This window comes from Paraburkholderia aspalathi (assembly GCF_900116445.1).
GTDB lineage: Bacteria > Pseudomonadota > Gammaproteobacteria > Burkholderiales > Burkholderiaceae > Paraburkholderia > Paraburkholderia aspalathi.
The window spans coordinates 171,465-229,135 of the sequence record NZ_FPBH01000007.1 but is presented as its reverse complement, the minus strand read 5'-3'; the positions used below and the strand labels follow the sequence as shown (position 1 = coordinate 229,135).

Annotated in this window: 47 protein-coding genes and 3 pseudogenes (1 of these 50 only partly in view); 33 read left to right on the top strand and 17 right to left on the bottom strand. The window is 61.5% G+C overall.

The window, feature by feature from the left end; translation table 11 throughout:
* Window positions 1-419: 419 nt before the first annotated feature.
* From BM438_RS14125 to BM438_RS14095, 7 genes are all read left to right on the top strand, one after another.
* Window positions 420-1,961: a peptide MFS transporter gene (locus tag BM438_RS14125; RefSeq protein ID WP_093634926.1), complete on the top strand. Its 1,542-nt coding sequence runs from the start codon at window positions 420-422 to the stop codon at window positions 1,959-1,961.
* Between the two features lie 191 nt (window positions 1,962-2,152).
* Window positions 2,153-3,631 (top strand): MocR-like pyridoxine biosynthesis transcription factor PdxR, encoded by a 1,479-nt coding sequence (gene pdxR, locus BM438_RS14120; RefSeq protein WP_093634846.1) that lies wholly within the window; start codon window positions 2,153-2,155, stop codon window positions 3,629-3,631.
* 472 nt (window positions 3,632-4,103) lie between these two features.
* Complete coding sequence (locus tag BM438_RS14115) at window positions 4,104-4,556, top strand: HU family DNA-binding protein (RefSeq protein WP_007177969.1); 453 nt, start codon at window positions 4,104-4,106, stop codon at window positions 4,554-4,556.
* Between the two features lie 399 nt (window positions 4,557-4,955).
* Window positions 4,956-6,365 (top strand): circularly permuted type 2 ATP-grasp protein, encoded by a 1,410-nt coding sequence (locus BM438_RS14110; RefSeq protein ID WP_054040394.1) that lies wholly within the window; start codon window positions 4,956-4,958, stop codon window positions 6,363-6,365.
* Window positions 6,366-6,538: 173 nt separating this feature from the next.
* On the top strand, window positions 6,539-7,489 hold the full coding sequence (locus BM438_RS14105) for an alpha-E domain-containing protein (protein ID WP_093634845.1): 951 nt from the start codon (window positions 6,539-6,541) through the stop codon (window positions 7,487-7,489).
* Window positions 7,490-7,502: 13 nt separating this feature from the next.
* Window positions 7,503-8,330, top strand: a complete 828-nt coding sequence (locus BM438_RS14100) for a transglutaminase family protein (protein ID WP_093634844.1) — start codon at window positions 7,503-7,505, stop codon at window positions 8,328-8,330.
* 254 nt (window positions 8,331-8,584) lie between these two features.
* On the top strand, window positions 8,585-9,457 hold the full coding sequence (locus BM438_RS14095) for a proteasome-type protease (protein WP_093634843.1): 873 nt from the start codon (window positions 8,585-8,587) through the stop codon (window positions 9,455-9,457).
* A gap of 280 nt (window positions 9,458-9,737) precedes the next feature.
* Here BM438_RS14095 and BM438_RS14090 read toward each other — a convergent pair whose 3' ends face one another.
* Both BM438_RS14090 and BM438_RS14085 read right to left on the bottom strand, forming a co-directional pair.
* Complete coding sequence (locus BM438_RS14090; RefSeq protein ID WP_093634842.1) at window positions 9,738-10,925, bottom strand: porin; 1,188 nt, start codon at window positions 10,923-10,925, stop codon at window positions 9,738-9,740.
* Window positions 10,926-11,364: 439 nt separating this feature from the next.
* Window positions 11,365-12,690, bottom strand: a complete 1,326-nt coding sequence (locus tag BM438_RS14085) for a YihY/virulence factor BrkB family protein (RefSeq protein ID WP_093634841.1) — start codon at window positions 12,688-12,690, stop codon at window positions 11,365-11,367.
* A 208-nt stretch (window positions 12,691-12,898) separates the two neighbouring features.
* Here BM438_RS14085 and BM438_RS14080 point away from each other — a divergent pair, with 208 nt between their 5' ends.
* On the top strand, window positions 12,899-13,438 hold the full coding sequence (locus BM438_RS14080; RefSeq protein ID WP_093634840.1) for a YbaK/EbsC family protein: 540 nt from the start codon (window positions 12,899-12,901) through the stop codon (window positions 13,436-13,438).
* Between the two features lie 198 nt (window positions 13,439-13,636).
* Window positions 13,637-15,196, top strand: a complete 1,560-nt coding sequence (locus BM438_RS14075; protein WP_093634839.1) for a methyl-accepting chemotaxis protein — start codon at window positions 13,637-13,639, stop codon at window positions 15,194-15,196.
* A 192-nt stretch (window positions 15,197-15,388) separates the two neighbouring features.
* On the opposite strand, the gene BM438_RS14070 is transcribed toward BM438_RS14075, so the two are convergent.
* A complete protein-coding gene (locus BM438_RS14070; RefSeq protein ID WP_093634838.1) occupies window positions 15,389-15,979 on the bottom strand; it encodes a BPSL1445 family SYLF domain-containing lipoprotein in 591 nt (196 codons plus the stop codon).
* A 215-nt stretch (window positions 15,980-16,194) separates the two neighbouring features.
* The gene (locus tag BM438_RS14065; RefSeq protein WP_093634837.1) at window positions 16,195-17,583 is read right to left on the bottom strand and encodes an FAD-binding oxidoreductase; all 1,389 of its coding nucleotides are present in this window, start codon (window positions 17,581-17,583) and stop codon (window positions 16,195-16,197) included.
* Window positions 17,584-18,005: 422 nt separating this feature from the next.
* On the opposite strand from BM438_RS14065, the gene BM438_RS14060 reads away from it, so the two are divergent.
* Window positions 18,006-18,992: a zinc-dependent alcohol dehydrogenase family protein gene (locus BM438_RS14060; protein ID WP_093634925.1), complete on the top strand. Its 987-nt coding sequence runs from the start codon at window positions 18,006-18,008 to the stop codon at window positions 18,990-18,992.
* Between the two features lie 26 nt (window positions 18,993-19,018).
* Here the strand turns inward: BM438_RS14060 and BM438_RS14055 are convergent, their stop codons facing one another.
* On the bottom strand, window positions 19,019-19,780 hold the full coding sequence (locus BM438_RS14055; RefSeq protein ID WP_093634836.1) for a 3-oxoacyl-ACP reductase: 762 nt from the start codon (window positions 19,778-19,780) through the stop codon (window positions 19,019-19,021).
* Window positions 19,781-20,794: 1,014 nt separating this feature from the next.
* On the opposite strand from BM438_RS14055, the gene BM438_RS45505 reads away from it, so the two are divergent.
* Together BM438_RS45505 and BM438_RS14045 are read left to right on the top strand one after the other, a co-directional pair.
* Entirely contained in the window at window positions 20,795-21,541 is a 747-nt protein-coding gene (locus tag BM438_RS45505; protein WP_167378390.1) for a hypothetical protein, read from the top strand.
* Between the two features lie 237 nt (window positions 21,542-21,778).
* Complete coding sequence (locus BM438_RS14045; protein ID WP_093634834.1) at window positions 21,779-22,645, top strand: carbon-nitrogen hydrolase family protein; 867 nt, start codon at window positions 21,779-21,781, stop codon at window positions 22,643-22,645.
* Between the two features lie 76 nt (window positions 22,646-22,721).
* On the opposite strand, the gene BM438_RS14040 is transcribed toward BM438_RS14045, so the two are convergent.
* Window positions 22,722-24,011 carry an NRAMP family divalent metal transporter gene (locus BM438_RS14040; protein ID WP_093634833.1) on the bottom strand — a complete coding sequence of 430 codons (1,290 nt, stop codon included), beginning with the start codon at window positions 24,009-24,011 and terminating at the stop codon, window positions 22,722-22,724.
* A 269-nt stretch (window positions 24,012-24,280) separates the two neighbouring features.
* On the opposite strand from BM438_RS14040, the gene BM438_RS14035 reads away from it, so the two are divergent.
* The 13 genes and pseudogenes from BM438_RS14035 to BM438_RS13975 all read left to right on the top strand — a co-directional run bounded on the left by BM438_RS14035 (window position 24,281) and on the right by BM438_RS13975 (window position 38,537).
* The gene (locus tag BM438_RS14035; RefSeq protein ID WP_233465191.1) at window positions 24,281-24,628 is read left to right on the top strand and encodes an FKBP-type peptidyl-prolyl cis-trans isomerase; all 348 of its coding nucleotides are present in this window, start codon (window positions 24,281-24,283) and stop codon (window positions 24,626-24,628) included.
* Window positions 24,629-24,979: 351 nt separating this feature from the next.
* Complete coding sequence (locus tag BM438_RS14030; protein WP_093634832.1) at window positions 24,980-26,053, top strand: DUF6765 family protein; 1,074 nt, start codon at window positions 24,980-24,982, stop codon at window positions 26,051-26,053.
* 298 nt (window positions 26,054-26,351) lie between these two features.
* A complete protein-coding gene (locus BM438_RS14025) occupies window positions 26,352-26,690 on the top strand; it encodes a hypothetical protein (protein WP_093634831.1) in 339 nt (112 codons plus the stop codon).
* 179 nt (window positions 26,691-26,869) lie between these two features.
* Window positions 26,870-27,667, top strand: coding sequence for an H-NS family nucleoid-associated regulatory protein (locus BM438_RS14020; RefSeq protein WP_093634830.1), 798 nt, complete (start codon window positions 26,870-26,872; stop codon window positions 27,665-27,667).
* A gap of 22 nt (window positions 27,668-27,689) precedes the next feature.
* Window positions 27,690-28,175 carry a hypothetical protein gene (locus tag BM438_RS14015; RefSeq protein ID WP_093634829.1) on the top strand — a complete coding sequence of 162 codons (486 nt, stop codon included), beginning with the start codon at window positions 27,690-27,692 and terminating at the stop codon, window positions 28,173-28,175.
* A gap of 302 nt (window positions 28,176-28,477) precedes the next feature.
* Window positions 28,478-29,740 carry a cardiolipin synthase gene (gene cls / locus BM438_RS14010; protein WP_093634828.1) on the top strand — a complete coding sequence of 421 codons (1,263 nt, stop codon included), beginning with the start codon at window positions 28,478-28,480 and terminating at the stop codon, window positions 29,738-29,740.
* A gap of 489 nt (window positions 29,741-30,229) precedes the next feature.
* A pseudogene (locus BM438_RS14005) lies at window positions 30,230-31,066 on the top strand (alpha/beta fold hydrolase); the annotation flags it as partial.
* Between the two features lie 131 nt (window positions 31,067-31,197).
* Entirely contained in the window at window positions 31,198-31,767 is a 570-nt protein-coding gene (locus tag BM438_RS14000) for a methyltransferase family protein (RefSeq protein ID WP_093634826.1), read from the top strand.
* A 9-nt stretch (window positions 31,768-31,776) separates the two neighbouring features.
* Window positions 31,777-33,102: a glycosyltransferase gene (locus BM438_RS13995; protein WP_093634825.1), complete on the top strand. Its 1,326-nt coding sequence runs from the start codon at window positions 31,777-31,779 to the stop codon at window positions 33,100-33,102.
* A 98-nt stretch (window positions 33,103-33,200) separates the two neighbouring features.
* Window positions 33,201-34,712 (top strand): DHA2 family efflux MFS transporter permease subunit, encoded by a 1,512-nt coding sequence (locus BM438_RS13990; RefSeq protein WP_093634924.1) that lies wholly within the window; start codon window positions 33,201-33,203, stop codon window positions 34,710-34,712.
* 10 nt (window positions 34,713-34,722) lie between these two features.
* Window positions 34,723-35,619 (top strand): annotated as a pseudogene (locus BM438_RS13985) (glycosyltransferase family 2 protein); the annotation flags it as partial.
* Window positions 35,620-35,753: 134 nt separating this feature from the next.
* Window positions 35,754-37,298: an efflux transporter outer membrane subunit gene (locus BM438_RS13980; protein ID WP_093634823.1), complete on the top strand. Its 1,545-nt coding sequence runs from the start codon at window positions 35,754-35,756 to the stop codon at window positions 37,296-37,298.
* Window positions 37,299-38,537 (top strand): HlyD/EmrA/EmrK family protein, encoded by a 1,239-nt coding sequence (locus BM438_RS13975; protein ID WP_093634822.1) that lies wholly within the window; start codon window positions 37,299-37,301, stop codon window positions 38,535-38,537.
* Here BM438_RS13975 and BM438_RS13970 read toward each other — a convergent pair.
* The 7 genes from BM438_RS13970 to BM438_RS13940 all read right to left on the bottom strand — a co-directional run bounded on the left by BM438_RS13970 (window position 38,534) and on the right by BM438_RS13940 (window position 46,195).
* Window positions 38,534-39,487 carry a hypothetical protein gene (locus BM438_RS13970; protein WP_093634821.1) on the bottom strand — a complete coding sequence of 318 codons (954 nt, stop codon included), beginning with the start codon at window positions 39,485-39,487 and terminating at the stop codon, window positions 38,534-38,536. The two genes, BM438_RS13975 and BM438_RS13970, sit on opposite strands and share 4 nt — an antisense overlap.
* Window positions 39,481-40,278 (bottom strand): MetQ/NlpA family lipoprotein, encoded by a 798-nt coding sequence (locus BM438_RS13965; protein ID WP_093634923.1) that lies wholly within the window; start codon window positions 40,276-40,278, stop codon window positions 39,481-39,483. The genes BM438_RS13970 and BM438_RS13965 overlap by 7 nt, the downstream gene beginning before the upstream one ends.
* Window positions 40,272-41,354, bottom strand: a complete 1,083-nt coding sequence (locus BM438_RS13960) for a formylglycine-generating enzyme family protein (RefSeq protein WP_093634820.1) — start codon at window positions 41,352-41,354, stop codon at window positions 40,272-40,274. The genes BM438_RS13965 and BM438_RS13960 overlap by 7 nt, the downstream gene beginning before the upstream one ends.
* Before the next feature lie 7 nt (window positions 41,355-41,361).
* A complete protein-coding gene (locus BM438_RS13955) occupies window positions 41,362-43,311 on the bottom strand; it encodes an arylsulfatase (protein ID WP_093634819.1) in 1,950 nt (649 codons plus the stop codon).
* Between the two features lie 173 nt (window positions 43,312-43,484).
* Entirely contained in the window at window positions 43,485-44,039 is a 555-nt protein-coding gene (locus BM438_RS13950; protein WP_093634818.1) for a hypothetical protein, read from the bottom strand.
* A gap of 96 nt (window positions 44,040-44,135) precedes the next feature.
* On the bottom strand, window positions 44,136-44,783 hold the full coding sequence (locus BM438_RS13945) for a response regulator (protein WP_054041920.1): 648 nt from the start codon (window positions 44,781-44,783) through the stop codon (window positions 44,136-44,138).
* Complete coding sequence (locus tag BM438_RS13940; RefSeq protein ID WP_093634817.1) at window positions 44,780-46,195, bottom strand: cache domain-containing protein; 1,416 nt, start codon at window positions 46,193-46,195, stop codon at window positions 44,780-44,782. The genes BM438_RS13945 and BM438_RS13940 overlap by 4 nt, the downstream gene beginning before the upstream one ends.
* A 250-nt stretch (window positions 46,196-46,445) precedes the next feature.
* Between BM438_RS13940 and BM438_RS13935 the strand changes: the two genes are divergently transcribed.
* Both BM438_RS13935 and mctP read left to right on the top strand, forming a co-directional pair.
* Complete coding sequence (locus BM438_RS13935) at window positions 46,446-46,643, top strand: DUF3311 domain-containing protein (protein ID WP_093634922.1); 198 nt, start codon at window positions 46,446-46,448, stop codon at window positions 46,641-46,643.
* Window positions 46,640-48,121, top strand: a complete 1,482-nt coding sequence (gene mctP / locus BM438_RS13930; RefSeq protein WP_093634816.1) for a monocarboxylate uptake permease MctP — start codon at window positions 46,640-46,642, stop codon at window positions 48,119-48,121. Before BM438_RS13935 ends, mctP begins: the two co-directional genes overlap by 4 nt.
* Window positions 48,122-48,474: 353 nt before the next feature.
* Here the strand turns inward: mctP and BM438_RS13925 are convergent, their stop codons facing one another.
* From BM438_RS13925 to motA, 3 genes and pseudogenes are all read right to left on the bottom strand, one after another.
* Window positions 48,475-49,158, bottom strand: coding sequence for a Pr6Pr family membrane protein (locus BM438_RS13925; protein WP_093634815.1), 684 nt, complete (start codon window positions 49,156-49,158; stop codon window positions 48,475-48,477).
* Window positions 49,159-49,262: 104 nt separating this feature from the next.
* Window positions 49,263-50,252, bottom strand: a pseudogene (motB, locus tag BM438_RS13920) (flagellar motor protein MotB).
* A 14-nt stretch (window positions 50,253-50,266) separates the two neighbouring features.
* Window positions 50,267-51,136, bottom strand: coding sequence for a flagellar motor stator protein MotA (gene motA / locus BM438_RS13915; RefSeq protein ID WP_093634921.1), 870 nt, complete (start codon window positions 51,134-51,136; stop codon window positions 50,267-50,269).
* A 431-nt stretch (window positions 51,137-51,567) separates the two neighbouring features.
* Here motA and BM438_RS13910 point away from each other — a divergent pair, with 431 nt between their 5' ends.
* Together BM438_RS13910 and BM438_RS13905 are read left to right on the top strand one after the other, a co-directional pair.
* Window positions 51,568-52,581, top strand: a complete 1,014-nt coding sequence (locus BM438_RS13910; protein WP_093634814.1) for a hypothetical protein — start codon at window positions 51,568-51,570, stop codon at window positions 52,579-52,581.
* A gap of 74 nt (window positions 52,582-52,655) precedes the next feature.
* Window positions 52,656-54,068 carry a DUF2252 domain-containing protein gene (locus tag BM438_RS13905; RefSeq protein WP_093634813.1) on the top strand — a complete coding sequence of 471 codons (1,413 nt, stop codon included), beginning with the start codon at window positions 52,656-52,658 and terminating at the stop codon, window positions 54,066-54,068.
* Window positions 54,069-54,130: 62 nt separating this feature from the next.
* Here BM438_RS13905 and BM438_RS13900 read toward each other — a convergent pair whose 3' ends face one another.
* On the bottom strand, window positions 54,131-54,985 hold the full coding sequence (locus BM438_RS13900) for a polysaccharide deacetylase family protein (RefSeq protein WP_093634812.1): 855 nt from the start codon (window positions 54,983-54,985) through the stop codon (window positions 54,131-54,133).
* A 244-nt stretch (window positions 54,986-55,229) separates the two neighbouring features.
* On the opposite strand from BM438_RS13900, the gene BM438_RS13895 reads away from it, so the two are divergent.
* The 4 genes from BM438_RS13895 to BM438_RS13880 all read left to right on the top strand — a co-directional run.
* Window positions 55,230-55,994 (top strand): SDR family oxidoreductase, encoded by a 765-nt coding sequence (locus BM438_RS13895; protein WP_093634811.1) that lies wholly within the window; start codon window positions 55,230-55,232, stop codon window positions 55,992-55,994.
* Window positions 55,995-56,069: 75 nt separating this feature from the next.
* A complete protein-coding gene (locus BM438_RS13890) occupies window positions 56,070-56,318 on the top strand; it encodes an oxidoreductase-like domain-containing protein (protein WP_244179365.1) in 249 nt (82 codons plus the stop codon).
* 50 nt (window positions 56,319-56,368) lie between these two features.
* Window positions 56,369-57,238, top strand: a complete 870-nt coding sequence (locus BM438_RS13885; RefSeq protein WP_093634810.1) for an NAD-dependent protein deacetylase — start codon at window positions 56,369-56,371, stop codon at window positions 57,236-57,238.
* A 103-nt stretch (window positions 57,239-57,341) separates the two neighbouring features.
* Window positions 57,342-57,671: the 5' portion of a pyridoxamine 5'-phosphate oxidase family protein gene (locus BM438_RS13880; RefSeq protein ID WP_093634809.1), read on the top strand. Its footprint extends 276 nt past the window's final position; only the first 330 of its 606 coding nucleotides appear in the window; the start codon lies at window positions 57,342-57,344; its stop codon lies beyond the right edge, outside the window.

The window sequence follows — 57,671 nt, the reverse complement described above, 5'->3', positions numbered from 1 at the left end:
TGAGGACATGACTATCACTGCCGATTTTTCCTGCCGCGGGCTGCGTGCCCGCCGCCCGGCGCGGCCGCCATCTGCCGCCCGCCGGATAGCCGTTCCCCACAATGCTTTATCATTGAGCCCGTTCCGCTTGCCGGAACCCGAGCCCGATGTGGCGCAGCGTCCCCCAAGGGCAGTCCCTTCGGGACGTCCCGCGTGGCGGGCCTCCATCCCATTCCCTGGTTTTTCTGCTGGTTCTGCCGGTGCAGGCGTTTCACTTTGCGGCTTGGTTTGCAGATGAGCGCGCCGCTGGCTACGCACATGCCGATGGAAATACATGTGCCGCGTCGCGCGGGCTCCGCCGACCGTTTTCCCAGATCCAGTTTTTCGCGCCGCGTGGCCAGTCCGCGCGCCGCTGCAACCGTAAGAACAAGAGGTACATGATGAATTCGTCCAATCCGCGCAGCGCGCCGGTCTCGCAGACCCGTTCGTTCTCGACAGTCTTTCTGATCGAGATGTGGGAGCGCTTTGGCTACTACGGGATGGCCGCGCTGCTGGTCCTGTTCATGATTGACAAGCTGAACTTCACCGACAGCCATGCCACCCTCACGTGGGGCGCGTTTACGGCGCTGGTGTACGCATCGCCGTCGATCGGGGGCTGGATCGGCGACAAGATTCTCGGTGCGCGCCGTACGATGATCTTCGGCGCCGGCGTGCTGGCAGCCGGTTATCTCATGCTGGCGTTGCCCAATGAGCAATTGAGCTACATGTACGCATCGCTCGGCGTGATCGTGGTGGGCAACGGGCTGTTCAAGGCGAACGCCGCGAACCTAGTGCGCCGCATCTATGAAGGCGACGACGCGCGCATCGACAGCGCATTCACGATCTATTACATGGCGGTCAATATCGGCTCGACGGTGTCGATGCTCGCGACGCCGTGGATCAAAGACCATTGGGGCTGGCATACGGCATTCGCGGTCTGCTGCGCCGGCATGCTGCTGTCGGTGCTGAACTACTTCATCATGTTCCGCACGCTCGCGCATATCGGTTCCACGCCGGACGCCGAACCGATCCGCTGGAAACGCGTCGGCGCGGTTGCGCTGGGCGGTATCGTGCTCGGCGCGGTCACGATGTTCGTGCTGCAGCACAAGGCGATTGCGGTGGCCTGCGTGTACACGGCGGGCGTCGCGATTCTGGCGATCTTCGGTTACATGCTGCTGAAGTGCGAACGCTCGGAGCGCGCGGGTCTGGTGGCGGCGCTGATCCTGACCGCGCAGGTGATCCTGTTCTTCGTGTTCTACGTGCAGATGTCGACCTCGCTCACGCTGTTCGCGCTGCGCAACGTCGATCCGCGTTTCATTCTGTTCGGTCAGACGTGGTTCACGTGGAGCGCCGCACAGTTCCAGGCGCTCAATCCGATCTGGATCATGTTGCTGAGCCCGGTGCTCGCGCTGCTCTATACGAAGCTCGCGAAGAGCGGCAAGGACGTGCCGGTCGCGGTGAAGTATGCGTTCGGCTTCGCGGTGGTGGCGGCCGGCTTCTTCGTCTATGCGGCGAGCGGCAACTATGCGGTGAACGGCCGCGTGTCGTCGTGGTTCATGGTGGGCGGCTACGGTTTGTATTCACTCGGCGAACTGCTGGTGAGCGGTCTCGGCCTCGCGATGATCGCGCGCTACGTGCCGGCGCGGATGAGCGGCTTCATGATGGGCGCTTACTTCGTGGCGACCGGTGTGTCGCAGTATCTGGGCAGCGTGGTGGCGAACTTCGCGCAGATGCCGGCGGGCAATCTCGATCCGCTCGAATCGCTGCCGCTGTATACCAAGTTGTTTAACGGCCTCGGCTGGCTTGCGGCGTTGGGCGCGCTGATCGCCGTGCTGCTGTTGCCGCTGATGCGCAAGCTCTCGCGTGAGCATCAGCGTTGCGGCGATGAAGCGCGTGAGAACGCGCGGCAAACGGCTGCATTGAATGGGGCAGTCGCGGAATAATCGCTTCCGGTAGTTCCACAAAAATGGCGCGCCTCTGTCATACGAGGCGCGCCATTTTGCGTTTTATGCACGATTCCTTGTCGTAAATGTCCGGTACGTTTCTGCTCCGATGGCGCCGACGGAGGTAAGCTTGCGGTAGGCATTGGTCTTTCAGAATAAGCATTTCTCGGATATTGAAGGTAGCCACTCGGATGGACATCCATATCGCGGTCGACGGGCGTCACGATCTGTCCGGACAGATCTATCGGCAGTTGCGTGCCGGCATACTCGAAGGGCGCCTCGCCGGCGGCACGCGTTTGCCTTCCACGCGCGATCTCGCCACGCAACTGGGTGTCTCACGCAAGACGACGCTCGAGGTGTTCGAACGCTTGCTCTCAGAAGGCTATCTGAGCGCCCGGGCCGGTTCGGGTACCTTCGTCGCCGATGGTCTGGAGCGTCTGCCGGCGGAGCGCTCGTCGCATGCACGGGCGGCCGAGTCGGCGCGCGAGCGGGCGAAGGCGAAACAGAAAACTGCGGCGCGCGCCCAGCCGTTGTGGGAGGAGATGCCCGAGACTCTGCCGTTGCCGCGGCCCACGGTGGCCCCACCGCTGGATTTCGTCGGCGGCGCGACCGACAAATCGCTGTTCCCCTTCGACGTCTGGCGTCGCTGCGTGAACCACGCATTGCGTGTGCAGGCGCGCGGCCCAGGCATGTATCGCGACGTGGCCGGCGAGCAGGAATTGCGCCTCGCGATCTCGCGCTACCTGGCGTTCAACCGGGCGGTCGCGAGCAACTGGGACGACGTGATCGTCACGCAAGGCGCGCAGCACGCACTCGATCTGATCGCGCGCATCACATTGCGGCCCGGCGAGATCGCGGCGCTCGAAGACCCCGGCTATCCGCCGGTTCAGGCGTGCTTCACGGCCACGGGCGCACGCGTGGTGCCGGTACCGGTGGACGCCGAAGGCCTGATCGTGAGCAAGCTCCCGGACAAGGCGCGGGTCGTCTACGTGACGCCTTCGCATCAGTTCCCGCTCGGCATGCCGATGAGTCTGGAACGGCGCGTCGAGTTGCTCGAATGGGCGCAGAAACGCGGCGCCGTGATCATCGAAGACGACTACGACTGCGAGTATCGTTTCGAAGGCCGGCCGATGGAGCCGCTGAAAAGTCTCGACCGTGCCGGTCTGGTCGCTTATGTGGGCACGTTTTCGAAGACGATTTTTCCGGAGCTGCGGGTCGGCTACGTGGTGCCGCCGGCCTCACTCTATGCTCCGCTTCTCAAGGCCCGCCAGATTGCCGACTGTCACGGCTGCACCCTCACGCAAACCGCGCTCGCGACCTTCATGCTCAACGGCGACTTCGCCAAGCATGTGCGGCGCATGCACAAGACCTATGCGGCGCGCCGCGCGATGATGCTGAAGCATTTGCAGGGCGAGCTCGCGCAGTGGTTCGAACCGATCGTGCCGACCGCCGGCATCCACATGGCGACGTGGCTGAAGGCGCCGTTTTCCGAGGAGGCGTTAGTGAGCGCCGCGCGTGAAGCGTCGATCGGCTTGTATGGACTCGCGCCGTTTTATCAGCGTGCGAAGCCGCAGCCCGGTTTGATGTTGGGTTACGGCAGCATTGCTGTCGAACATATCGACGCGGCGCTTACCAGGCTCGCCGACATTTTGCCGCGCCTTGCCCGCTGACGACCCAAAGCACGCTCGAATATTACTTAAGCCTATCCTTGAAACCGCCTGTGATTTTCTGTCGCAGAGCAACGTTAGCCGCTCCCTGCAGAGACTTTCGCTGCAGGGGGCGTGTTTTTTCCGTCGCGTGAATCGGCGTGGCGAACGTGTCGGCGAGCCTCGGTTTTGGCATCGAGCTGAGATCCGTCGACGATCGCCCGGCGCCGAAAGTGCCTCTATTCAGGCATCGAAATGACTTGTAACGCACGTTACGTGTTCGTGTTGCAGACCGGTCCGAGGCTCGCCGACGCACGTTTACCCGCTAAAACAAGGATCAAAATGTGTTGCGCAGTCTGCGCCGCGCAACAAACCTTCGCTGTTATACACAAAAGATTCGCGCAAATCGTATTAGCGCTTGTAGAATCCGGCGTTGAAGCGTGCACATACCGTGTGCGCTTCGTGCAATTCACTGACCACTACAGGTAGGAGAAACATGCCGACTTCCGCAAAAAAGGTGGCCAAGAAGGCTGCTGCCCCGGTACCGACCAAGAAGGTTGCTGCAAAGAAAGTCCCTGCGAAGAAAGCCGTCGCAGCTAAGAAGGTCGCCGTGAAGGCGTCCAGCGCTCCGTCGCCGATCAAGGACACCTTCACGAAGGCCTCGCTGGCTGCACACGTCGCTGAACGCGCTGCTGTGGAACCGAAGACTGCCAAGGCCGTTCTGGCCGCGCTCGAAGACACGATCCTCGGCGCTGTGCACAAGAAGGGCGCTGGCGAATTCACGCTGTCGGGTCTTCTGAAGATCGTCGTGCAAGCTGTGCCGGCGAAGAAGAAGCGCTTCGGCAAAGACCCGTTCTCGGGTGAAGAGCGTTGGTTCCCGGCCAAGCCGGCTAGCGTGCGCATCAAGGCACGTCCGCTGAAGAAGCTGAAAGACGCAGCAGCAGGCTGATCGAGCTTCATGCGTTGCCGCGGTTTTTGAGCGTGGTGGTTTAACGGTGTGTTTTTAACCGTGCGCTTTTAACTGTGGTTAACGTTTGAGCCGACCCGCAGTGCGAGTTGTCCGAATCCCCGTGGATGTGAATCCACGGGGATTTTTTATGTCCGCCTGCCGTGGCTTGGCGAACTCGCCGCTGCCCGCCAAGGTGCCGCTTATGCACCGTACTAGCGCATCATGAGCCGCCGCAGTACGATGGCAGCGAGGCCATGCCGGTCGGGATGCGCTGTTGGCGTGCATGCACTGTATTTGGTACGCGAAGAGCTCAATGGCATAGCGCTTGCTTGAACGATTGTCGAACACCGAATGCGCAGCGCATTCGCCTTCTATCCGACAACAAGAGCGGGGCGTGACATGCGATGCTATGACGAGATGCGTCATCATGACGATGCCGTGCGGCCACACTACGCGCGCTTTGAGCGGTGGCTGGTAAAGCAGGGCAATGAGGCGATCGCACGCAAGCGTGCGGAAGCCGACCTGCTGTTCCGCCGGGTCGGTATCACCTTTGCGGTGAACGGCGATTTGTCCGGCACCGAGCGGCTGATCCCCTTCGATCTGATTCCCCGCATCATTCCGCGCAGCGAATGGCAGACGCTGGAAGCCGGTTTGCGCCAGCGGGTGCAGGCGCTCAATCTGTTTATCCACGACGTCTATCACGATCGCAACATCGTGCGTGCCGGGATCGTGCCGGCCGAACAGGTCTATACCAACGCGCAATACCGGCCTGAAATGCAGGGCGTCAACGTGCCGCTCGGTGTTTACGCGCATATTGCCGGCGTCGACGTGGTGCGCGCAGGCGACGAGGGCGAGTTCTACGTGCTCGAAGACAACCTGCGGGTGCCGTCGGGCGTGTCCTATATGTTGGAAAACCGCAAGATGATGATGCGGCTTTTCCCCGAGCTGTTCGTGCAGAACCGCATTGCGCCGGTCGCGCATTATCCCGATCTGCTGCTCGACACACTGCGCTCGGTGGCGCCCGAAGGCGTTGACGATCCGGTCGTGGTGGTGCTCACGCCGGGCATGTACAACTCCGCGTATTTCGAGCACACCTTCCTCGCGCAGCAGATGGGTGTCGAACTGGTGGAGGGCAAGGATCTGTTCGTCGACGACAACTATGTGTTCATGCGCACCACGCAGGGACCGAAGCGCGTCGACGTGATCTATCGCCGCGTCGACGACGATTTTCTCGATCCGCTCGCTTTTCGCAACGATTCAGCGCTGGGCGTGCCGGGTCTGTTGACCGCGTATCGAGCCGGACGTGTCGCGCTGGCGAATGCCATGGGCACCGGTATCGCCGACGACAAATCGATCTACCCGTACGTGCCGGAAATGATCGAGTTTTACCTCGGTGAGAAGCCGATCCTCAACAACGTCCCCACGTTCCAGTGCCGCAAGGCCGACGATCTCGCGTACACACTCGCGCATCTGCCCGAGCTGGTCGTCAAGGAAGTGCACGGCGCGGGCGGCTACGGGATGCTGGTGGGACCGGCGTCGACGAAAGCCGAAATCGAATCGTTCCGTGAGCGCCTGATCGCGCGACCCGCGGGTTATATCGCGCAGCCCACGCTCGCGTTGTCGGCATGCCCGACGTTCGTCGAGTCCGGCATCGCGCCGCGCCATATCGACTTGCGGCCGTTCGTGTTGTCCGGCAAGAGCGTGACGATGTGCGCGGGCGGTCTTACGCGCGTGGCGTTGCAGGAGGGCTCCCTCGTCGTCAATTCGTCGCAGGGAGGCGGGACCAAAGATACGTGGATGGTCGACTGACGCGGTTGCCAATGCGGTTGCTCATGCTGGAGTTGGTGCAGCAATTCATGCAACCGCACCCGCAACCCAACGTGCCGGCGAAGTAGTCGAACCGCCGCCGGTGCACACGGATAACCAGCGCGAGCCTTTTTACTTTCATCAGGGTCTCGCGTCATCAGATACGGAACGCCGTCATGCTAAGCCGAACCGCCGATCACCTCTTCTGGATGGCCCGCTACATGGAGCGCGCGGAGAACACCGCCCGCATGCTCGACATCAACCTGAAGGCGTTGCTGCTGCCGCAAACGCCCGAACAGGAGTCGCGCGCACAACGCTCGGTGCTGCGCATTTCCGAGCTCGAAAGCGCCTTCGCGCAGCGCTACGATGAACCGACCCGCGAACATGTGCTCGATTTCATGGTGGCTGATGCGAACAATCCGTCGAGCATTCACTCGTGTTTGCAGGCCGCGCGCGAAAACGCCCGCGCCGTGCGCGGCACGTTGACGACAGAATGGTGGGAAACCATCAACGACACCTGGCTCGAATTCAACGAACGAAGTCAGTCCGGTCAGGCCGTGAGCAATCCGGGCGCGCTATTCGAGTGGGTGAAGTTCCGCTCGCACCTGTCGCGCGGCGTGACGATCGGCACCGCGTTGCAGGACGACGCGTTCTTCTTCACGCAGCTCGGCACCTTCCTCGAACGCGCCGACAACACTGCGCGGATTCTCGACGTGCGCTTCGCCGACGTCGAGCCGAATTCACGCGATGCCGCCCGCCAGCTCGAAGACTTTTACTACTGGACCTCGATTCTCAGTTCGGTGTCGGCGCTGGAGATTTATCGCAAGGTGTATCGCGATGTCGTCACGCCAGCGCGGGTGGTCGAGTTGATGATACTGAACCAGCAGATGCCGCGCTCGCTGCTCGCTTCGCTCGAAGGCGTCTGCACGAATCTGGCGATGCTGCGCACGCCGGGCTCGAACCAGTGCGAGCGATTTGCCGGCAAGCTGCGCGCCGAACTGGTGTATTCCGACATCCGGCAGATTTTCGAAGCCGGCCTGCACGCCTATCTGACACAGTTCCTGGCTCGCGTGTTCGAGCTCGGCAATCTGGTTGCGCGTACCTATCTGATGTTGCCAGTCGCCTGACGGAGTTCTTTTTATGTACCTGACGATCCGCCACGACACGTCCTATCGCTACGAAGCGACTGTCCATTATTCGATCCAGCAACTGCGCCTGACGCCGGCAAGCGGCGCCTCGCAGGTGGTGCGGCGCTGGAGCATCGATGCACCCGGCAAGCTCGACGCCACCTTCGACGCTTACGGCAATGTGCTGCATACGCTCGTCATCAACAAGCCGCACAACGAGATTCGTCTGCACGTAGCGGGCGAAGTGGACACGATCGCGCTGAAAGATGGTCACTTGCCCGACGCGGTCGGCCCGATTCCGCTCGAGCATTTCACCTGCTCGACGCGTCTCACCGAGGCCGATGCGGCAGTCCGCGAGCTGGCCGCATCGGTGCCGAGCCTGGCGACTTCCGGCAATCTGATCGAATTGGCCGAACAGATCGTGCAGCGCGTGAAGTACAACACCGGCATCACCGAAGTCACCAGCACGGCCGCCCAGGCGCTCGCGCTCGGCAACGGCGTGTGCCAGGACCACGCGCATCTGATGCTGGCCTGCTGCCGCGCGCGCGGTATCCCGGCGCGTTACGTGAGCGGCTACATCGAACCCGGCGACGTGAGCGGCGGAGTAAGTCCCCTTGGGGCGGACCACGGCGCGAGCCACGCATGGGTCGACGTGTGGCTCGACGGCAAGGGCTGGATTTCCGTCGACGTCACGCATGCCGCGTTTGCCAGCGAGATTTACTGCCGGCTCGCCGTGGCGCGCGATTACGAAGCCGCCGCACCGGTGCGCGGCCGGCGGATCGGCGGGCTGGAGGAGCAATTGAAGGTGTCCGTCACGGTCAGCGGACAGATGCCGCAATAGCGTGGCGGGTGGGGATTGGCAGTCAACTCGGCAGGACGCCGGGGCTGCATGACAGGCCGCCCGCGGCCGGCTCGGTGGGTCACATCAAGTCGCACACAGAACGCCTCGCCAGAAGGGCTGGCGAGGCGTTTAAGTGAGCGTCAGCCCGCATAACCATTCAGATTCGGCACGCGGCGGCCGTAAAACGGGGTGAGGCGCATGCGCGCCGCATTACAATAGCGCCGTTCTGTCGTTTTTTGCGGGTACTTTTCCTTATGACTTACTGTGTAGCGATGTCCGTCGACGACGGGCTCGTGTTCCTGTCGGACACGCGCACCAATGCGGGCGTCGATCACATCAGCACCGCGCGCAAGATGTCGGTGTTCGAGCAGCCCGGCGAACGCATGCTTGTGCTGCTGGGCGCCGGCAATCTGTCGCTCACGCAAGCGGTGCTGCACGAGCTGTCCGAGCCCGTCGATCCTTCGCAGCCCACGCTCTGGAGCGCGCCCACCATGGCCGACGCGGCCCGCGTGATTGGTCACGCGGTCCGCCGTGTGCATCAGCGCGAAGCTGATGCGTTGCAGGAGTTCGGCGTCGAATTCAATTGCAGCTTCATTCTGGGTGGCCAGATCGCCGGCAACCGGCCGCGCCTGTTCATGATCTACGCGGCGGGCAATTTCATCGAAGCGTCGGCCGTGAACCCGTATTTCCAGATCGGCGAGGCCAAGTACGGCAAGCCGATCATCGACCGTGTGCTGACGCCGTCCACGCCGCTCGACGAAGCGGCCAAGTGCGCGCTGATTTCGATGGATTCGACGCTGCGTTCGAATCTTTCGGTCGGGCTGCCACTGGATCTGCTGGTGTACGAGAAAGATTCGCTGCACGTTACGCGCTTCGTTTCGATCGACCACGACAATGCCTACTTCGAGATGATTCACCGCACGTGGGGTGAGCGGCTGCGTCAGGTATTCGGCGAGATTCCCGATCCGGACTGGCAGGAATCGCCTGATGTGCCGCTGCTGCAGCGTGAGCGTGCGCTGGTGCTGCATCGCGCGCCGGTGGGGGCGGACGGTGTGGAGCATGAGCTCGATGCGAAACCGGCACAGACGTTGGCGCAGGCAGAGAAGGGCAAGACGCAGCGGCGCTAGAGCGGTCGGCGTAGATTTAGAGGCCTACGGGCCGGAAGTCTCACACCAAGGTCGTCGCGAGCCTGTTAAGGGCTTGCCGGCGGCCTTTTTCATTTGTTCTACCGGTTGAGTTGATCGCGATGGACGCGCGGCGCACTCTCCATCGATTCTCGGCCTGGTCTGCATATGGCAGCGTTCGCCGCATGCGCCAGAACCGACAGACGAAAAAAAACCAGCCAAAGGCTTGCGCCCTTGGCTGGTCTTCGAACTGCGTATTGTTTCAGCAGTCCGACAAGTTCGATTAGAACTTGTGGCGGATGCCCAGGCTAACCATTTCTTGCGAGTTGGAAGCCGAGTTGTAGCCGTACGAACCGATCGATGCGCCAGCTGCAACCAGGTTGCCAGCCGAATCACGTTGTTGGCCGCTTGCGTGTTGCCATGCGCCGACCAGGTAGATGTCCGTGCGCTTCGACAGGTTGTAGTCGCCGCCCAGGGAAACCTGGTTATACGTTGCGCTCGAGTCGCCCGTGCCCTTCGTGTAGATGTAGCCCACGCCCACCAGCATAGCCGGCGTTGCCTGGTAGCCAAGGTACACGCCGCCGACGTTGAACTTCTCGGTCGAACCGAAGCCCGAATTTGCATCCGGCTTGTATTGCGCGTTGCTGTAGCGCAGGTTGACCGTGAACGGGCCTGTCACATATTGCGCTGCGACCGAAGCGATACCGATCGACTTCGCTGCTGCGTAGGCCGTGTTGACCTGGCCGTCGAACGTACCGTCCGACGTGCTGCCGTTCCAGCCTGCCGACGGCGGCGTGCCAGCAATACGGCTAGCCAGCGTGTTGCCGTTGTCAGCGCGGAAGTAGCCTGCAGCAACGCTGAACGGACCCGTTGCATACGTTGCAGCGCCCGACCACGTTTGACCCGAACCCGTTTGACCAGCCACGCCGCCCAGAGCGTACATGCCTTCGAACTGGAAGCCGCCCCACACCGGCGAGGTGTACTTGATGGCGCTGTTCGTGCGCGAGGAGTTGTCGTTGTTATCGACGTCGCCCGGCGTTGCGAAGGTGGAGCCGAAGTAGTTGTCACCCGTCAGCGGTTGAACCAGGTCGACCAGCGGGTCGTACTGACGACCCAGCGTGAACGTGCCCCATTGGTCGCCCGTCAGGCCGACGTAGGCTTGACGACCGAACATACGGCCGCCTTGACCCAGCTTGCCGCTGTTCACGTCAAAGCCGTTTTCCAATTGGAAGATTGCCTTCAGGCCACCGCCGAGGTCTTCCGTGCCCTTCAGGCCAAAACGATCGCCTTGCAGGTTGCCGGCGACCATGGCGATCAGATTCTTGTTGTTACCGGCCGCGTCCTTCGTGTTGTGGACGTACTGGACCGACTCATCGATCAGGCCGTAAAGGGTAACGCTGCTTTGAGCATGCGCCATGCCGGTGACGCCCAGAAGCGCCAGCGAGAGGGTAGACAGTGCGACTCGTTTCATCCATTTCTCCACGCAGATGATTAGTTTGTTGTTGCGGAAAGGAGAATAGCTCACTGCCTTAACTGGTAAGAACCGGAAAAAAAAGAGTGTCTCCAAAAACCGACAAACGACGCAAAGCCTTGTATTTAAAGCCCGTTAACGATTGTTGCTGTTTCCGCAATACTGGTTGGTTGACCGCGCATTATTGTTGTTTCGTTGACAGTGAAGGTGTCGCTACCCGTAATTTAGACACTTGTTTGAATGGGCTTTGTAATCTAGTCGTCTAACTGTTTTCGCTGCTTTGCAGCATGCATATAAAAATGGAGCCGGGTTTCCCTTGACGGACGCGCTGGACAGAATTTATGCGCTATGAGCAGGCGCAACCGCTGCGGTTGCAACCCCCGGTTCAGCTTTGACGCGGTGGTGTGTCGCCGTGGCCCGCTTCAGTCTTCACGCTTATTCACGCGCCCGGGCCGTTATCGCCGGCGTTGCGGCGCGCCACAGCCGCGGCGGCCAGTCCGGCCGCCGCCGCAAACAATACTGAAGTCCACGGATGCCGTCTGACATAGCGATCGGCGGCGACAGCCGTGCGGCCTGCTTCGACCAGCGTGACCGCGGCGACGCGTGTCGCTTGCGCTTCGGCAAGGACGACAGTGCGGCCGATCTTGACCGCGGTTGCCCGAGCTGAAGTCTTCTTTCGCGGCCCCACTTGCGGTGAAGCTGACGCTGGCGTTTCAACGCCACGCGCCACGGCCGCAGCCGCTCCTGTTGCTCGAGCATGCCCGCCGGCAGGGGTTTCGCGGTTATCCACGCGAGGCACAGCATCGGCCGATACCGTCGATGCCGCCAGCACCGAAGCAAGCATGGCGCGGCTGCCGGGCGGCGAGTTTTCCTGCATGCCCCAGCCGCCGCGCGGATCGTGCATGCGCCCGCGCGCCGCCGAAAACTCCGCGCCGAGCAGCAGCACGGCGGCCGAGAAGTACAGCCACATCAGCAGCACGGCCAGCGAGCCGGCGGCGCCGAACGAGCTCGCCATCCCGGCATGCGCGATATACAGCGCGAACAGTTTCTTGCCCGCCGAGAACAACACGGCTGCGACGATCCCACCGACGAACGCATCGCGCCACTGCACCTTGGCGTCCGGCAGAAACTTCAGCAGTCCGGCGAAGGCGAAAGCCAGCACCAGCAGGCCGACGCCGAGTTGCAGCAGGTTGCCGATCACCACATAGGGCGAGTTGCCCCACAGCCATTTGCCGATAAATGTGATGACCGTATCGAGCACCAGCGAGACGATCAGCAGGAAGGCGACACCGAGCACGAGGCCGAACGAAATCAGGCGCACCCGCACCATCGCGATCACGCTCGACGAGCGCGGCCCGGTGTACGGCCACACCATATTGAGTGCGCTATTGAGCGACGAGAAAGTAGCCGAGGCGCCGATCGCCAGCATCGAGAACGAAATGATCGCCGCGATGCCGCCGGCGCTGCCGCTGTGATGAGCGTTCTCGACGATGGTTTGCACGCCCGCGGCGGCCTGGTCGCCGAGCAGGCCGTGAATGTGGTTGAACAGTTCGCCGCGCGCGGCGGCGGCGCCGAAGAACCAGCCGGCCACGGCGATCACCATGACCAGCGTGGGCGCGAGCGAGAAGGCCGCATAGAAGGCGATGCTGGCGGCCATGGCCGCGCAGCGGTCGTCGGCAAACTGTTTGAATGCGCCGATTGCCCAGTTGGCCTGCCTGCGCGCTACAAGCTGGAGGTTCTCGGCGGAGAGCGTGTCGATGTCCATGGTCGTGTTTCTCAAGGGGATACTGGCACGAGAAGCGCCGCGTGCGTGCCGCTGAGGTGGCCTCAATGCAGCATGTGCAGACTTCGCATCGACGCCTTTCGCAAACCTTGTGCCTGTCACTATAACAAGCGCTTCATGCCGATGCGCGCGATACGCCGCCAGCGTGTGTGCCGTTAGAATGCCGCTGGACCTTCACACTTTTATCGCTATGCACTCGCACGAACTCATCAAGCAGCTGGATATCATCCCCGCGGAACAACTGAGCGCGCATTTGCCCGCGCATGTGGTCGAGAATCTGCCGGCCCAGGGCGTGACCGTATTTGCCGTCAGCGACGACGCTTCGGACACCGTCGAATTCAGCGCGCGCTACGGCTTTGGCCTCGCGGACTGCGCCAACACGATCGTGGTCCGCTACAAGAAGGAGGGCGCCGAGCATTACGCAGCACTGGTTTCGCTGGGTTCGCTGCGTCTGGACATCAATGGCGCGGTGAAGGCGGCGCTGGGTGCGCAGCGCCTTTCGTTCGCCAAACGGGAGGCCGCCGTCGACCATAGCGGGATGGAATTCGGCGGAATTACGGCCTTCGGCTTGCCGGAGGACTGGCGTATTCTCGTCGACGCCGCGGTCATGGAGCGCGCTCAGATCGTGATGGGGGCAGGGGTGCGGGCGGCCAAGTTGCTGTTGGCGCCGGAGGTGCTGAAGCAGTGGCCGCGCTGTGAAGTTGCCTCGCTTGCGTTGCCGGCCGAATGAAACGGTGGGGCGCCCGCCGCCTCGGCAAGCCGCACCGGTCAAGCTCAGCCCCATAGTTCAACGCACGAAGGCATCAAACGAACGGATCAAACAAACGCTGAAGTTTTCCCACACTCCGCCGTTATTCCGAAGATTGACATGAACAGTTACGGTGCCCGCCCGCGCGGCGCCCGACTATAAGTACAAAGGAATACGGAGATGGAACGCTTTCGCCTGAAAGTGCGGCTTTGGCTTGCACTGGCAGTGATGTGCATGGGAATTCTGGCTATCGGCCTGTGGGGCGCGTTCAAAACGCGCGACACGATGATCGCCAATCGGCAGGCCGAGCTGAAAAGCGTGGTGAGCGTGGCCTACAGCGTGCTGGATCGCTATAACGGCCTCGTCGCGGCCGGCACGATGCCGCTCGCCGACGCGCAACGCACGGCCATGGCCGACCTGCGCGCAATGCGCTACGACGGCGCCGGCGGCTACCTCGTCATCGAGGACCCGCACGCAAGAGTGCTGATGCACGGCGTGCGGGCCGATCTCGAAGGCAAGGACATGAGCGGCTTCACGGACCCGCAAGGCCGCCACGTGTTCAAGGACGGCTCGGATCTCGCCCAGCGCGAAGGCGAAGGCTTCATCCACCTGCAGTTCCTGAAGCCGGGCTCCAATAAGATGGCGCCGAAGATCAACTACGTGCGGCTTTACAAGCCATGGGACTGGACGATCGTCACCGGTGTGTTCACGGACGATATCGACGCCGCGTTTTACACCACGCTCGTGCAGTACGTCGGCGCCGCGCTGATTCTGTGTCTGGTGGTGGGGGTCGTGATCGGCGTGATCCTGCGCAGCATCTTGCGGCAGCTCGGCGGCGAACCGGCTTACGCGGCGCAGATCGCTTCCCGTATCGCCGATGGCGACCTCGATGTGGTCGTCGAGACAAAAGCCGGCGACAACGTCAGCCTACTCGCCGCGATGCAGCGCATGCAGCATCGGCTCGCGCAGGCGATCACGCAGATTCGCAGCGGCGCCACGCTGATTTCGACGGTGTCCAACGAGATCGCCGCCGGCAACGCGGACCTGTCGCGCCGTACGGAACAGCAGGCGACCGCGCTCGGCGAAACCGCTTCCAGCATGGAGCAGATCACCGCGACCGTGAAACAAAACGCAGACAACGCCAAGCAGGCCAGTCAACTGGCGCACAACGCCTCGGAGACGGCGGCGCGCGGCGGTGAAGTGGTCGGCCAGGTGGTCGAGACGATGCGCGGCATCTCGCAGTCATCGCACCGGATCGGCGACATCATTGGCGTGATCGAGGGGATTGCATTTCAGACCAACATTCTTGCCTTGAACGCGGCCGTCGAAGCGGCGCGCGCCGGTGAGGAAGGGCGCGGCTTCGCGGTGGTGGCGGGCGAAGTGCGCAGTCTCGCGCAGCGCAGCGCGGCGGCGGCCAAAGAGATCAAGACGCTGATCGAAGAATCGGCCGCACAGATCGAAGGCGGCTCGCAGTACGTGGGCCGGGCCGGTGAAACAATGCAGGAAGTGGTGCATGCGGTGCGGCGCGTGACTGACATCATGGGTGAGATCAGCGCGGCGTCGGTCGAGCAAAGCTCGGGCATCGAGCAGGTCAACATTGCGGTGGCGAGCATGGATCAAACGACCCAGCAGAACGCGGCATTGGTGGAAGAAGCGAGCGCGTCCGCCGACGCCCTGAAAGTGCAGACCGGGCAACTGGCGGCGGCGATTGCCGTGTTTACGCTGCCGGAAGGGGCGTGAACAGCGTGGAGGCACACGCGGCGCCAGGTGGAGACTGAATGAATGTCTTGGCCAAGGTGACACAGTGGCCAGGCGGAATTGTAAAACGGGTGAGTTTTACCTCAGTGTGGTCAATATGACTATGGTGAGGCGAGCCGCGCCGTGTTCGTGGTGCGCGTGATGCCGCCTGATGGAGGCGTCACGCGCGCACGCTCAGATGATCAGACGTGAGACCTTCGTGCCTTCGAGCGACACACCGGCCATCAAGCCGCCGTTCGTCAGCACAAACGCTTCGACCGGGCTGGTGGCGGTCGAGGTATCGACAGCGCCGTTTGCACCGACCTTCAGGACGGCGACCGTTGCATCTGCCCCTGCTGCCCAACCCTGGCTGCTGAGGAATTTGTCCAGCGCTTCCTGCGTCATGAACAGGAACACCAGCGCTTTGGACTGCGCGCCGATCTGCAAACCGAACGAGCCCGCGACGGTGCTGTAGTAGCCGGTAGTGCGGCCGCCCACGCGCAACGACCCTTCGCCGTATTGCCCGCCAACCCAGAAGCCCGCGGAAATCACCGACGGGAACACGAGCACGCCGCGCGCCTTGGCGACCAGTTCGCGCGAGCCGGTGACGTTGGCGTAGAGACGCGACAAGGTGGAGTCGACGCCAGCGTTGATCGTGTCGCGCTTGCCGGCGTTCGCCGACTCAGACGCGCTCGAGGATGGCGACGTGGTCGTGCAGCCGGCGAGGCCAAGACCCGCCGTAGCCAAAGCGGCGCTCGAGGTCATGATGAATTGTCGTCTGCGCATGATTGTTCTCCTTGTGCAAAGTGAAGATTGCGTTTTCTTGTGTGACAGTGAGTGCCGTGACTTTGGCACATGCGTACGTCGGCAGCCCGTATGTCTGCTAGGCAGCATTTAGCGTGCCTGACGCCGCGGCCTGTCTATAGACAGCTGTCATGCGCTGACGTTCACGGGGGATTCACGGCGTTCAACGCCGTGTCCCCCTTGCTTCCCCACGGTTCCTAGGCCGCCGGACGGATATTCTGATTGTGGCGGAACAGGTTGTGCGGGTCATAGCGGTTCTTCACGTCGACGAGACGCGCGTAATTCGGTCCATACGCGTCGGCTATCCGTCCGCCCTCCTCCTGCGTCATGAAATTGACGTACACGCTGCCTAGCGCGAACGGTGCGGCTGCGTCGAAGAATGCGCGGGCCCAGGCGATGCAGCGCTCGTCATCGCTCGCGTCGTCCCAACGACCATGCACGTTCATTGCATATTGCGTGTCGCGGCTCGAATAGGCCGTGGCTTCGACCGGCACCCGGCTCGTCTGCGCACCGATCTGCCCGAAGAAGATTTCGCATTGCGGCGATGGCAGCTTGCCGATCGCATCGAGCAGCGCGTCGATGAGACCGTCCGATATTTTGTCGAGGTTGTGGGACTTCCAGTAGTTACGAGCGCCCGGCGTGAGTAGTGGATCGAACGCCTGTTGCCACATGGCATATGGCATTGGCCCGAGATGTTCGCCGATCGGCGTGCCGAAGCCGCGTACTGCCTCTACCACGGACGGCCCGTTTTCGATCGGGCCTGTGTAGCACATCGCGAATACGATGACCGGTTTGCCGTGCACTTCGGGTGGAAGGAACGGCAGCGGTGGCGCAAGCCGTAGAACGGCCCATACGCTCAGTTCTTCCGGCATCTGCTCTGCAGCCGTGCGGTACTGGAGCAGGGCACTTTTCGCCTGATCGATCGGCAGCACGACGAGGCCGCCGTACACGAGTGGTCCGACCGGATGCAGCGCGAACTCGAAGCGCGTTACGACGCCGAAATTGCCGCCACCACCGCGAATCGCCCAGAACAGATCGTCGTGCGAGTCCGCGCTTGCGTGCAGCAATTCCCCGTCGGCGGTGACCACGTCTGCTGAAATCAGATTGTCGACGGTCATGCCGTATCTGCGGCTCAGCCAGCCGAACCCGCCGCCTAGCGTCAGACCTGCCACGCCGGTGGTCGAGTTGATGCCAAGTGGCGTGGCGAGTCCGAACGCTTGCGCTTCGTGGTCGAAATCGGCGAGCGTGGCACCAGGCTCGACATACGCGCGCTTCGCGACCGGATCGATGACCACGGATTTCATCGGCGACAGATCGATCACGAGGCCGTCGTCGCATAGCGCGGTGCCGGCGATGTTGTGGCCGCCGCTATGCACCGCCAGCGGCAGATTGTTGTCGCGCGCGAATGCTACACCGCGGCGCACATCGGCCACGCCGGCGCAGCGCAGAATCAACGCCGGATGCCGATCGATCATTGCATTCCAGATGCTGCGGGCCTCGTCGAAACCCGCGTCGCCGGGCCGCAACAGTTCGCCTCGGATCGCGGCTTTGAGTTCTTCAGCGGCGCTGCTGGACACGCTTACCATGACACACCTCCAGACATAATGGGAGACGCTCTCGGAACACCATTCAGCTGAACAAAGCAAATTGAAAGCGTCTGGACAGGTTCAGGCTGCGTCCAGTAAACGGCCCTGCTTCGGTAAGTCAAACGAAGGTAAACCCGCGTCCACGATCGATGTCGCGCGAAAGCACGCGCGGTAAGTGTTCGTGCGCTGAGGCACGGGTCATGACTGTCGTCGTCGCCGTGTATGGTGGAAATACTTCCGGAAAAGACCGCGAGAGGAAGTGTTGGGTGTGTGCCGTGCTGGTGGCTGCGCGGCGACACTTTTGTGGGCGAAGGGTGCCATTTTCGTTTGCGTACCGTGCTGACGTGTCGATTTACATGCGGTTTCGCGCGGAGGAATATGCCCGTATCGACTCGTTCATGATCAATCGCCCGGGAGGCGTGATGTCCATGCAAGCTCTTGTTCTCAGGCAGCACAATGGCCCGCTCGAACCGACCGAACTACCGCGCCCCGAGCCTGCGCGTGGCGAGGTGCTGGTGCGAATCGCCGCGAGCGGTCTGAATCCACTCGACACAAAAATCCGCGCCGGCGCCGCCGGGCACGCGAAACATCCGTTGCCGGCGGTGTTGGGGATCGACATGGCCGGCGTCGTCGAGGCAGTGGGCGCAGGTGTCGACCGGTTTAAGGCGGGTGATCAGGTGTACGGAATGACGGGTGGAGTGGGTGGCCTGCAAGGATCGCTGGCGCAATACGCATCGGTCGATGCGGATCTGCTGGCCTTGAAACCGTCCAATCTCTCCATGCGCGAAGCCGCTGCGCTACCGCTTGCTTTTATCACGGCGTACTCGGGCATTGTCGATCGTGCGCATCTGCAGGCAGGCCAAACGGTGCTCGTGCATGGTGGGGCGGGTGGTGTCGGATACGTCTGCGTGCAGTTGGCGCTCGCGCTCGATGCGAAGGTCTTTGCGACCGTGAGCGAGCGTGATCGCAGCGTGGTGGAGGCGCTCGGCGCCAGGCCGATCGATTACCGTGCACAGTCGGTCGAGCAATATGTGCAGTCTGCGACGGATGGCGTGGGTTTCGACCTGGTCGTCGATACGGTCGGCGGGACGACGCTTGACGCATCGTTTGCGGCCGTGCGGCATTTCGGCCATGTGGTGAGCGCGCTCGGCTGGGGCACGCATGCGCTAGCGCCGCTGTCGTTTCGTGAAGCGACCTACTCAGGCGTGTTCACGCTGCATGCGTTGCTTTCTGGCAAAGGCCGCGCGCATCACGGCGAGATGCTGCGAGTGGCGGCGCGGCTCGCGGAAGAAAACAGGCTCGCGCCCCGCCTCGACGCGCGGCGCTTTGATCTGGGCACCGCGCAGCTTGCTTATGAAGCACTGGCCGACGGTAGCGCGCGAGGCAAAGTTGTGGTCGAGGTGAACTGAGCGGAACGTTGCTGCGCGCCTTAGGATTATCCCTTCACGAGGCCGCCGTCCACGATCAGATTTTGCCCCGTGACTGCACGCGCCCACGGCGACAGGAAGAACAGCACGGCGTCGGCGAAATCCTCAGGCGTCGTGACACGCCGCACTGGTGTCGAACTGGCGATCAGGTCGAAGACGAATTCCGGCGTGGCGGCGCTCGCGTCCGTGGTGCGCAGCAGACCACCCGACACCATGTTTACCGTAATGCCATCCGGGCCGAGATCGTGAGCGGCGGTGCGCGTGAGCGACAACAGGGCTGCTTTGGCTGCCGTGTAGTCGTGATAGGGGACCACCGGGTTCTGAAACAGATTGGTGCCGACGTTGACGATGCGGCCGAATCCGCGCGAGCGCATGCCCGCGGCCGCCGCTTGCGTCGTATTGAGCGCCCCCTTGAGTGAGCCGTCCAATTGCTGCTGGAAACGCGCCCAGTCGATTGAGTCGATTTTCGGGCGGGCGTCGCCGTCGAACTGAAAGTCGGCCAACGCGTTGTTGACCACCGACACGATGGGCTGCCCGGTTTGCGCCTGCGCCGTTTCGAACAGGCGCGCGACGGCGGCCGCATCGGTCACGTCCGCCTGGATCGGCAGGACACGATCGCCGAATTCGTCTTTCAGTGCGTGAGCCAGCGTTTCGCTCTTGCGGTAATTCACCACGACGCCCGCGCCTTCGCGTACCAGTGCGCGCGTGATCGCGGCGCCGAGTCCGCGAGCGCCGCCCGTTACCAGTACCCATTGTTCGGATAAAAGCATTTCTCTTCCTGTTGTCGATGAGGTTGCGATCTGCGTATTGTCGCCTGATTCGGTTTTCAGGCTCACTTCTCCGCCGAAACCCCTCGCTCCCGGGTAAATAGGTTGTTTGCGGCTGTTCGAATCATCTGATGAAGCGATCTGGGTCTGAAGTAAAAATAATAGTTTGGACTACATATCTAGAGAAGATAATTTCCGATGCTGTTAAAAACGGTAATTAACGATATTTAACAGTCGTGCAGCGCAATTAATCGGAAACAGGCCAGCAATTTCGCATTGCGTGGGGTAGCGCACGGTCATCGGATGGCGCTCCGCATAACTTCAATGTCCATCGGGCCCCTGCTGTGTTCTTTTCAAGCCTTTGTTCGCGCACAGCTAGTCGCTTCTTCCGGATCACGTCAAATCGGACCGGGATTATCTGCGGATGAGATGCCGGGCGTCGCGCGCTTTTCGTGCGGTGCCTGGCAATGTCGACCGGGCTTTGAAGTTTCATTTTTAACAGCGAACAGAGATTCACTCGTTATCTGAATCTGTCTTTCGATTTATATGGTTAGGAGAATGAAATGAAAAAGCAAAACGGGGACACGCGGACGTTGGGGACAAGCAAAGCGGTATTGGCGGTTGCTGTGAGTCTTTATGCGGCGATTGCGGGTGCTCAAACGAACCCGACTGCACCTGCTGCGCCGTCCGCAAGTTCGGCGAAGCTGATGGTTGCGCAAGCATTGCCGATTGATTGTCCGTTATTCGATACGCTCGGCTGCAAGAAGGACGATGGTGGATTGCGAGCGTTTGGTGGAAGTGGGGTGGCTGCGGCTGCGGGGCTGGGGTCTGCATCGGCGTCGGGCTCGCAGAGCAGCGATGGCAGCGGGACTTCATCGACTGGAGCGGGCGCTAACGGTAGCGGAGGCGGCTCGACGTCCGGCGCGGTGGGACTCGGTGCCGGAAGTGCGGGGAGCGGTAGTGGGGGGAAGGGTGGGACGGGTAGTGGTGGGACGGGCGGAGGTGGGACGGGCGGTGGTGGAACAGGCGGTGGTGGAACAGGCGGTGGTGGGACGGGCGGTGGTGGGACGGGCGGTGGTGGGACGGGCGGTGGTGGAACAGGCGGAGGTGGAACAGGCGGAGGTGGAACAGGCGGAGGTGGAACAGGCGGTGGTGGGACGGGCGGAAATGGCGACGGCGGTCACGGCGACGGTGGCCACGGCGACGGCGGTCATGGTGGCGGTGGTCATGGAGATGGCGGCCATGGCGACGGCGGTCATGGTGACGGTGGTCATGGAGATGGAGGTCATGGCGATGGCGGTCATGGCAGCGGTGGTCATGGTGACGGTGGTCATGGAGATGGCGGCCATGGCGACGGTGGCCACGGCGATGGAGGTCATGGCGATGGCGGTCATGGCAGCGGTGGCCATGGTGATGGCGGCCACGGCGATGGCGGTCATGGTGACGGTGGTCATGGCAGCGGTGGCCATGGCGATGGCGGTCACGGCGACGGCGGTCATGGAAGCGGTGGCCATGGAGATGGTGGCAAAGGTGACGGTGGCCACGGCGACGGTGGCCACGGCGATGGAGGTCATGGCAACGGTGGCCATGGAGACGGTGGCAAGGGCGACGGTGGCCACGGCAACAGTGGCAAAGGCGACGGCGGCAAAGGCAGCAGCGGCCAGGGCCATGGCGGGGGTTTCGGTGGAGGCTTCGGTGGCGGCCATGGTGGCGGTTACGGCGGCGGCCACGGAAACGGCCACTAATGCATCGTGCAATCCTTAGCGCGCGGGCGGCCGACAAACGGCCGCTCGCGCCGCTTCAATCACCCGCCTTCTTAAGTTCGAAAAACATCCCCCCGACGCGACCCACGAAAACGCAAACAACCTCCGCCTGATAAAGTGCCGTCCATGATTAAATACCGGGTCACGCTCACCGCATAAAACGCCAAAGCCAACCCCCGGCGGCCACACCGCATCAGTCCATTTACAACGTTGCGCATTGCGCAAAACGGAGTCTGCGTTGAACAACAAACAGGTCTCGCTGCCGCAAGCACCATTGCGAATTGCGGCGGCGCAAGCGCAACCGGTGTCCGGCGACGTCACGGCGAACATCGCCAGAACGGTCGAACTGATCAACATCGCCGCCGACCGCGGCGCGAAACTAGTGGTCTTCCCCGAGAAATTCCTAAGCGGCTACGAACCTGACCTGATTGCCGGCGACCCCGCGAAATACGCCTTCGACGAACACGACGCGCGGCTCGAACCGATTCGCGAAGTTTGCCGCGAGCGCGAGATCGCCGTAATCGTCGGTGCGGCGACACGCGGCATACGCAACGTGGACGGCCTTCATATTTCGTCGCTAGTGTTCAACCGCGCAGGCGAGCTGATCGAGTCGTATCACAAGCAGCATCTCTACAGCGGCGAGACAAAGATCTATCAGGCCGGCTTGCAAGGCTGCATGCTTGAGATCGACGGCTGGCGGCTCGCGCTCGGCGTGTGCTACGACTCCGGTTTTCCTGAGCACGCGCGCAACGCCGCTGTAAACGGCGCGCACGCTTACCTGGTGAGCGCGCTCTTTAGCGTGAAGACTGGCTATCATCAGTCGCGCATCTGGTTTCCCGCGCGTGCTTTTGACAACACCCTGTACGTGCTCTTGTCGAATCACGTCGGCACTACAGGCGGCTGGGAAACGTGCGGCGCGAGCGCGATCTGGGGCCCGTATGGCGACGTCGTGACGGAAGCGAGCCGCGATCGCGAGGAAGTGATTACCGCGCTACTCGATCCAACTGTGCTGGCCGATGTCCGAGAGCGCGAAACAATGCTCGCGGACTTCAAGGCGCACGTCGCTGAGACAGCGGGTGAGTACGTAGTGCATCGTCTGGATTAACCGCACGCGCGGCAAGATCACAAAGCGTGCCGTTACCGTCACTCGGCCTGGACGTCGAATAAGTTCACGCGAGCAATCATCCCGGCCAGAACATGCCGGCCGCAGCGAGCCCCATTGCTGCGGTAGCGATCCAGCCGAGCCAGCGCAACCAGCCGGTCACGACGAACTGGCCCATCACCTTGGGGCTGGCCGCCATCACCATCACGAGCACCATGATCGGAACGGCTGCGACGCCGTTGATTACCGCGCTCCAATACAGCGCTTTGATCGGGTCGAGCCGCATGAATGTGAGCGCGATACCACCGAGAATCGCCACCGCGACCACGCCATAAAACTGCTTCGCCAGACGTACCTGTAACGCCAGACTATTGCGCCATTTCATCGTGCCCGCAGCCGCGTAGGCGGCCGAACCCGCCAGCACCGGCAACGCCAGCAGACCCGTGCCGATAATGCCGAGGCTAAACAGCGCAAACGCCAGGTTGCCGGCAATCGGCTTGAGCGCACTGGCGGCATCGGCGGTGGTTTTCACTTCGACGTGATGCGCGTGTAGCGTGGCGGCGGCAGTAAGCATGATGAAAAACGCCACGCCGTTCGAAACGGCCATGCCGACCCACGTGTCCATGTTGATTCGCTTCAGTTGTGCGGCCGCCTGCATCGGTGCGCGCAAAAGCGATTGCTGCGCGGGATTCGAGCGGATCTCCTCGACTTCCTGCGATGCCTGCCAGAAGAAGAGATACGGGCTGATGGTCGTCCCGAGTACCGCGACCACGGTCGTCAGATAACCGCCGGACAGTTGAACCGGCGGTTTCACGATGCTCAGTCCGACTGCTTTCCAATCAATCGGAATCACGAAGATGATGGCGACGTAAGCGAACAACGTGAGTGTCAGCCATTTCAGAATGCTCGCGTAGCGTTCGTAGGGAATGAATACCTGCATCAGCAGGGAGGCCGTGCCGAACAACGCGACGTAGAGTTGGACCGGGCCGCCGATCACCAGTTTTGCGGCGGCGCCCATTGCCGCGAGATCGGCCGCGATATTGATGGTGTTCGCCGCGAGCAGCACCAGTACCGCGAGATACAAAAGCGGAGCGGGGTAGTGGCGGCGCAAATTGGTTGCGAGTCCGCTGCCCGTCACCCGTCCCATGCGGGCACTGACAAGTTGTATCGACACCATCAGCGGGTAGGTGATCAGCAACGTCCATAGCAATCCAAAGCCGAATTGCGCGCCGGCCTGCGAATAGGTGGCGATGCCGCTCGGATCGTCGTCCGCGGCGCCGGTAATCAGGCCGGGACCGAGCCTCTTCATCCAGGCGCGTTCGGCGATATCTTCGACGGCAAGTTCCGGTTCCAGGTTTTCAGTAGTCATGGCATCCGCCTGCGAAAGGAACCGTATTGAGTCGCTTGCAAAGCGCGCGTGCGCGCCGGGGCGACCCTACGTGCCGCTCGTCAGGAAGTAGCATTCTCTGTGCCACGGACTCTGCCGCTCAACTGCCTTTGCGTCTGTGATTGCCCAGTATCGGCGGTTAACGGCCTGCAACATGTCATCCGCTACAATGACACGCATTACCCACCTGGAGACTCGCTTTGAAATCTATCGTTGCTTTGGTCGCCGCGGCTGTTCTTTCTTCGACGGCGATGGCCGCTTCCACCACTGAGAAACTGCCTTCCGGCGTCATCGTTGAACATCTTACGCAGGGCACGGGCGCCCAGCCGGCCGCAGACGATGTCGTCAAGGTCAACTATCGCGGCACGCTCGCAAACGGCACCGAGTTCGATAGCTCGGCGAAGCATGGCGGTCCGGCAACCTTCCCGCTCAATCGCGTGATTCCGTGCTGGACGCAAGGCGTGCAAAAGATGAAGGTCGGCGAGAAGGCCAAGCTGACCTGCCCGTCGGCCACGGCCTATGGCGAGCGCGGAGTCGGCCCGATTCCCCCGAATAGCGACCTGACGTTTGAAGTCGAACTCGTAGGTATCGTCAAGTAATACCGCGCGAAGTGCGCTGAGACTGAACCCCGCTCCGGAGATCGAAGCGGGGTTTTTCTTTTTCAGGGCACTGCATTTGCCCACTGAAATCTATCTGTGATAAAAACCGCGCCGCTCTCGCGGTGATCGAACCTGACGTATTCACGATCAACGGGATTTCCTGAAAGGAAAGAAGTTCTCGCTTCGGTCGGCGGGCGTGGCGTATGTGTTCCCCTAAAAGTAGTGGCATTCTTTTTTAAGTCCTGTTGCACTCGGTCGTTTACCCTCTGCGCGTGCAGCGACACTGCAATCGCCGCTTTGCGCATTCCGGAAAATCTAGCCGTCGTTTGCCGCGCGTCAGGAGCGCTTTCCATGAATATCGACTTTCACTACGGGGTGGTCTATATCGTCGCCCGTATCGGCGGGATGGCGGCCGCCGAGGCGCTCACGGTGGCCCATGCCTGCCAGTACGTCGACGACGCGACCACTTCAGGAATACTGCGTTTTGCCGGCGGCGAGACATTCGAGCGCTTTGCTACGGCGCACAAGCTATTCGATTACACCAATACGGAAGACGACCAGAATCGTCTGGTGTGGACGCCATTTCATTTTCTGCCTGCCGGCGTGGGGGATACGCTCGAAGAGAAGGCGGTGTGCCGGCCGGATAGCGCAGTTGCTCGCGAGGTGGTGCGCCGGGCGATCCGGCAGCGGGGCACCGATACGGCATTGCACCGCCTGGGTGTGACGCTTCACGCGTACGTCGATACGTGGGCCCACCAGGGCTTCGCCGGTATCGAAAGCCCGATGAATCGCGTTCATATGCTGGAGGCGGAAGATTGCACGAAGGAAAGCTGGCTTGCCCGTCTTACCCGCGCAACCCGGCATCTGGTCGAACACGTCGAGGAAGATGTGCTGACGCTTGCACTGCCTGTCGGTCATGGGGCCGCTTTGCACTATCCCGATCAGCCGTGGGCAAAATGGCATTACACCGACGGTAGAAATGAGCGCGTCGACAGGCACAATCTGCCGGAGTTCATGCAGGCGGCCGAGATGACTTGCCGTGCGGTGCGCGGCTATGTCGCGGGACGGGAAGATTTTGAATCCCAGCCAGGCCTGCCGGAAGATGTCAAAACCGCACTCACGAAGCTTCTCGACACCAATCGGAATCTGGACGACAACAAGCGCCTGCAGACCATTTGCGAAGCGGTGAAAACCGATGTCATTCCAGGCCTGTCGGAGTCGGTTCCGGACTATGTGGCCAAGGGGCTCGGCTCCTGGAAATATAAGGCCACCGGTTTGCAGTCCGACGACGATAGCGGGGACCGCCCCCGGTGGAGCGACATCTTTGAGAAAAGTGATTACCGGCGCTTTCACGACGCCGTCAAAGAGCACCGTTTTGTGATTACGCAGGAGATTCTGCCGGCTCACGGATTGCGGATCGCCTGAAAAGAGGGCGCTTTTGCGCGTTATTTCAATAGCCGCCCCAGCGGCCGCATTCATGCCATTCGTGCTCGCGCCATTGCGCGCGACGCCATTCATGTTCACACCATTCGCGGCGTTCGCGCCGCTCGCGTGCGCGTCAATCATAGATGAAACAGCGCTGCGAGATTGGTAACGTGGGCTTACCGGCAAAAAAATGAACTGCCGCCCTTTGAATCTCCGGATGCTTGCCTATAGTAGAAGCGGCTATTGCCGCATTGCACGGCGGCCGGCTTCTCTTGACATAGGTGACGGGGAAACAGAAATGACGCCATCGAATGCTGCAATCTATCAGGCCCAGGCTTGCACGCCGGATTCATTACGAACGCTTGCCACCTATCTCGAACTGGCGCTCGACGAGGGAGAAAGCGTGGTTCTGATGCGGATCGGCACGCAGGTGCGCAGTATCTATGTCGGCAATCCGTCCGGCACGTTGGAGGATTTGACTGATCACGGTGTAGTGGCCGCCTTCCAGGCCGACGAGATGCTTGCATTGACGCAGTTGGGACTCAACCGGATAACTGCCGACGATCAGCAGTACCGGTTCATGCGCAGTGTGAGGTATATCGCTGACCGCCAGGTTGTCGTTTTTACTCCTATTTGAGTGACTGGCCGGCAATTGGAAAGGTTAAGGAATGCGGTTATCGAGTAGTGAGCTCGAAAGGTTCGTACTCCACGGGATGCATTCCCGTGTAAACCTGATGCCTTTATAGTTGCATAGATCTGCCTTTCTCGCGCTATTCATGGCATAGTTCGATCGATTACCACATAAGGAGCAATCAAATGCCCACGTTAGAGCAAATCCAAGCAAAGCTTAAGAAGCTCCAGGCGCAAGCTGACGTCCTTATTGCCAGGAAAGCACAAGTTGCGGTCGACCAGATTCGCGAGCTGATGCTCAAGCACGGTCTCACTACCGCAGATATCGAAGCAAAGGCAAAGGCGAGACGCGCCGCGCGCGGCTTGAATGGCCATGCTGCAGGTGGCAAAGCAAAAGCCGCTGGCGCAGGTAAGTCGCTGCCGAAGTACCGCGACCATAAAACGGGCGCGACATGGACAGGTCACGGGCGTGCACCGGCCTGGATTGCCGCCGTGAAAGACCGGGCTCAATTCCTGATTGAAGGCGCAAGCGAACAGAAGTCCGCGGCAAAGGCAGCGGTTACTCAGGCCAAAGGCAAAAGTAAAGGTCAGCCTAAAGGCGCACAGCCGCCCAAGTACCTCAATCCGAAAACTGGAGCGACCTGGAGTGGACGCGGGCCGGCGCCGGCATGGCTCGCCACGGTCAAGGACCGCACCAAATTTCTGATCGATGGCGCCTCGGCTGCCAGCAATGTCGCCGCAAAAAAAGTCGTGACGGCGAAAAAGGCAGTGGCGAAGAAAGGTACCGCGGCCACTAAGAAAGCTGCGGCAAAGAAAAGCACGGCTAAGCCCGCTGCAAAGAAAGCCGCGGTAAAGAAGGCTGCTGTGAAGAAAACGGCAACGGCCAGAAAAGCGCCAGGCCGCAAAGCGGGTGGTAGAGGCAAAGCCGGCGCGACGAGCGCCGCCGCAGCGCCGCAAACCTCGTCAGTGCAAGCCGGCGCGTGAGCGCAACGGAGTCGCGAAGTAGATGACCAGCATGCTCGAAGTACCCCAGCAGGAGGACCATGTCGTCCTGCTGGATTCCGTTCCTCACCCGGCAGCCGACGCCGCCGAACCATTCATTGTCGCCAGCGACCGCCGGGTGATTCTGGCTTATCCGATTGCTGAATCCGACTTCGAACGATTCGGACCATTCGATTCCGACGATGATCCATTTTGCACGGTGCTATTTCCCGACGCCGTGTTTCATCGTCTTGGGCCGCCCGGTGACGGCGATCTCGAGATACATCCTCTCGCGTCGCAAGGACTCAGTGGGTACTCGGTTCATGAAGTCATGAATTCGTCGTTGGCCGCTGAGATTTCGGCCGTTACGTCGCCTGGTCCTTTGCAGCGCCATTTCGTCATCACGTTTCAGGGTGCGACGTTCGAATGCGTGGCGTCGGACTATACGGTGGTCGGCGTGTATGGCGCGGGTGAGATCGCCTGGCGGGAAGCCTTCTCGCTGGTCCGCTAATCTTCCTGGCGGTTATTGCTGCTTGTTGGCGTTCATTGCCGCTGGGTGACGCGACCTCTTTCCAGTCTGTCCCATCGCCTGAACGCTCGCCTCGCGCAGCGTTCGGGCGTTCCAATGCCTGCCCCTCCAGTCAATCGGCACACTATGTAGCAAAACACGGTCCTGGCAACGGGCACGCGCAATGCGTCCTGCCCAGGTAGTAAGAACCCGGGCTTAAGGTCCCGGCGTGCCCGCCAAACGGCAAACCACGAACTGCAGGGTGCTTGCCCGCCGCGTCCTGCCGATTAGCATCGAGGCCACGCATGCTGACGATTCCCATTACCGCCTTTGTCACGCTCGTCATCATATTGGTGATTGCCAATCTGTCGAGTGGCGAAAAGAAGATCGAACACAAGATCGAACGGCTTTATACGAGTGACGACCCGCAGTTTCTCCGTTCAATGGGCCTGCTGCTCGGGCCGCCCGTACTGTCCGGAAACCGCTTCGAGATGTTGCTGAACGGCGAACATATCTTTCCGTCGATGCTCGAAGGCATCCGCTCCGCAAGTAAAACCATCACGTTTGAAACCTTCATTTACTGGTCCGGCGAGATAGGCGAGCAGATCGCCAGCGCACTGGCGGACAAAGCACGCGAAGGCGTCGCCGTGCATGTACTGCTCGATTGGGTGGGCTCGTCGAAAATGGATAAGCGTTATCTGAACATGCTTCAAGATGCGGGCGCGGAAGTGATCCAGTATCACAAGCCGCATTGGACCGGTCTCGGGCGAATGAACGATCGCACTCACCGCAAGCTGCTGGTGATTGACGGACACATCGGCTTTACCGGCGGCGTGGGCATTGCACCGGAGTGGACCGGCCACGCACAAGACGAAAAACATTGGCGCGATACTCATTTTCGTGTGGCCGGCCCGGTGGTTGGCCACATGCAGGCCGTGTTCATGGACAACTGGGTTAAAGCGACCGGCAATGTGCTGCATGGGCCCGACTACTTTCCGGAAGTCGAGGGCGTTGGTGACGGCCTCGCGCATATGTTCAGCAGTTCGCCTTCAGGCGGCAGCGATGACATGCAGTTGATGTATCTGATGGCGATCACCGCGGCAACCCGCTCTATTCATCTGGCGAGTGCCTACTTTGTACCGGACAAGCTGACGATCAATGCGATCGTCGAGGCGGCAAAGCGCGGTGTGAAAGTGCAGATCCTCACGCCCGGAAAACGTATCGACACCCATACCGTGCGCGAAGCGTCGCGTGCCTGTTGGGGCAACTTGCTGCGAGCGGGTGTCGAGATGTTCGAGTATCAGCCGACCATGTTTCATTGCAAGTTGCTGGTGGTGGACGAGTACCTGGTCTCGGTCGGCTCCACCAATTTCGATAGCCGCTCGTTCAAACTCAACGACGAAGCGAACCTGAATATCTACGACCACGACTTCGCGAAGCAGCAAACCGCAACCTTCGCAGACGACATCAGACAGTCGCACCAGGTCACACTCGACGCGTGGCTGCGACGGCCGTTTCCGGAGAAGCTGATCGAGAAGTTTGCGTCGCTGCTGGATACGCAGCTGTGATGCGATGACTGCGCAACGCGCTGCTGTTTCCTTTCAATAACATTTTCCCGCCCATTTCGAACATATGCTCAATGACTTTTTTTAGCTTTTATTTTTGAAACATGTTAAAAAGCTTTCCGACATCGTATATTGACATGAAGTCTTCACGCAGTGAGGGCAGAGTGACAGCAACGAATGGCGTGCTGTAGAGATTGAAGCAACGCATTCGAAATTACATATAAATATATTACGAGGCATCGAACGCTCGATTGAAGCGGACCTGAGTTCAGGCGCGCGTCACGAAGAGCCGGCAGGTATCACGTCGAGTGGTACGTGTTTTCGGTGCAGCAGCGGTCGTCGCGGATCGGATTTGCCGGCGTAAAGATACGTAATGGTACGTAAAGGCAAATCGCATGGGCCTGATCCCCGGTAGTACGGCCGCAAGGCGTCCGCGAGCGCGGGCGCGGTATCGGTACGCATTTGCGTTGCGCAAGTGCATGCGAATACGCCATGCCCATCGAAAAACTCCTTGTTCCGCTACCGGCGGGCCTGAAAGTCTACGTTGAACGTCACGTATTCGATCCGGCCTTCGAGAGTGTCATTCTGATCAACGGCGCGCTGGCCACCACGGCGTCGTTCGGACAGACAATCAAATACCTCGGCGAACGCTATAACCCAATTTGTTTCGATTTACCTTATGCGGGTCAATCGAAAACGCATAACGTGTGCGACTTCGTTCTGACAAAAGACGATGAAGTCGACATTCTGCTGCATCTAATAGGCTTATTCGAGCCGAGCTTCCTGTTATCGGTGTCGTGGGGCGGAGTGGCGTCGCTGCTGGCGCTCTCGCGGGCGCGCACAAGCGTGAGGCGCGCGGTGATTGCGTCGTTCTCGCCGCGGCTCAACGCAGCGATGACCGCGTATGTGACCGCGGCGCGCGACCACATCGCCGCCGGCGAAAATCTGAAGGCCGCGCAACTGCTCAACGATACCGTTGGGCAGCATCTGCCGCGCATCATGAAGCTCTATAACTACCGCTACCTCTCCACGCTGCCACGCGATGAGCAGGACCAGGTGGCCTTTCACGTCGACCAGATTCTGGCCATCCGTCCAGAGGACTACCTGCACGAGTTCCGCAACATCGAGTGCGGCCTGAAATTCCTCAACGGCGAGCTCGACGACTACACCACGCCTGAGGACGCCCGCTCGCTTAGCGCGCATCTGAAGCGCGCCGAGTTTCTCACGATCGAGCAGGCCGGGCATTTCCTCGATCTCGAAGGGCGGGCCGCACTGCGCCAGGTTCGGACGGCCATTTTCGATTACTTCGGCGCCGCGCGGGTCCAGGCGCCAGCCCGTGGGCTCGATGGTTTCGACACGTTCGCCGCCCGCACGTCCGCCATGCCGGTGCAACAACCCGCCATCGCGAACGTCGCGTTGCAAGCCACCGCCGATCACTCGTTCCAACAGGTCGAAACACCATGAATATCGCTCAGAGCATCGCTATCGTCGTACCGTGGACGCTGTGGCTGCTGTATTGGATCGCGACGTCGAACCGCGTCAAGGAAACCGCGCGCAAGGAGGCGTCTCTGTCGCGCACGTTGCAGTCGATTCCGTTGATCGGCGGAGGCGCACTGATCATCCTGCCGGACTTCAACACAGCGGCGTTGTCCTTCGATCCGCATGCGATCGGGCCGCTGCAGCTGGTGGGCCTGGCCGTGCTGTTAGCTGGACTTGCGTTTTCCGTGTGGGCGCGGCTGCATCTCGGCACCAACTGGAGCGTCTCGGTCACGCTGAAGGAAGACCACGAGCTGGTGCGCAGCGGACCCTATGGACTGGTTCGTCATCCGATCTATACCGGATGCCTGCTGGCGCTTCTCGGTGCTGTGCTGATCGGCGCGCAATGGCGTGGCGTGGCTGGGCTAGTGCTGATTTTCGCCTCGCTGGCGTACAAGGTCCGGGTCGAGGAGAGTTGGCTGACGGGTCACTTCGGCCGTGCGTATTCGCAGTATCGCCGCGACGTCGCCGCGCTGATTCCCGGTCTCTTCTGAGCGACCTGAATGGCGAAAGTCATCATCACCGCGATCGGCTCGGCGGGCGACGTGCATCCTTTGCTCGGCATCGGCGCGGCATTGGCCGCGCGCGGTCACGAGATCGTCTTCTGCACGCATCCGCCGTTCGCGGAGGCCGCCTCGCGCCAGGGTTTCGCATTCGTACCGATCGGCACCGCCGCCGAATATGAAGCGGCGATGGCTAACCCGGCGCTATGGCATCCGCGTACGTCATTCCGCACGCTATGGGCGGTGATAGCGCCTACGCTGCGTCCGCATTTCGATACGCTGGCTGCGTTGACCGATAGCGACACCGTGCTGGTCGGCACGTTGTGGGCTTTTTCCGCGCGGTTGATGCAGGAGCTGTATCGGGTGCCGTTCGTATCGGTGCAGGTCTCGCCGTCGACGCTGCTCTCCGCGCATGCGCCGCCTACCCATCCACGGTTGACCATTCCGCGCGGCTTGCCATTGGCTCTAAAAACGGCGCTGCTGCGACTGATCGAGCGCCACGTACTCGACAAGATCTGCGGCCCCGCATTGAACGCGTTGCGCGTGGAACTGGGGCTCGCACCGGCGCGCCGCATTTTCGGCGAGTGGCTGCATTCGACCGATGGTGTGCTGTGTCTCTTTCCTGACTGGTTCGCGCAAGCTCAGCCGGATTGGCCGTCGCCGCGTTGCCTCAGTGGTTTTCCGCTGTTCAACGACACGGGCGTGCAGGCGCCCGATCCCCAACTCGAAGCCTTTCTCGCCGCGGGCGAGCGGCCGGTGGTTTTCACCGCGGGTTCGACCTTGATCGATCAGGCGCGCTACACGGATGCAGTGAGCGCGGCGCTGGCGGAAAGCGGGCTGCGCGGGATTCTTTTGACGCCGGATGCGCCCGCCGCCCAAACAGATGCGCAGACAGACGCACAGGGCATGCTGCTCAAGCGGCGTTACGTACCGCTGCAAAAGCTGTTGCCGCGCTGCCGGGCGCTGGTGCATCACGGCGGCATCGGCACCGCGGCGCTCGCGTATGCTGCCGGCATTCCGCAAGTGGTGACGCCGTTCGCGCACGATCAGTTCGATAACGCGCAGCGTGTCGTCGTGAGCGGTTGCGGCGTTCGGCTCGATAAGCCACTGGAGCCGCAGGCGCTTGCGCGTGCGTTGAAGCATGTGCTCGGCAGCCCGTCGATCGCGACGCAGTGCGGACGCGTGCAGGACCGGCTTGCGTCGTCGCTGGATGGCTGCGAGGCAGCCGCACGGTATATCGAAGGTTTCGTGCCCGCCGGCGTGCGCGCGCAAACTGTCGGCCGCGCGTCTATCCCGGCACTCGCAGACAGCGGGCATAGCCCATGAGCGCCGCCACGCCATTGCCGAAGCACGCTGCGTCGGCTGACGAGGCGCACGGCGTCGGCTCCGGCCTTGGCCCCGCCGGCGAGCGCAGTGCACCCGGCATGCGCGGTGCCCGGCTTGCCTTGCTGACGTTCGCGCTGTCGCTGGCCACGTTTATCGAAGTCCTGGATTCGACGGTAACCAACGTTGCGGTACCGGCGATTTCCGGCGGCCTCGGCGTGTCCAACAGCCAGGGCACATGGGTGATCAGCTCGTACTCCGTGGCCGCCGCCATCGCCGTGCCCTTGACGGGCTGGCTCTCGAGGCGGGTCGGCGAAACACGGCTGTTTCTCGGCGCGGTGATCTTTTTCACGTTGACGTCGCTGCTATGCGGCATAGCAGGCGACTTTCATCTTCTGGTTGTATGCCGGGCATTGCAGGGGCTTTTCTCCGGGCCGATGGTACCGCTCTCCCAAACGATCCTGCTACGGACCTTCCCACCGGATAAACGCGTCGTGGCACTCGCGCTGTGGGCGATGACGGTGCTGCTCGCGCCGATCTTCGGCCCGGTGGTGGGTGGCTGGATCATCGACAACTTTTCGTGGCCGTGGATCTTCCTCATCAATCTGCCGATCGGCATCTTTTCGTTTGCGGTGTGCATGACGCTGCTGCGCCGCGATGCACCCGTTGGCAAGGCAGTGCCGATCGATCTGCCCGGCATTATCTTGCTGGTCGTCGGCGTCGGCTCGCTGCAGACGGTGCTGGATCTCGGTCACGACCGCGGCTGGTTCGATTCGCCGTTGATCCTGACGCTCGCGATCGTCGCCGGCCTGGCGATCGTGTCGCTGTTGATCTGGGAGGCGGGCGAACGGCATCCGGTAATCGATCTGAGCCTGTTCCGCGATCGCACGTTTTCGTTCTGCGTGTTGATCATTTCGCTCGGCATGATGAGCTTCTCGGTAGTCGGCGTGATCTTTCCGCTCTGGCTGCAGGCTGTGATGGGCTACACCGCGTACCAGGCCGGCCTCGCCACCGCACCGCTTGGCGTGCTCGCGCTGGTGTTCTCGATTCTGGTCGGCATTTATGCGGCCCGCTTCGACGCGCGCGTGCTCGCGACTTTCGGCTTTCTCGTGTTCGCGGGCGTGCTGTGGTGGGATGCGCATTTCACGCTGACCATGACCTTCACGCAAATCATCACGCCGGGTCTGATTCAGGGCATCGGCTTGCCGTGCTTCTTCATTCCGTTGACCGCTGCAACGCTCTCGCGCGTGTCCGACGACAAGCTTGCCGCGGCCTCGAGTCTGTCGAATTTTTTGCGCACGCTGTCGGCGGCGTTCGGCACGGCGATGAGCGTCACGCTATGGGATAACCGCGCGCTATATCACTACGACGTCGTCGCGCAGTCCGTGACGAAATCGTCCGGCAATACGCAGCGCTTCGTTCAGGGTCTGCACGGCATGGGCATCGACGGCGCGCGCGAACTCGCCACCTTGCATCACGTCGTGCAGCAACAGGCCTACATGATGGCGACCGGCGACATGTTCTACATGGCAAGCATCACCTGCCTCGTGCTCGCCGCGATGATGTGGCTCACGCGTCCGAAGCGCGGCGCGGCGATGGCTTTAGGTCACTGAGGAACTTCGAATGACGATCCTGGGCGCATTGATCATCCTGTTTCATCCGAGTGAAGAGCAGCTCGCGCGCGCGGTGGCGATGCGTTCGGCGTGCGACCGCCTGCTGGTAGTCGACAACTCGCCGTTGCCGGACGCGCGCGCCGCGATGGTGTTGGGCGAGGCGGGCGTTGCGTTGCTGCATCACGGTAATCGCAACGGCATTGCCGGCGCCTTCAATTGCGGCCTGAGCGCGCTGTTCGACGCAGGCGCGGATGCAGTCGCGCTGTTCGACCAGGATTCCGAGGCGCCAGACGCTTACTTCGCGGTGATGCGCGACCGGTGCACGTCGATGAGTGGCCGGGCATTTTTAGCGGGCCCGCGCGTCTTCGATGAAAACGATCAACGCTTCCTGCCCGAACTCGCGACGAGCGGTCTGGCGGTGGAGCGGCTGTCGATACACGCCGACGCCGCGATGCAACGCTGCGCGTTTCTGATTTCGTCCGGCTGTGTGATTTCACGCGAGGCGTTCGCGCGGCTCGGCCGCTTCGATGAAACGCTTTTTATCGACCACGTCGACACCGAATACTGCCTGCGTGCGTTGCTGCGTAATGTACCGGTGTACGTGGTGCCGTCACTTGTACTGCTGCATCGGATCGGCTCACGGCGGCGCCACAAGCTGGGTTCTCTGGAATTGACGACGATGAATCACCCCGGTTTCCGCCGCTATTACAGCGCGCGAAACGCAATGCAGCTTGCGCTGCAGTATGGAATGCGCCTGCCGGTCGCCATCGTACCGAACGTGCTGACGCTCTGGCAAATCGTGCAGATTGCGCTGCTTGAAAAGGACAAGCTGGCCAAGCTCAATGCGATAGCACTGGGTCTATTCGATGGATTCTTCGGACGAATGGGGCCGCTTGAGCGCACGCGTCCGCGACTCGCGGCCAAAGTTGCCAGGACCGCGAATCTGGTTAATGCGACTAGCCCGGCGAGGCTTGGCGAGACGAATACGCCGGTAGCAGGAGAACCTGCAATGTCCCTTACCCGGCACTCATGAGACGGTCTATGCAATTCCCCAAGCCACGCACGTTGCCGTTGCTGCTGCCGCCGCTGCTGATTGCAGCAGCGCTGAGCGGTTGCGTGAGCGACGCGGGCCTGCAAGCGAACGTCAAACCGATCAAGCCATCCACCGATGCACTTTCGCAGACCATCGGGCCAGGCGCGAACGGGGCGTGGCCCGCGCCTGATTGGGTCAAGCGTTACCGCGATCCGCAACTGGATGAGGTGACCGCTGAAGCCTTGCAAAACAATCCCGACCTGCAGATCGCCAAGGCGAGGGTGGGCGCCGCGCAGGCGCAACTCGAACAGTTTGCTTCGCTCACCGGCCTCACCGGCACGGCGGGCGCGACAGTGAGCAAGGCCCGCTTACCGCAGCCGAACGACGTGGCTAACGTATCTGTCGGCGGCCAGCAGATTCCGGTGCAGTTGTTCAATGATCCGGTGGTGTCGCCGGCCGCGTTGTTCGCGGGCCTGAGCTACCAACTCGACCTGTGGGGCAAGAATGCCGCGCTGACCGGCAGTCTGCTCTCCACGCGCGACGCCGCGCGAATCGATGCCGAGCAGGCGCGGCTAACGCTGACGGTCGCGCTCGTGACGCTCTACTGTGAACTCGACCGCGCCTTCGCGATGCAGGACATTCTGCTGCAGAAGCAACAGGCCGCGGATAAGGTCGATGCGGTCTTGCGAGAGCGTGGCGCGCGCGGCATCGATAACGCGTACGACTCGGCGGACGCCACACTCAAGCGAAGCCGGCTCGCCTCACAGCAGGCGCTCAACGACGAGCGCATCAAGCTGACTGAGTTGCAGATCGGCGTGTTGACGGGACGCGGCGCAGAGCGGGGTTTGTCGCTTCATCGTCCGCAACTGGCCGCGGCGGCCGATGCGCCGATGCCTGCGCAATTGCCGGTCGATCTGCTGGGCCGCCGGCCCGACATCGTGGCGGCGCGTTTGCGGGCCGAAGCAGCGCTCGCCAACACCGATGCCACACGAGCCCAGTTCTATCCCGACGTGAATCTAGTGGCGTTTGCCGGGCTGACAGCATTGACGCCCGGCGCGCTTTTCTCACGCGCGGCGTTGACCGGCTCGGTGGGACCGGCGATCTCCCTGCCGATTTTCGACCGGACCCGTTTGCACGCGCAATTAGGCGGCGATTACGCCAACGTTGACGCTGCGGTCGGCCTCTACAACAAGACTGTCGACGAGGCGCTCGGCGAGGTCGCGCGTCAACTGACGTCCTTGCGCACGGTCGATACGCTCGCGACCGAGCAGACGCGCGCCGTGGAAGCGGCCTCGCATATCGTCGCAATTGCTGAAGAGCGGCATCGCCGCGGTATCGGCATGCAGAAGGACGTGACGCTGGCCGACCTGTCCTTGCTCGACGAACGCGCGCAGCAAGTGGATTTGCAGGGCCGCCGCAGAATGCTGCAGGTTGCGCTGGTCGGCGCGCTCGGTGGCGGCTTTGACGTACGCAAGGTGGCGGGCGCACCGATTTCTCACTATCAGACCACCTTTCCTTCTCACGCACGCATCACGGATACGCACTTCGATTGAATGCACAACGATAAACAGGCACAACATGCCGCGGGCTGGACCGAGGAGCAGGCAAACCCGGCAAACGCGGCAGGCATAACGAGCGACGCGCACGATGCGAAACGGGCGGCGCGCCGGCGGCGCTTTGCCGTTTTCTTCGGCGTGGCGGCGCTCGCCGGTATGGCGTGGCTGACGTACTGGGGCTTAAGCGCGCGCTTCTTCGAAGAGACCGACGATGCCTACGTGGCCGGCAACATCGTGCAGATCGCGGCGCAGATACCAGGCACGGTCACCGATATTCTGGTGGAGAACACACGGCAGGTCCGCGCAGGCCAGCCGCTCGTGAAACTCGACGACGCCGAAGCGGCCGCCGCGTTCGCGCAGGCTAAAGCGCAGCTGACGCTCGCCGTGCGACAAGTGGCCAACGCGACGATCTCGCGCAAGCTCTACGTTCAATCGATCGACGCGCGCCGCGCCGAACTCGCATTGGCGCAGCGTGCGCTGGCGGCGCGCGATCATGCGTCAGTGGAAGTCGTGTCGCCGGAAGAGTTGGCGCGCGCCCGCGAAGCAGTAGCAGTCGCGCAAGCGAATCTCGCCTCGGCGCAAGTCCAGCTCGACGCCGCCCGCGCGCTCGGCGGTAAATTCCCGGTCGAAGCCAGCCCGCCGGTTTTGCAAGCTGCGGCGCAATTGCGGCTTGCTTACCGGAATCTGCAACGCACCACGGTCGTTTCTCCCGTCGACGGTACGGTCGGACAGCGTTCGGTGCAGATCGGCCAGCAGGTCGGGCCGGGGCTCGCACTCATGTCGATCATTCCGCTCGAGCGTCTGTGGGTCGAGGCGAATTTCAAGGAAGGCCAGATTCGCAGCATGCGCGTGGGGCAGCCGGTGCGCATCGTATCGGATGTGTACGGCTCGCAAGTGGTGTATCAGGGGCACGTGGAGGGCTTTTCGGCTGGCACGGGTAGTGCGTTTTCGATGCTGCCGTCGCAGAACGCCGCCGGTAACTGGATCAAGGTCGTGCAGCGCGTGCCAATCGTGATTTCGCTCGACCCGGCCGAACTCGCGGCGCATCCGTTGCGGCTCGGCCTGTCGATGCAGGTGTCGGTGGATACGCATGTGCGCAGCGGTCATCTGATCGGCAACGATACGCCGGCGGCCGCGCAGAGTACCCGCGTTCACGATAACGTTTCGCGCGATGCGGATGCGCTGATCGCACAAATCATCCGGGACAATAGTGACCGTGGTGGTGCTGCTGACTAGCAATCTGCGCCGCTGAGATACGCTTCGACCTCCGATACTTGAGACGGATTGCCGCTCTCGTCACCTGGGCGGACAGGTACGGCAAGAATTGTTTTCGCGCGTTGATAAGCGCCGGCAAATGCTCGCAATTCCTGCGTAATCGGCCGGTCATCCAGCCGGCGGCGTAGCAGCGCTTGTGCAATGGAGCGTTCGATCAAAGCGAGCTGGCTGTCGATATAGTCGAGGGACAACTGGCGGCAGCGTGCTGAAACACCTGCTACAGCCAATAGCGCCGGCACGATGGAAATGCTCAGAAACCCGCCCGCGGGAATGCGCGCCAACGCGGCGGGCGACTCGAATAGCTCTTTGCGCAGCGCTTCGAATACGGCCTTGCCCCATACCTTACTTTCGGTTGCGAGTGACTCACGGCGGCGTGCGAGTGCATCTCTCGCGGCCTCGTCTTCAATGCGGCCTTCTGCGACCATCAACTTGCCGTCAGCGCGGTCGCCTTCCTGAATACAATCGGTGCCGAGATAGGCGGCAATCTGATTGCGTCCAGCCAATACCAGGTGTTGCAACGCATCCGGCACGAGTGGATCGAGCGGGACTACTTCGCACGTGAGCGGTTTGCCGTCGAAGTGAATCGCGCAGCGTCCATCCTCTTCCAGCGCCGGGCAGCGTGCAAGAGAAGGGTAGTCGTAACCCTGCGTCGTGAGGCTGAACGTGTCGCCCGCGCGATGCAGCAGCGTATCCGCGCTGGCGTCGAAGGCGGCGACGCCAGTCTCGTCGAGTACGGTTTCGTATTTGCCGACCCGAAGCTTTTCACCCAATCGCTTGCGGGGCACTCGCCCAATCGCAATGCAGCCGATGAACCGATCTCGATGTCGGAACAGTTCCGGCAACGACATCGCTGGCGGACTGTTGCAACATTTTCCGCACGCCGAGCACGCGAACGAAAACGTGCTCACCATGGCCGGCGTACCGAGTCCTGATAGTGCGTCAGGATGAAATGCGCGACCTCGGGTGAGTGATAGGCGCCGATCAGTTGCGCGACCCACGGTTCAGTGCGGTCGCCGTCGCGCACGGTCAGCACGTTGGCATAGGGCGAGCGCGCGTCTTCGAGACCGAGGCTATCGCGTGCGGGGTAAAGACCGACGCGTGCCGCATCGCTGCTATCGATCACAGCGAAGGCCACGCTGTTCAAGCTGTCGAACAGGCGAGCATGCGGCACCTGGCGGATTTTCAGGTTCAAGCGGTTGCTCGTGATGTCGGCAAGCGTGGCATGCAAACCGGCGCTGTCCTTGAAGGTCAGCAGCGTGAAATTTTGCAGCAGGATCAAGGCGCGCGCGGTGCCTTCACGGTCGTCGGGAATCGCAATGGTCGCGCCTCGCTGCAACTGGCCGAGGTTCGTCAATTTGCGCGAATACAGCGCGATCGGAAATGTGACGGTGGTCGCGACGCTCGTCAAGGCGTAGCCGTGTTGTTTGCGCTGCGCTGCGAGGCTCGGCCCGTCTTCGAAGCTTGCAGCATCGATCTGTTTTGCGGCGAGCGCGGCGTCGATACCATCGGGCTTGTCGAAGACGACGACGTCGAGCGTAAGGCCTTGCGTGGCGGCAATACGCCGTACTTCGTCCATGATCTGCGCGTGGGCACCGGCGGTGACGCCGATCTTGACGACCTGCGATGCGACGGCGTGCGCAGGATGGACCCACGAAGCCGCAATCAGCAGCGCCGCTGTGATGAACGCGCGTGGCTTCACGATGCATCCCTCAAGACTGTACGAAAACCGATATGCGAGGCCGGCAAATCCGCTTCCTGCTGTTCGCGGGACGCCGCCCGATAGCGTACGCAATAGTCGCGCGAACACAGGAACGAGCCGCCTTTGATGACCATCGGCGTGTCGTGTTTGCGGCTTGCAGGTGCGACTGCCGCGGTATCGCCATTGGTGTGCGACTGATGCGGGCCGCTGTAGACGTCTCTCGTCCATTCCCATGCGTTGCCGATCATGTCGTAGAGCTTGAAGTCATTCGCCGCATAGCAGCCGACCGGCGCGAGGCCAATGTGACCATCCTCATTGGTGTTCAGCACGGGAAACACGCCTTGCCAATAATTCGCACTTGGCTTGCCGCGTTGGTCGCGTGGTGCAGTGTCGAGATCCGCGCCTTCGTGGCCGGCTTTGCCCGCATACTCCCACTCGGCTTCGGTCGGCAGATCGCGGCCGAGCCAACGCGCGTAGGCCAGCGCGTCAGCCTGCGTGACCATCGTCACCGGCTGGTTCATGCGGCCATCGAGATTGCTGCCGGGCCCCGTCGGATGATTCCACGCGGCGCCCTTGACCCACGTCCACCACGCCAGATCGCGCGCGTTCATTTCTTCGCGCGTCGGCGTATGAAAAACCACAGCGCCGCCCTGGCGCTCCGAATCGCTGACGTAACCCGTGGCTTTCACGAATGCGGCGAACTGCGCATTCGTCACATCGGTCTGGTCGATCCAGAAGCCGGCGACGTGGGTTTGGCCGTCGCCGGCAGGGCGCTCGTCTTCATACCCGAGTTTGCTGCCGAAGACGAAGTTGCCGCCATGCAGATGCACCATGCCGGCTTTCGGATCGTCGCGCCAGCGCGAAGGCAGGCCGGCATAGCGCTCGCATTGCTGTTCGGAACCGAGCGCCACTAAAGTGCGCGAGCGGTTCAGTTCGTCGAATGCGCTCTGCTTCCCGCCGCTCAATGCCGCCGAGGCGGCCATCGCGGCGGTAAAGGCCGCGGTAAAAGCGACCGTGGCGATTGCGGCATAGGCGCCGTACAACGCCGCGGTGCTTTTCAGTTTGAATCGGACGGACATGGCGGGCTCAGTAGTAGCCGCGCGGACGCAACGGCTCGACACCGCCGACGCTGCTCATATAGCTGTTCCACTGCTGCACGAGGCCGTCGATTACCGACGGATTCTGCGTTGACACGTCCTGCGTTTCGCCGCGGTCGGCGCTCATGTCGAACAGTTGCCAGTGACCGTCCACCGGACCCAGCGGCGGTTCTGTCCACAAGGCTTTCCAGCGGCCGTCGGCGCTGCGCAGATAGCCGCGGCCGTAGGCTTCGTCGCCGAATGACGCGGTGTGCACGGCGTCGGTGGTCTGATCGTTCAGCAAAGGCAGCAACGACTGCCCGGTGATCGGATACACATAGCGATTGTTGTAGACCACCTTGCCCTTGTTCTGATCGACGCCGGTGAGCGTATTGATCAGCGGCGGCGCAGCTTGTGTGGGCGGCGAGATCTGTGCGACGGCGAGGAATGTGGCGGTGTTATCGGTCACATGCGTGAAGTCGCGCAGCGTGGGCTTCTGTGTGGTCTGACCCGGCAGATGCACGATCAATGGCGTGGATACGCCACCTTCTCCGGAATAGCCCTTCGTCAAACGGAACGGCGTGGCGCTTACTTCAGCCCAGCGCAAGCCGTATTGCAGACGTTGCGCGTTCTGCTTGCCGTTGTCGGTGCCGAGTGTTGAATAGACCGGGTCGGCGGCATTCGCTGTGTCGGTGGCGGTCGGGTCTGCGCCGGAGTCGATCGGCCAGCCTTCGGCGCCATTGTCCGACTGGAACATGATGAAGGTGTTGTCGTACTCGCCGATGTCCTCCAGATGCTGGATCAGCAGGCCGATGTTGTGGTCGAGATTTTCGACCACGCCCGCGTAGATTTCCATGTAACGCGCCTGGGCTTTCTTCTCGGCGGGCGAGAGGCTCGCCCACGTCTTGTTCACAGTGCCGGGACCGTAGTCGGTATAGCCCTGCGCGGCGCTATGCACGGCGCTTACATATTTCGCGTTGGCAGTGCCGTTGTTTGCCGTGGCCGCTGTCGCTACGAGCGTTTCCGATGCGCCGCCGTACGGCACAAAGTCATTCGGAATGATGCCGAGCGTTTTTTGCCGCGCGATACGCGCGTTGCGGATCACGTCGTAGCCGGCGTCGTATTTGCCGACGTAATTGTGCAGATACGGGTCGGGAACCTGCAGCGGCCAGTGCGGCGACGTGTAGGCCGCGTAGGCGAAGAACGGCTTGCCGTCGCCCTTGTTCGAGTCGATGTACGAGATCAAACGTTGCGTGTAGAAGTCTGTTGAATAGAACACGGCGGGGCTGCCGCCTGCGCCGCCCGGTTGTCCAGGCTGACCGGGTTGCACGTACTTGCCGTCTTCGGTGTAGTTCTGCGAATTCGCCAGTTCGTGAGCAAAGTGATTGGTCGCGGCGCCGCCGAGCAGCGCGTAGCTGTGCTCGAAGCCCCATTGATCCGGCGTCTGACCGCCACCGGTCGTGCTGCCGACGATCCCGGAGCCGATGTGCCACTTGCCGGCCATGTACGTGTGATAACCGCCGTCCTTCAACAATTGCGCGACCGACAACGCGCGGTCGTTCAAATAACCTTCATAGCCGGGCAGGCCTTTGCGTTCGTCGGTCGGCACACCCATCGTCCCCTCGCCGACCAGATGGTGATCAGTGCCGGAGATCAGCATGGAGCGCGTGATCGCGCAGACGGTGCCGGTATGGTGATTCGTCAGGATGCGGCCCGACTGGACCAGAGCGTCGAGGTTGGGCGTATTGATTTCGCCACCGAAGGCATGGATGTCGGAATAGCCGAGGTCGTCGGCCATGATGTAGAGAATGTTCGGGCGCTTTTGCGCGGCCACCGGCGCGGACGCCGTCGGTCCGGGCGGCTTGTCGTCGCCGCAGGAAGCGAGTACGACGAGGCTGGCGACGGCCGCGCCGATTATGCCGAGACGAAGAGTGGGGCGTTGCGATCGTCGTGTTGTCATTGTTGTGCTGACCGGATATGTCGGGTCGCCGATGTTAGCAATGACGCGAGAGTGGCCAAAGATCGATTTCTGCGTTGCTATGTTTGATTGTCGATATAGGTGTTAAAGCGTGATGGGCGATATAACGCACGACGCAACTCCGGGTGCTGCTTTGTGTGTTTTTTCGTGCGCGGCTAGTTGCCGGGATCGATCACGGGCTTCTCAGGATCTGCCAGCGTTTTATAAGGTAGCGACGCGGCGCGCGGGTTGGTTGTGGTGTCGTCGATCACGCGATCGACGTCCGCGGTTTTCGCGAGTTCCGTGAGGAATGTCTGTTTGTCGAAGCCTGGTGCGACGCAGCCTTGTACGTAGATGAAGCGGCGTTGCAGCGTGAGCCACAGCGTCGACTGTTCGCGCCAGTGGGTGGCGTAATTGATGTTGGTGAGACGCCGCTGGACGGCGTCGGCAATTTCCGCGTCGTAGAGATACGCGTTTGACAGCCGGCAACGGCCTTCCACCCAGCAGCTATTGCCGCGCTCGATCCGGTAATGACTATCGTCGAGCCACTCCTGCTCGGTCTCGAGTGGGCCTAAGGGCACCGGGCAGTCGCTGATCGCTTTGGATATCTGAAAGAACGGATCGTGGCCGCGATTGACGCGCGCTGCTTGTGCTTGTGCTTGCGCTTGGGCATGCGTCGCGGCCATGCAAATCAGCAGACTTGCCAGGTACTGTTGGATCAGGCGCTTCATCGTCTTGGGCTCCGGGATTTTGAGCGTGGGGCAGACGGATCGACGGTTTGGATTCTCGACTACCCAGTCGAGATTATGCAGCGGCGCCTCTAAACCTCACTGACTCTTGCGACGATTTTCAACGGCGAACTTGATCAGCTCAGCCTGGCCTTCGATATCGAGCTTGCGCTTCAGATTCAACCGATGCGTTTCCACCGTGCGCACCGAGAGATCGTTGCGTTGAGCGATCTGCTTGCTCGAGAGACCTTCCGCGAGTGCATCGAGAATATCGCGCTCGCGCGGCGTGAGTCTTTCAATCGGTGATTGCGTCGCCGATGCCTGGATCAATCGAGCGCCCAGTCCCGCGCTGAAAAACGTCTTGCCCTCCAGCACCGCGCCGATTGCCTGAATGATTTCGGTGGCGGGCGAGTCCTTGAGCACATAACCGCTGGCCCCTGCGCGCACGGCCTGGGTCACGTACTCGAGGTTGTCGTGCATGGAAAGCATCAGCACGCGTATCGCCGGGAAGCGCTCATGAAACATGCCGGCCAGCGCGATGCCGTTCATTCCGTTCATGCCGACATCCATCAGCACCAGATGTGGCTCCTGGCTGGCGGCGAGCGCGAGTGCTTCCTGGGCGTTGCCCGCTTCGCCGACGATCTCGATGTTGCGCACGGCTTCGAGTCTCGCGCGCAGACCATCGCGTACCAGCGGGTGGTCGTCGACCAGAATCAGACGTGCGATGGCGAGTGACATGTCGTTCATAGCGAGGTTTCCTGCAAGGCCGGCGATTGAAGCGCAGAGGCAACGACTGGCACGCGCGCGGTCACGATCGTATGACCGGCTTGCGAGCTGAGCGACAGCTTGCCGCCCAATGTGTCCAGCCGCTCGCGCATATTGCGCAGACCCACGCCTGCGCGTGGATTGACAAGTGCGTGCGCCACGTCGAAACCGCGTCCGTTGTCCGAAATCGTCAGCGTGACGGTGTCGCTCGATACTTCCAGCGATAGCGCCGCGCTGGACGCCTGCGCGTGCCGCACGATGTTCGTTAGCGCTTCCTGGGCGATGCGGAACAGGACCGTGTTTACCGCTTCCGGCAAAGCCGCTGCATGAGTGTGGGCGATCTGCGTGAAGCCGATCTCGATGCCGGACTCGTCGCTCAACTCGCGCGTGAGTTGCTCTAGCGCGGCAGCAACGCCCAGGTCATCGAGCATCGACGGACGCAGCGCGTGAGAAATACGGCGCACTTCACGCAAGGTCTCGCCGATGCGCGCCACGCTAGTTGATAGCGCGGCTTCCGCCGCAGGCACGCGCACATCGCTGCGTTCGAAGCGCGCCAACGCCGATTCGAGCAGCAGCTTCACGGAGACCATCATCTGACTAATGCCGTCGTGCAATTCACGCGACAGGCGTGCCCGTTCATTTTCCTGAGAGTCGACCACCTGCTGCGCGAGCCGCTTCAGTTTTGCATCAGCACTGCGATATTCGGTGACGTTGAGCACGAGCGCACACAATGCGATCACCGCGAGCCCGGCGAGTGCGATGGCATCGATCCACTGCATCGTGCGGTCGATGTTGGCCGCCGCGCGCTGATCGATGTCCGCGAGCGTGGCGTCGACGTCGTCGAGATAGATGCCGGTGCCGATCATCCAGCCCCAGCGTTCGAGCGGCACCACGTAACCCAGTTTCGACGCGAGCTTGCCCGTCGACGGACGATGCCACACATAGCGCACATAGCCGCCGCCGCGCGTGGCCGCGGCGAGCAATTGCTGGATCGTCAGCTTGCCTTGCGGATCGCGCAGCTCCCAGAGATCGCGTCCGACGAGGTCGGGTTCGCGCGGATGCATCAGCGAACGGCCGTGCATGTCATAGACGAAGAAGTAGCCGTCCTTGCCGAAATCCATTTTCTCGAGGATATCGAGCGCGCGGGTGCGCAGCATTGCGTCATCACGCGCGTTGTCCTGGCCGGCGTTGTAGAGCGGGGCGATCGCCGTGGTCGCGAGCTCGACGTAGTGCTTGAGTTCGATTTCCTTGCTGGCCATGTACGCGGCCTGGGTGGTCGCGTGTTGCGTCTCGGCGAGCGCCGTGGCTTCCTGGCGCACGCCAATTTCAATGCTGGCGATGGCCGCCAGAAAGGGAACGATCGCCAGCAGGACAATCTTTGCTTTGAGTTTCATCGTAGACAGGACGGCCGACAGGCTACGTAATATTACGTAGCCGGCTTACGTAGTTGCGCGCTTGTGAGAGCGTTCACGAAGGCGAATACTACATCCCCACGACGCACCGCGCCTTCCGGCGCGCAATGGTGCGGCGCACAGTTGCAAAAGCAGAACCCGGTTTTGCCGTCTAATTTCAGGTAACCGGTTTTCCGCGTGCTCGACCACAAGTCATGGCGCGCGGTTTCAATAATAGACCTAGGAGATGTTTGTGGAGACCTCCCAATCTGCCGGCCGTTCATGGCTATGGCTCATCCTGCTGATCCCGTACATTGCGTTGCTGTGGTTGCCGTTCTATAACGACACGCGGCCCTCGTTCGCCGGCTTTCCGTTCTTCTACTGGTATCAGTTCTTGTGGGTTCCGTTGACCTCGCTACTGATTTACGTCGTGTACCGAGGTGTCAAATGAGCGATGTCACTCCTGTGAACCCGGTTGCGATGACCGTCTTTATCGCATTCTTTGTTCTCGTCACCGTTATCGGTTTTTTTGCCGCGCGCTGGAAGCGGGGCGATCTGACGCAATTGCATGAGTGGGGCCTGGGTGGCCGCCAGTTCGGCACGTTGATTTCGTGGTTCCTCGTGGGTGGCGATTTCTATACCGCCTATACCGTGATCGCGGTGCCCGCGCTGGTGTATTCGGTGGGCGCGTATGGCTTCTTTGCGCTCCCGTACACGATCATCGTCTATCCGTTCGTGTTCGCGGTGATGCCGAAGCTGTGGAAGATCGCGAAGGCGAAGGATCACATCACGGCGGCGGACTACGTGCAGGGTGAATACGGCGGCAAGTGGTTCCCGGCTGCGGTTGCATTGACCGGCATTGTCGCGACGATGCCGTATATCGCGCTGCAACTGGTGGGCATGCAGGTGGTGATCAAGGGGCTCGGCGTCACCGGCGAGATGCCGCTGATCGTCGCCTTCGTGATTCTTGCGCTGTACACGTATGCAAGCGGCTTGCGGGCGCCGGCGATGATCGCGTTCGTCAAGGACATCATGATCTATATCGTCGTGATCGCGGCGGTCTGGCTGATTCCGGCGAAGCTCGGCGGCTATGCGCATGTGTTCGATGCGGCCGATACGTATTTCAAGGCCAAGGGCGGCGCAACCGGGATCATTCTGAAGCCGACGCAGTTCACTGCTTATGCTTCGCTTGCGTTAGGGTCGGCACTGGCGGCGTTTATGTATCCGCATACGATGACCGCAGTCTTGTCGTCCTCCTCGGCTAATACGGTGCGCAAGAATGCGATTTTCCTGCCGGCTTATACGTTGTTGCTGGGGCTGATTGCGTTGCTTGGGTATATGGCGATTGCGGCCGGTGTGCATGTGAAGTCGGCGTCGGATATGGTGCCGGCGCTGTTTAACACGCTGTTTCCGTCGTGGTTTGTTGGTTTTGCGGCTGCTGCTATCGCGATTAGCGCTTTGGTGCCCGCCGCGATCATGTCGATTGGGGCGGCTAATCTGTTCACTCGCAATTTGTGGCGTCCTCTTGTTTCGCCGGGTATCACGCCTGAGGCGGAGGCTTCTACGGCGAAGATTGTTTCGCTCGTTGTTAAGTTTGGGGCGCTGTTGTTTATCGTGTTCTTGCCTACGCAGTATGCGATTGATTTGCAGTTGCTGGGTGGGGTTTGGATTTTGCAGATTTTCCCGGCTATTGTGTTTTCGTTGTATACGCGGCGGTTGAATACGACGGGGTTGTTTCTTGGGTGGCTGGTCGGGATCGTGCTTGGGACCGGGCTTGCTATTTCTCAAGGGCTCAAGCCGGTGTTTGCTTTGCATGTCGGTGATGCTGTTTATCCGGTTTATATCGGGTTGATTGCGCTCGCCGCGAATGTTGTTGTTAGTTTTGTTGTGTCGGTTTTGTCGCCGCGCAGGGTTGTGGCGGCGGTTTGATGTTGTTTGGCGTGGCTGACGCTGCTGGGGTGGTTGCTCCGGCGGCGTTGGCCTTTCCTTGAATTGTTAGTGGTCTATTAGTGTTGCCCCTGTGCGGGGCGGCACCGACTTTTCTTTGCCGCCGCAAAGAAAAGTAGGCAAAAGAAAGCGGCTAGAAGCCCCTGCTAAGCGGGGCCCGCAGCTCGCGCAGGGTAGTGGTGCGACTGGAATCTGTGTTCGTGCCACTACATGCGCTTGTGACAAGGGCGTCATACTTCCGGCGGCGCTGCGCGCGCCGAAGAGTTGTTCAAAAACCATTCGGTATTTGGAGCTTGTCTCGTCGGGGTGCGGCGGATGCTGCGGCGTGCTCCTTGTTAGCGTCTACGCCGAAAGTTAATCCCCACGAATACGGCCATCAATGTCAAAAATCCGCCGAACAGTAGGGCGGAATTGACGACAACGTGTCTGACGCCAAGCACGTCGACGTTGATGAAAGGATACGGATAAAAGTCTGACAAACTGCCGCGCCAGAAGGTAATGGCGAGGTACGCGACAGGATAGATCAGCCACAGCAGGCAATGCCGTAGCCGCAAATGGAATCGCGGTACGAATAACACCCAGTAAAGCACCGCCAGCATCGGTAAAAGGCTGTGCAACGATTCGTTGAGCAGCAGCCTGTACGCCCTCGGTGACCACATTCCGCGTAGAAGCAGGTTGTAGGCGATCCCCACAAATGCCATGTAGACAACGACCGCGGTCACGACGGTGGGCTGTCGAAAAAAATGCACGATTACCGGACTGCGCCTTCGTAACGCTACGCAGGTAAAACAGACCGCGCACGCTAATACGGTTAGATTGGTGAGGTAACTGCTCATCCGCGCAACCCCATCGAGCACGCCGAGCCCGCGGGCTAGCGTGCGGTCGATCGTCAAATCGGCTTGCGCAACGATCGAAATCCACGCGATTACGGCAATGATCGCCGCCGGCGTCACAGACGAGACGCTGGGCGTATGGAGCGGAAGCTCGGGCTCATGGTGATGATGTGGGGCAGGGCGCATGCGAATGATTCTATACACACCACATTCGCTTTGCAGCAAGTGCGAAAAATCGCGTGAACCGAGGTCGAAGTCGATCCGGACTCAACCTCTGCCCAATAAAAATTCTACGGCGTGCTATGTGAAACGCTGACCGGCTGCAAACGGCTCACTACTTCGGGTATAGCCGAACTTGCGGGCGACGCTTCATCAATCGTCGTGCGGCCGCCGTCGTGGAAGAACGCGAGTTCCGCGGCCTTGTTCAGTACAAGGATACTGATGCGCCGATTGGTCGGCTCGTCGGCGACGTTGCTGTTTAGCGGCAACACATCGGCGAGTCCGCGCACCTGCAGCAGCTTCTCGCCGTGCATGCCGCCTGCTACCAACGCGCGGCGTGCGGCGTTGGCCCGCTCAGACGAAAGCTCTCAGTTTGAGTAGCCCTCTGGGCCGGCCGTGTACGGCACCGCGTCGGTGTGGCCGGCTATCGAAATGCGGTTCTCCACGTCGTTGAGCGCGGCGCCGATTTGCGTCAGGATCGTCACGGCGTAAGGCTGCAACTTTGAACTGCCGGACGGAAACATCGGACGATTCTGTGAATCGACGATCTCGATGCGCAAACCCTCGTTCGTGATCGAAATGCGGATCTGATCCTTGAATGTCTTCAGCACCGGGCTCTGTTCGATCAAAGCGGTGAGCTTCTCTTTCAATTGCTGAAGCCGTGCCGCGTCGGCGGGGGCCACGATCGGTGGGACCTTCGCCGGTGGTGTGGGTTCGGTCTGGGTTTTCTTGCCGTCGCCGGGACGGCTGTCGGTGATGTCGCGGCCGCCGCCCTGGATGACGTTCGGACGGGCCGCTGCCGTGCCCTCGTTGCCGCCGAGCAGGCTCGACAGCGGGGTGTTGAAATAGTCTTCGATGCCCTGCTTGTCGTACTTGGACGTCGAACCGAGCAGCCACATCAGCAGGAAGAACGCCATCATCGCGGTGACGAAGTCGGCGTAGGCGATTTTCCATGCGCCGCCGTGGTGGGCGCCATGGTCGCCACCCTTCTTCGAGCGGCGCACGATCACCGGAGCGCTTGTCTCGTCCTGCTGGGACGCGCGCGATCTTCTTTCACTCATGATGCCGCTCCGCGTCAGGCCGATTTCGGCATCTTGGTGGCGCGCACGGCGTCGTCGAGTTCCTGGAAGCTCGGACGGTCGGCGGTGAACAGGACCTTGCGGCCGAATTCGACGGCGATCGGCGGTGCATAGCCGGAGAGCGAGGCGAGCAGCACGGCCTTCACGCACTGGTAAGGTTTTGCTTCGGCGCGGCCTTTGGCATTGAGCAGATCGGCGACCGGACCGATAAAGCCATAGGCGAGAAGAATGCCGAGGAAGGTGCCGACCAGTGCGCCGGCGATCATTTCGCCGAGCACGGCGGGCGGCGCGCCGACCGAGCCCATCGTATGAACCACACCCATCACGGCGGCGACAATGCCGAATGCCGGTAAGCCGTCAGCCATTTTCTGAATCGCGTTGGCCGCGACCGATGCTTCCGCATGATGCGTGGCCAGTTCTTCGTCCATCAGGTCCTGCACTTCAAGCACGTTCACGTTGCCGCCGGACATCATGCGCAAATAGTCGACGATAAAGTCGAGCAGATGATGGTCCTTCAGGACGTGCGAATACTTCTGGAACAGCACGCTCTCTTCCGGCGCCATGACATCGGCTTCGAGCGACATCATGCCTTCCTTGCGTGCCTTCTGAAGCAGCTCGTAAAGCAGCGCGATCAGCTCGAGATATTTTTCCTTCGTATACCCACCGCTCTTAAAACACGAAGGAATTGCCTTGATCGTTTTCTTCAGCGTGGAGGTCGGATTGCTCACGACAAACGCACCGATCGCCGCGCCAAAAATACATAGCAATTCGAACGGTTGAACGAGCGCGGGAAGATGTCCGCCTACACCGACAAAACTACCGATCACAGAAGCCATTACCACTACCCAGCCGATTGCGACAAACATGCTCTCTCCGTTATCTTGCGCGACGCACGTTCGGCGGAACAGGCCCGATTTCATGGGCTTTTTCGAGTGCGTCACTCATATTCGCTATGTACCGGTAAACGGCCAGATTCGCGATGTCTGAAGTGTGCGCATCAGTGAAAAATAAAATATTCACCAACTGGTTAATCGCCTGTTTGATTTCCGGTAATTTTGTCCGCCGAATATGATCAGTCGTTGCGGTCGCAACCAATAGTGGAGATTTGAAAACCGGGTGATTGAAGACGTGGTTGCATGACTGCATTATTCAAAATGCACGGTGTGGCATTTTTACCGGGCGGTCTGCTAGCATGGCTAACAGTTTGTAACGTCCCGGCGCTCGAAGCCGCTACGCGGCTTCTCGTCGGCTCACGAATGCCGGCAGCGACAGCGGCCCATCCGGAGATGCGAAAAACATGCGGAATCTGAATTCTGCCGGGAACATCAAGCTCACAACCAAAGCGTCCTCCTGCCTTGTCGGTATCGGGCTTCTGTTCGCGTCTAACGCGGCTGACGCCCAGGAGTTTTCCCTATTCGGCGGCGGCTCGCGCGCGGGCAGTACAAACACCTACACGTGGGCGTTCAACTATCAGGAAGGGCTCGGGCAATACTTTGCCGCGAGCTTCACGTGGCTCAATGAGGGACACATTCCCAACCATCATCGCGACGGCCAGATGATCCAGCTGTGGGGCCGTATTCCCGTCGGCAGCCCGCAGTTCGTCCTGCAGGCGGGCGTCGGTCCATACCGTTACTTCGACACCACCACGGCCGTGCAAGGCGGCAGCTATTCGGACACTCACGGCTGGGGTGTCGTGTATAGCGTGCGCGCCGCGTACTACGCGTCGAGCCGGTGGATCACGCAACTGCAGTTGAATCGCGTGCATGTGCAGCGCGGGCCGGATGCGACCAGCGTGATGTTCGGCGTCGGCTATCAGCTCGATGCCCCGGGCACCCCCGGTCCGCGCGACTGGGCGAGCGGCAGTACGCACAACGTCACTAACAACGAAGTGGCCGTGTACCTCGGCGAGACGATCATCAATTCGACCAGCTCGCCGACTGCACTTGGCGGCGCGATCGAATACCGGCGTGGGCTTGCGAAATACCTCGATGTGACGGTTGGCTATCTTCACGAGGGCAGCAGCAAGGTGGCGCGCCGCGACGGCTTGACCAGCCAACTGTGGGCGACGCGTGCCTTCCTCAACGATAAGGTATCGCTCGGGCTCGGCGTCGGCGCCTACTATGCGATCAACGAAAACGAGAACAGCCTGACGCCGGGGCCGGGCGCCGGGAAGTTTTCCGGGCTCGTTACGATCGCCGGCTCGTATCGCTTGACCGATCACTGGAATGCGCGGATCGAATGGAATCGTGTCGTGACACGCTATGATCGCGACTCGGATGTAATTTTCGGCGGTGTGGGCTACCGTTGGTGATGGCTCACCGTGTCAGCAGAAGCAGTCTTCTAGAACCGATAGTAAAGATTCACAGAAAAAAACCGGAGAAGAGCATGAAAGCCAGCACCATCGCCGAACGGGAGGCCCGTGGCCGTGCCGCCCGTGAGCACTCGAAGCGCTCGAGCCATCGCACGGTAGGCGAGTTGCATCGCAACCCGATCGAGTTGCTCAAGCAAAGCAGCGAGGGGCGCGTCGAAAGGCTTGTGCCGCTGCGCTACGGGCGCATGTCGGTGTCGCCGTTCACCTTCTTTCGCGGCACCGCGATCATTCAGGCGCACGACCTGAGCCGTGTTCCCGACACCGGCCTCACCATGCCGATTTGCGGCGACGGTCATCTGATGAATTTCGGCGGCTTCGCGACACCGGAGCGTCAACTCGTATTCGATCTGAACGACTTCGACGAAGTCGCGACGGGTCCCTTCGAATGGGACCTGAAACGCCTGACCGCGAGCCTCGTGGTCGCCGCGCGTCATATGCGTTTGAGCCGTGGCGCAGCCGAGAATCTGGTGATGACCGCCGTTACCGAATACCGCGACCGCATGACGCAATACGCGCAATGCGGCGCGCTCGAACTCTGGTACGACCGCATCACCTTCGACCGCATGGCGGAAACCGCGCTGACCCCCGAGCGCCGCCGTATCGTGCGCCGCGGTATGGAAAAGGCCGCGAGCCGTACCCACGAAAATCTGCTGGAAAAAATGGCCGAGCACGACGGCGATCACTGGACGATCCGCGATGCGCCGCCGGCGCTGTTCCACGTGCTGGGCGCGAACACGCTGTTCACGCCTGAAGAAACCGAAGCATTCAGGGGCCACAACTGGCGCAAGATGCTCGAGCGCATGTGGGGCGAGTACCTGAAGACGATGTCGCATGACCGGCGCGAGTTGCTCAGCCATTTCACCGTGCAGGACATCGTATTCAAAGTGGTGGGCGTCGGCAGTGTCGGCACGCGCTGCATGGTGGTGCTGAACGTGGATCACATGGGCAAGCCATTGTTCCTGCAGCTCAAGGAGGCGCGGCCGTCTGTGGTAGCCCAGTATTACAAGTCGGCTCCCGTGAAGCACGAGGGCGAACGCGTCGTGCAAGGGCAGCGCATGCTGCAGGCCGCGAGCGACATTTTTCTCGGCTGGGCGAACGGACCGCTAGGACGCCATTTCTATTTCCGGCAACTACGCGACATGAAACTGTCGGCGAACATCGAGTTGTTCGACACCGACCTGCTGGAAGGTTACGCGAAGCTTTGCGGCTGGATCATGGCGCGTGCGCATGCCAAGGCGAGCGGCCAGGCGATCGAAGTCAGCGCGTATATCGGTCGTGGCGACCAGTTTGCGGAGTCACTCGCAGCTTATGCCGCCAGCTACGCGGATCAGGTGGAACGTGATTACGACGTGTTCCTGAAGGCCTGCCGCAGCGGCGAGCTCGAGGCGCGCACGGACGAAGACATGGCGGCGGATTTCCGGGTGTAAGAGGGCGCGGCGTGGCTCGCCACGTGTCGGTGGCCGAGCCACGCGGCAAGATTTCTCGCAGTTCAGTCGTCGACGCGCGCTTCACGCAGCGTAACGAAGCGCAGGTGCTGTTGGTGCGCCGCTTCGATCACGCTCGGCAGGACGGCGAGTATCAGCGGTTTGCCTTCGAGGGTGAGCGCGGCGTTTCCATCGTGCAGGAGCAGGATGTCGCGCGGGGCAAGGCCCTGAAGCAGCCGGTGCGTGACCACCTGGGGATCACGCTCGCGCGTGTCGTAGCCGCGCCGCGTCCACGCCGCGAGCCGCAAATCGAGTTTGCGCAGCACGGGCTCGAGAAAGATGTTGCGCAGGCCCGCCGGGGCGCGGAAGAACATTGGCCGCTCGCCGCTCAATGCCTGGAAGGTGCGCTGCGCCGCTTCGATCTCGCGCGTGAGCGCGCCCGGAAACGTGATCGAAAACGTGTGCACGTGAACCTGCGAATGGTTTTCCAGCGCATGGCCGCGTGCGACGATTTCGCGTGCGAGCTCCGGGTAGCGTTGCGCTTTCGCGCCGATACAGAAGAAAGTGGCGCGCACGTTGAAAGCGTCGAGCAGATCCAGCACTTGCGGTGTGACGACCGGGTCGGGACCGTCGTCGATGGTCAGTGCGATCGCGTCTGCGTTGCGCGCGCCGGCGGGCAGGCGCGTCCAGTTTGGGCCCAGCAGCGAGGTGCGCGGCAACAGGCCGGCTACCGTGAAAATAGCGTGATTCGCGAAGATCGCGGCGAGCCACCATGGCCATGCGGCGGGTGTCAGCAGCCAGCCGGCCAGTACGAATACATGCCATGCGGCGGTGGCGGTGACCATCGCGGGATAGCCGGTGCGCGGCCAGCGGTGCTGCGGCGCGACCTCATTGCGATGCGGGGTGAAAAGTTCGTTCATAAAGCGTGCTTCCTGTCTTCCTTCCTCCGTCCTGGGAGGGCCCTGAATCGCGCGCGTGACGCGCAACAGTCAACCATACCATTGATGCGCAACGCGGCGCTGTTGCGGAAGGTAACGATAAGTAATGAAAGAAATCTGAAAGACATCATGCTTCGCGAAGGCTGCGCCGTTGCCGTTGCGTTTGTGATGGGCGACCTGCTGTTGTATGGTGCTAGGGCCAAAGAAACCGAGCGGGAGAAGTGCTGTGACAGGAACGGGAATCAAGAAGGTCGCGCTGGTGACGGGCGCGGGCAGTGGCATCGGCCGGGCCTGCGCGCTCAAGATGCTGGAACATGGTTATAGCGTCGTACTCGCAGGCCGTCGCCAGGCGCCGCTCGACGCCGTGGTCGAAGAAGCGCAGCAACTCGGTGGCGATGCGCTTGCCGTGGCCTGCGACGTGACGGATGCCGATAGCGTCGCTGCGCTGTTCGACACGATCCGCTCGCGGCGCGGCCGTCTCGACGTGCTGTTCAACAATGCGGGCCGTAACGGCTCGCCGGTGGATATCGACGAGCTCGATGTCGACGAATGGCGCTCGGTGGTCGACACCAATCTCACAGGCGTGTTTCTCTGCACACGTGCCGCCTTCGGTCTGATGAAAACGCAGACGCCGCGGGGCGGCCGCATCATCAACAATGGCTCGATTTCCGCGCATGCGCCGCGGCCGAACAGCATTGCCTATACGGCGACCAAGCACGCGATTACCGGCATCACCAAAGCGGTTTCGCTCGACGGCCGCAAATACGACATCGTGTGCGGTCAAATTGACATCGGCAATGCGGCGACGGAAATGGCCGAGCGGATGGCGCGCGGCGTGCCGCAGGCGAATGGCGAAATCGCGGTCGAGCCGTTGATGGACGTGCAGCACGTCGCCGACGCGGTGCTGCATATGGCCGAATTGCCGCTGTCCGCGAACGTGCAGTTCATGACCATCATGGCGAGCAAGATGCCGTTCGTCGGGCGGGGTTGAGCAGGGCGCGTCCGCACGCATCGCAGGAGATCAACTTATACTGGGCGCTTCCCGCCTTCCGGAAAACGATTCGCCGTGCCCCGCGCCACACCCAAGGACGACCCGCAGCCGGTGCCGCCCGTGCAGCCCGACCTCGACGATTGTTGTCATAGCGGCTGCAATCCGTGTGTCTTCGATCTCTACGATGAAGCACTGGAGCGCTATCAGTCAGCGCTCGCCGAATGGCAAGCGCGGCAGGCGGCACTCAGGGTGCAAAAGGTACAAAAGGTACAAAAGGTACAAACCGTGCAAGCGCGGCACAGCAAACCGCGTACGCGCCGCTAAACGGTGTTTCAGGTTTTACGCCAAGGCCGCAGCCATACCCCGTCCCCGTCATGACCGACCTTCAGCCCGCGCACATCGAACCCTTCAACGAAACGCACACGCTGGACGACCTGCATACCTTCGTGCAGCGTTATCCGCGTCTGTTCGTGCTAACCGGTGCGGGCATCAGCACAGATTCCGGCATTCCAGGCTATCGCGACGACAACGGCGAATGGAAACGTTCGCCGCCGATCACGCTGCAGGAATTTCTCGGCACGGCTGCGATGCGCCGACGCTATTGGGCACGCAGCATGGTGGGCTGGCCGGTGGTGGCCGACGCGCAGCCGAATGCCGCGCATACCGCTCTCGCCCGGCTCGAGGCAGCCGGCCATGTGCCGACGCTCGTCACGCAGAACGTCGACGGTTTGCATCAGCGGGCGGGCAGCCGCGAGGTGATCGAACTGCATGGCGGTATCGATGGCGTGACGTGTCTGGACTGCGGGATGCAGCATTCGCGCGCGTCGATCCAGCGCACGCTCGAAGCCGACAATCCCGCGTTGCTGAACGTCACCGCTGAAACCGCCGCCGACGGCGACGCGCATCTGGAGTGGCACGATCTCGACGCTTTCCGCGTTCCGGCGTGCACGAACTGCGGCGGTTTGTTGAAGCCCGCCGTGGTGTTTTTCGGCGAAAGCGTGCCGCGCGAGCGTGTCGAAGCGGCGTCGCATGCGCTCGATGCGGCGGACGCGGTGCTGGTGGTCGGCTCGTCGCTGATGGTCTATTCGGGCTACCGCTTCTGCGTGTGGGCGCAGAAGCAGGGCAAGCCGATCGTCGCGATCAATCTGGGGCGCACGCGCGCCGATCCGCTGTTGTCGCTGAAAATCGCCGCGCCCTGTGCCGACACGCTGACTGCGCTGGCGGGGCGTCTGGCACTGGATTGAGCGGGCCGCCCGAGCTGCGCGCGGCTCGCACAAATCGTCGATAATCCCAATCCCACGCAGTGCCGCCCTCACGAAAAGCAACCGTCCCGCAAAAGGAACGCCGATGTTGACGACGATCGAACAGCTCGAAGCAATCTACGGTCAGCCCCACGAACGCGCAGTGAAGAAAGAGATTCCCTACGTCAACGAAGACTATCGTGCGTTCATCGAAGTCGCGCCCTTCGTCGTGCTCGCCACCGCCGGTCCGGAAGGCCTCGACTGTTCGCCGCGCGGCGACGCGCCGGGCTTCGTGCGTGTGATCAACGAACGCACGCTCGCGCTGCCGGACCGCATCGGCAACAATCGCGTCGACAGTCTGCGCAATATCATCGTTGAGCCGCACCTGGCGCTGCTGTTCATCATTCCGGGCGTCGGCGAAAGTTTGCGCGTGAAC

Excerpts from the sequence above, each read along its gene's own strand:
- BM438_RS14125 (WP_093634926.1), top strand. The coding sequence starts at position 420 with ATGAATTCGTCCAATCCGCGCAGCGCGCCGGTCTCGCAGACCCGTTCG.
- pdxR (WP_093634846.1), top strand. The coding sequence starts at position 2,153 with ATGGACATCCATATCGCGGTCGACGGGCGTCACGATCTGTCCGGACAG.
- BM438_RS14115 (WP_007177969.1), top strand. The coding sequence starts at position 4,104 with ATGCCGACTTCCGCAAAAAAGGTGGCCAAGAAGGCTGCTGCCCCGGTA.
- BM438_RS14110 (WP_054040394.1), top strand. The coding sequence starts at position 4,956 with ATGCGATGCTATGACGAGATGCGTCATCATGACGATGCCGTGCGGCCA.
- BM438_RS14105 (WP_093634845.1), top strand. The coding sequence starts at position 6,539 with ATGCTAAGCCGAACCGCCGATCACCTCTTCTGGATGGCCCGCTACATG.
- BM438_RS14100 (WP_093634844.1), top strand. The coding sequence starts at position 7,503 with ATGTACCTGACGATCCGCCACGACACGTCCTATCGCTACGAAGCGACT.
- BM438_RS14095 (WP_093634843.1), top strand. The coding sequence starts at position 8,585 with ATGACTTACTGTGTAGCGATGTCCGTCGACGACGGGCTCGTGTTCCTG.
- BM438_RS14090 (WP_093634842.1), bottom strand. The coding sequence starts at position 10,925 with ATGAAACGAGTCGCACTGTCTACCCTCTCGCTGGCGCTTCTGGGCGTC.
- BM438_RS14085 (WP_093634841.1), bottom strand. The coding sequence starts at position 12,690 with ATGGACATCGACACGCTCTCCGCCGAGAACCTCCAGCTTGTAGCGCGC.
- BM438_RS14080 (WP_093634840.1), top strand. The coding sequence starts at position 12,899 with ATGCACTCGCACGAACTCATCAAGCAGCTGGATATCATCCCCGCGGAA.
- BM438_RS14075 (WP_093634839.1), top strand. The coding sequence starts at position 13,637 with ATGGAACGCTTTCGCCTGAAAGTGCGGCTTTGGCTTGCACTGGCAGTG.
- BM438_RS14070 (WP_093634838.1), bottom strand. The coding sequence starts at position 15,979 with ATGCGCAGACGACAATTCATCATGACCTCGAGCGCCGCTTTGGCTACG.
- BM438_RS14065 (WP_093634837.1), bottom strand. The coding sequence starts at position 17,583 with ATGGTAAGCGTGTCCAGCAGCGCCGCTGAAGAACTCAAAGCCGCGATC.
- BM438_RS14060 (WP_093634925.1), top strand. The coding sequence starts at position 18,006 with ATGTCCATGCAAGCTCTTGTTCTCAGGCAGCACAATGGCCCGCTCGAA.
- BM438_RS14055 (WP_093634836.1), bottom strand. The coding sequence starts at position 19,780 with ATGCTTTTATCCGAACAATGGGTACTGGTAACGGGCGGCGCTCGCGGA.
- BM438_RS14040 (WP_093634833.1), bottom strand. The coding sequence starts at position 24,011 with ATGACTACTGAAAACCTGGAACCGGAACTTGCCGTCGAAGATATCGCC.
- BM438_RS14035 (WP_233465191.1), top strand. The coding sequence starts at position 24,281 with ATGGCCGCTTCCACCACTGAGAAACTGCCTTCCGGCGTCATCGTTGAA.
- BM438_RS14030 (WP_093634832.1), top strand. The coding sequence starts at position 24,980 with ATGAATATCGACTTTCACTACGGGGTGGTCTATATCGTCGCCCGTATC.
- BM438_RS14025 (WP_093634831.1), top strand. The coding sequence starts at position 26,352 with ATGACGCCATCGAATGCTGCAATCTATCAGGCCCAGGCTTGCACGCCG.
- BM438_RS14020 (WP_093634830.1), top strand. The coding sequence starts at position 26,870 with ATGCCCACGTTAGAGCAAATCCAAGCAAAGCTTAAGAAGCTCCAGGCG.
- BM438_RS14015 (WP_093634829.1), top strand. The coding sequence starts at position 27,690 with ATGACCAGCATGCTCGAAGTACCCCAGCAGGAGGACCATGTCGTCCTG.
- cls (WP_093634828.1), top strand. The coding sequence starts at position 28,478 with ATGCTGACGATTCCCATTACCGCCTTTGTCACGCTCGTCATCATATTG.
- BM438_RS14000 (WP_093634826.1), top strand. The coding sequence starts at position 31,198 with ATGAATATCGCTCAGAGCATCGCTATCGTCGTACCGTGGACGCTGTGG.
- BM438_RS13995 (WP_093634825.1), top strand. The coding sequence starts at position 31,777 with ATGGCGAAAGTCATCATCACCGCGATCGGCTCGGCGGGCGACGTGCAT.
- BM438_RS13990 (WP_093634924.1), top strand. The coding sequence starts at position 33,201 with ATGCGCGGTGCCCGGCTTGCCTTGCTGACGTTCGCGCTGTCGCTGGCC.
- BM438_RS13980 (WP_093634823.1), top strand. The coding sequence starts at position 35,754 with ATGCAATTCCCCAAGCCACGCACGTTGCCGTTGCTGCTGCCGCCGCTG.
- BM438_RS13975 (WP_093634822.1), top strand. The coding sequence starts at position 37,299 with ATGCACAACGATAAACAGGCACAACATGCCGCGGGCTGGACCGAGGAG.
- BM438_RS13970 (WP_093634821.1), bottom strand. The coding sequence starts at position 39,487 with ATGGTGAGCACGTTTTCGTTCGCGTGCTCGGCGTGCGGAAAATGTTGC.
- BM438_RS13960 (WP_093634820.1), bottom strand. The coding sequence starts at position 41,354 with ATGTCCGTCCGATTCAAACTGAAAAGCACCGCGGCGTTGTACGGCGCC.
- BM438_RS13955 (WP_093634819.1), bottom strand. The coding sequence starts at position 43,311 with ATGACAACACGACGATCGCAACGCCCCACTCTTCGTCTCGGCATAATC.
- BM438_RS13950 (WP_093634818.1), bottom strand. The coding sequence starts at position 44,039 with ATGAAGCGCCTGATCCAACAGTACCTGGCAAGTCTGCTGATTTGCATG.
- BM438_RS13945 (WP_054041920.1), bottom strand. The coding sequence starts at position 44,783 with ATGAACGACATGTCACTCGCCATCGCACGTCTGATTCTGGTCGACGAC.
- BM438_RS13940 (WP_093634817.1), bottom strand. The coding sequence starts at position 46,195 with ATGAAACTCAAAGCAAAGATTGTCCTGCTGGCGATCGTTCCCTTTCTG.
- mctP (WP_093634816.1), top strand. The coding sequence starts at position 46,640 with ATGAGCGATGTCACTCCTGTGAACCCGGTTGCGATGACCGTCTTTATC.
- BM438_RS13925 (WP_093634815.1), bottom strand. The coding sequence starts at position 49,158 with ATGCGCCCTGCCCCACATCATCACCATGAGCCCGAGCTTCCGCTCCAT.
- motA (WP_093634921.1), bottom strand. The coding sequence starts at position 51,136 with ATGTTTGTCGCAATCGGCTGGGTAGTGGTAATGGCTTCTGTGATCGGT.
- BM438_RS13910 (WP_093634814.1), top strand. The coding sequence starts at position 51,568 with ATGCGGAATCTGAATTCTGCCGGGAACATCAAGCTCACAACCAAAGCG.
- BM438_RS13905 (WP_093634813.1), top strand. The coding sequence starts at position 52,656 with ATGAAAGCCAGCACCATCGCCGAACGGGAGGCCCGTGGCCGTGCCGCC.
- BM438_RS13900 (WP_093634812.1), bottom strand. The coding sequence starts at position 54,985 with ATGAACGAACTTTTCACCCCGCATCGCAATGAGGTCGCGCCGCAGCAC.
- BM438_RS13885 (WP_093634810.1), top strand. The coding sequence starts at position 56,369 with ATGACCGACCTTCAGCCCGCGCACATCGAACCCTTCAACGAAACGCAC.